Source organism: Gemmatimonadaceae bacterium (assembly GCA_019752115.1).
In the GTDB taxonomy this organism is placed as follows: domain Bacteria; phylum Gemmatimonadota; class Gemmatimonadetes; order Gemmatimonadales; family Gemmatimonadaceae; genus Gemmatimonas.
In genome coordinates this window covers 1-53,134 of record JAIEMN010000017.1, presented here as the reverse complement: position 1 = coordinate 53,134, position 53,134 = coordinate 1, and the positions used below count along the sequence as shown (strand labels likewise).

The window sequence follows — 53,134 nt, the reverse complement described above, 5'->3', positions numbered from 1 at the left end:
GCTGCGCAACGCACTGGCCTCGGTCGAGGGTGGCGAGCTGCTGATCATGGGCGCCCCGCCGCCCGCCGGCGGAGGCCGCGCGACCGGCCACCGGCGCGCGACAGTTCGACCGCGCCCTCGCGCTTGAAGACTCCGGCTACACCTCCGCCAGCGCGAGCGTCGGTGATGTGAACCGCGACGGCCACCTCGACATCGTGCTGGTGAAGGGGCGTCACTGGCCGCTCCCGAATCTCGTGCTCCTCGGTGACGGCAAGGGCGGCTTCCAGCGCCCGTATGCGGTCGATCCGGTGGGGGATCGTTCGTACTCCGGGATTCTCGTCGATCTCGACGGCGACAGCGCGCTCGACCTCGTGGTCAGCAACGATGACCCCGACGCCAAGAAGGTCTATCGCAACGATGGCCGCGGGCACTACACGCTGCTGACCACGTTTGGCAGCCCGCTGTGGAGTACGCGACATGTGGCCGTCGGCGATGTGACCGGCGACGGCATTCCCGATGTCCTGCTCGCGAACCGCAACAGCCGGCAGCCCACCGCGAGCTATCTCTGCCGCGGCACCGGTGGCGGAAAACTGGCCGATCCCTGCACCGAGATCTCGCGCGGCTCCGCGACCACCATCACACTCGCCGACGTGAACGGCGACAAGGCACTCGACCTCATCGTGCCCTATCGCGACGGCGGTCAGGGGTACGTGCTGCTGAATGACGGCCATGGCGCGTTTCCCACCCGCGTGCCGTTCGGCCCCGAGAAGGCCACGTGGCGCGCCGCCTACGCCGCCGATTTCGATGGCGACGGCGTGATGGACCTCGCCGCGATCGATGAACTCGGCAGCGCGATGCTCGTGCGCGGGCTGCGCAGCGGGGGCTTTGCCACCGCCGAGCCGCTCGGCCCGAACGGCCAGCATCCCTACGCGATCACCGTGGCCGATGTCGATCGCAACGGGCGCCCCGATATCATCGTGGGCTATACCAATGCCCGCCCGATCGTGTTTTTCAACGACGGGCCCCAGCCGTTCACCCCGGTGCCCTTCGGCAACGCACAGGGCACGGCCTACGGATTCGCGGTGGCCGACCTCAATGAAGACGGGCTGCTCGATATCGTGATGGCGCGGACCGACGCGCCGAACATGCTGTACTTCGGGAGGCGGTAAACCGGCGCGCTAGGAGCGCCGGGCCCGTTGTTGCAGGTTGCACGCATGATGCCGCGTATGCGCCGAGAGCAACCGGAGCGCGAGCGCCGGCCGTAGCGGCCCGAAGTACGCATGCATCACGCGGCGGTCGGGCCGTTGTTCCTCGGCGAAGCGGAGTGCCGATGCCGCCTCCGCAGCCGCTTCGCGCACGCGCGCCGTGAGCGCGTCGGCCGTCATGGTGTCGTCAACAACAGGCGGGCGCAGCTCCCCCGGCGCGGGCGCCCCGCGCGGAAACGTGCGCGTGGCCAGGAAGTACGGCAGCAGCACCATACGAGAGAGCCAGGCCACCACGCGTGGCGCCCGGCGCCGCATCGCCGCACCATCGCGCACGGCGGCGGCACCATAGTCGTACGACATCGCCACGTGCACACACTCCTGCGCCACGCTCCAGCCGCCGGTGGCCGGTACCGCGTGCAGCGTCGCCCGGTCCGTGTCGCGCACCGCAGCGATGAAGGCCGCCAGCACCTCGGCCTGTTCGTCGAGCACCCGACGCCAACGCGTGTCACCGCCGGCCATCACAGGGGCCCGCGCGTGCTGAGGACACGCCGCATCTCCACCTGGAACCGCCCCTTCTGCGTTTCATCGAACCACACGATGCGGTTGCTCATATCGAGCGCCGCCTGAATGGCACGGGTGCCGTTCAGCGTGTCGCCGGCGAGATCGTACGCATCCGCCAGCAGCGTGTGACTCAGGATCTCCTCGGGGTACTGCGCGACGAGCTCCTTGGCCGCCGCCACCGCCCGTTCGCCGTTGAGGCGCGCCAGCCACGTCTGCACGACGGTGCTCAGCAACCGCGCCGACGCGGGCACCGTGAACCCCACGCGCCTGGACTGCTCGGCCAACCCCGCCGCCAACACGCGCTCGGGCTCGCCCTGCTTGAGCGCCAGACTGTCGCGCCACGGCTGCGGCAGGTCCCACGCCTTCGCATCGAACACGGCCCGCAATCCCAGCGGGATGCCGGCGAGCGGCGCGCCCGTGTGCTCGAGCCCCGCCGCATCGGTCTGCACCACGCGCCAGTGCACCGGTAACGCGGGCCGCAGCGCCGCCTGCAGGCGCGCGATATTCGCCAGCGCGCGCGTTTCGAGCGAACCCGCCGACAGCACCAGCGTGCGCGCGGTGCGCGACACCGTATCGCCCGACACGCAGCGCGTCACCTCGGTCTCCAGCGTATCGGAGATCGATGGACTGATCGCGATCACCGCAGGAAACGCCGTGGGCTCGCGGCACATCGCGCGCAGGGCAAACCAGCCGCCGCGCGAGTGGCCGATCAGGGTGCGATAGGGAAGCGTGCGATAATCCTTGTCGATTTTCGGCAGCAGCTCCGTGGTCAGAAAGCGGAGAAACGCATCGGCGTTGCTTCCCAGATCCGCCGATCGGCTGCCGTGCTCCACCGCCACCACGATCTGGCGCGGCATCGCCACCGCGAAGCCATCACCAGTGAGGTCGTAGTCCGCCGCGGCTACCGTCAGGTCGTAGAACGCGCGAACCTGCCCATCGAGGAGCACGATTACGGGATAGCGCTGTTTGGCGATCGCATAGTCGCGCGGCAGACTCACGTGTACGACTTTGGTCTCACCCAGCACCTGCGACGGCACCCGGATCGCGCGCACCTGCGCGCTGGCCGTCCGGTTCACCAGGCCGACGGCCAGTGCGATCGATAAACGCGCGCGCCGCATCACTCAGCGGCGCGCGGCGTGCGCGCGCTCCATGAGCGCCACGATCTCGGCGAGCGTCTTCACGCCTTTGTCCTCGTCGTACCACGCCATCTTGCGCGTGTGCGCGTCGGCGTCGGACATCACCCCTTTCTGGGCCAGCATCCACTGCTGCAGCTCCGGCGGCCGTTCGATGAACGCCCCGCGCTCCACAAAGGTGGCATCGAGCAGCAGCACCGTGGGCGTGGCGGCCCGCTGATCCGGCGTCCGGTGCGCTTCCATGATCGCCCGCCCGACATCGCTGCCGATGATCCGCAGCTCCACCCCGGGGAGCAGCGCCACCAGCTGAGCGATGTACGGAATGGTGTTCACGCTGTCGGAACAGCCGTCAACGGCCACCGCGAGCAGCTTCCAGCCACCGCCCGTGGCCCGCGCGCGCTGCACCAGCGCCTCGGGCGGCGTGCTCCACGTGCTGTTGCGGTCCCACAGCTCCCGGCGCGCCTTCGCGTTGGCCAGGAACGTGGCGTACGGGACGCCGCGCTCGAACAGCGACGCAAGCGCCGAGTCGGCCGCCGCCCGTGGCGTCGAGACGACCGGCTCACCACGCGGGGCCGAAACCGGAACCGGACAGAGCACGAGCGAAGCCACGAACGACAGGGCGCTGAGCATGGGGCGAGCGGGTGAGAGGAGCCTAATCTTCCACGGACATTGGGCACCCGCGCAAGCGGTGGCGGGACCGCGATCCGGGCACCGTCGCGCGGTAAGGGCAAGCCTGACGCATCCTGGGCGGATGCCGCACACACATTGGCGCGCGAGTCCGCAGCTTTGAATGGGAGCGCACGACATTCTGCCGCGCTCCGCCGGTCATGAGGTCTCCTCCATGAGGTGAGCACATGACGATGTCCCGCCCCTCGAGCGCGCTCTGTGCGCGGCTCGCGCTACTTGGCGCCGCCTGGTTACTGGTTGGATCGTGTGTGCGCGTCCGCAATCCGGTGCTCCGCAGTCCGTCGGCACCACTGGACACGGTGCGCACCGATGCCACACTCAAGATTCACTATCGCTCCGGCGCGCTCGATGTGCTGCGCTCCTGGGATCGCGAGGGGGATAGCGTCATCCTCGGCCTGGCGCGCCGCTGGGATGCCGAGCGACGCCCGCTCGAGTCGGTCTTCGTGCGCGTGCGACTCGATACCGTCGCCTTGCTCGAGACGAATGCCCCACTGACCGTCGGATCGTTCGGCGAGGGCGTGATCGATGCCTTCCTCGTGCTGGGCACCGTCGCCACGGTCGGATGCGTCTCCGATCCGAAGTCGTGCTTTGGATCGTGCCCCACCTTCTATCTCGACGCGAACCCGGCGGCCCGACCGTTGGCGGAAGGCTTCTCGTCCAGCATCGCGCGGCGACTGGAAGCCCACGATGTCGATGACCTGCAGACGAGTCGCGCGGGCGGATCGCTGGTGCCCCTGCTGATGCGCAATGAGGCGCTCGAATCGCATGCCGTGCGGTACGTGCGACTGCTGGCCGTGCCAACGCCGCCGCAGGGCGAGGTCTTCGCCACACCCGATGGCACGATCATCGGCGTGCAGGAGGTGCAGACCGTGAGCCGGTGCCGCAACGGCCTCGTCGATTGTGTCCGCGAGGTGGCGGCACGCGACGCGCGCGAATGGCACACGCCCACCGACTCCGCCGATCTCGCGGCGCCCGACACCGTGCACGTCACCTTCACGGCAGCGCCCGGCACGCCGGTGCTGCTCATGGCCGCCCGCCAGGCGTTCGTCTCCACGTTCGTGCTGTATCAGACGATGGCGACGCTCGGCACGACGGCCGGATCCTGGCTCGCGAAGCTCGAGCGCGGCGATCCCGACGCGCGGCGCCCGCTCGACGAGACCAATCGACTCATCGGCGAGATCGCCATCGACGTGCAGGATGCCGATGGCATGTGGCATCCCGCGGGCCGCTACGCGGAGGCCGGACCCATTGCGACCGACGTGCAGGCGATCCCGTTGCCGCCGATTGCCCGCCCCCGTGGTGCCGCGCTCCAGCTCCGCCTGCGCTTTGCGCGCGGCAACTGGCGCATTGGCTATCTCGCGCTGGGCACGCTCGGTGACACCCTGACCCCCGTGGTCCTGGATCCACGCACCGCCACGTTGGAGACCGGCGCCACCTATCGGGGCGCCCGCCCGCCGCGCAGCGATGTGCGGGACATTCTGGTCGACACCACGCGCGTGCTCTTCACGCAGCCGGGCGATGCGGTACAGCTCAGCTATCGCCTGCCCACCGACGCGAGCACCTATCGCCTCTTCATAGACTCACGCGGTTGGTACCGTGAGTGGATGCGCCGCGAGTGGCTCGCCGAGGAGAATGCCGCGTTGAGTGCGTGGGTGATGACCGATCCGCGCGCCGCCCTGCGGCTCCTCGCGCCAACCTTCAAGGCGCGCGAGGCCGGCTTTGAGCAACGCTTCTGGAACAGCCGATTCGGCCGAGGGACCCCATGAACACGCACGCCATGCGCACGAGCCTTGGGCTCGTCGTCAGCCTCGGCCTGTTCGGGTGTTCGATGGCCATGCAGCGCCACCCCGAGCGCGGCGCCCCCGTCCGCCTGACCATGGTGGCGGATTCAGCCCTGAAATTCACGGGCGAACTGCTCGCCGTGAGCAACGACAGCCTCTGGTTGCGGGATACGCACGCCACCGTGCGCGTCTGGCCACTCGCGAGCATCTCCAGCGTGCGCGTCTCACGCCAGACCCAGGTCTTTGCGCGCACGGTGCTCCGCGGCGTGGCCTTCGGTGCGGTCTCCGGCGCGGCACTCGCCGGTGCCTGCAGCACCATCTCCGATGGCTGCGAGGCCGTGATGGGCATATGGACTGGCGTGTTTACCGGGGTGAGCCTGCTGGCGGGTGGTCTGTCGCACGCACAAGTCGAGTACCTGCGCGTGCATCCGCCCACGCGACCAGCACTCGCCCCATGGGCACGCTATCCCCAGGGGTTGCCACCCGCCGTCGGGCGCGGCGAGGCGTCGGCCCCGCCCGCGCGTGACGGGCCGCCGGCGGGGAAACGATAGCGGGACGTCGGACCAGCAAGGGTATGGCAATGACAAGGGCTCGTGTGCGTCGATCCACCGGAGCGGTGCTGGGGCAGATCCTGTTGACCCTCGCCCTGTCAGCGTGTGCGGCCCGTGCGCCAATGCCGATGGATCGTGCACCGCGCCGCGACACCGTGTGGTACGTCGCCATCCGTAATCGCAGCTCGCAACGCAGCCTGCCGCGGGCCGACGATTCGCTGGAGTACGGGCTGGCACTCTTCCGCGCGCCGCACGAACAGCGCGCCGGATCCACCGGCGACCTGACCTTCGAGTCGCGCGAGGTGCTCTCAGCGGCCGCCTTTCACGACGCACTGCAGCAACGGGTGCGCCGGCCGCGTGAGACCACCGCGGGAGCGGTGCTGTACGTGCATGGCTTTGCGACCTCGATCAGCGAAGCCTGGGAGTACACCGCGACCGCCCAGCAATTCGGCGGCGCACACGACCCGTGGATTGCCTTCGCGTGGCCATCCCATGGCCATGGCATCACATGGCCGCGCCGTGGCGCGTGGTTCAGTCAGGCGTATCGCGAAGATTCGGCGTCGACGGTGATCAGTCAGCCCGCCTTTGCGCGTGCGCTCATGAACGTGGTGGATGCGGTCGGCGGCGAGGCCCTGACGGTCACCGCGCACTCGCTGGGGGGTCAGCTGGTCGGCAACGTGCTCGCGAGCGATACCGCCGTGCGTCGTGCGCTGCAGGCGCAGCCGCTGCGAGCGCTGGCCTTTCTCGTCCCCGACGTCGAGGCCGAGCGCTTCCGCGACAGTCTGCTGCCGACGTTCGCCGCCATTGCCCACCGCCGTGTGCTGTACGTGTCCGGGCGCGATCGCGCCCTCGCGCTGGCGCGTCGCGTGAGCGGCAGCACGCGCGCCGGCCAGCGGGTCAGCCCGCCGCTGGCGCCCGATCTGACGGAAACCGTCGATATCACCGACGCGCTGACCACCGAAGGCTGGTTCCAGCGCCTCGTGGGCACGCACCACGCCGTGCGTCGGCTGGCCGGCGTGCTCTTCGACGTCGCTAACGTGGTCGCCGGCGGGCGCGATCCCATCTGCCGCGAACAGGTGGGCACCGGCGTGCGGCAGGTCGATGGCACGTGGATGCTCCGCCGGGTCCCCAATCCGCGGTCGGCGGAGCTCGACGGCTGCCCGCCGTTCCGTACGGAGGCTACGCGATGATTGGGAGACCCCTGCGCCTGGCGCTCACCGGTGGGCTCTTCGCGTTGGCGACGGCGATTGCAACGGCGCTGGCACACGCGCAGCCGCGCCTTCCGTCCGACGGCGGCACGATCTACTCGCTCGGGCAGCCTGGTGCATGGCTGTCCACGATCGGTGGCGCAACCGGCATCGGGCGCCGGAGCGGGAGCGCCTCGGGGGTGGCCGAAGTCCGGGTGGGCGTCTACTACGAGCTGCTCAATCGCGCACTGGGCCTCGGCGGCGTGCAGTTCGAGCTGTACGGCGGCACCTTGAACGCCAACGCCGACGGCGGCGCCCGCGCGCGTCTCGTCTCACCCTTCGCGCGCATGGGCATCGGGCTCGACTTCAGCGGTGCCGATCACCACGTGCGGCCCATGCTCTCCGTGAACTGGCCCGGACGACGCGGCGGCCTCTTTCACGATGGCACCATGCTGCGCATGGACGTGCGGCCCGGACCGGAGCGTGTACTGACGCTCGGCATCGAGTCGCCGTGGCGGCGGCGCATTCCCTGGGGCACCACGCGCCCCCTGAACGACCGGGCGCGGCTGTCGAACCAGCGCGCCCCATATGCCGCGGTGCCGACCACGCCGCCGGCCTTGCCGGTGGCGCTGGCCGACGCGCGACAGGCGGCGATGCGCATGCAACTGCTGACGGTACCGTGGCTGGACCACAAGGGCGGCGGTGGCGCGCGCAGCGATGCCGTCGTGCTCGCGCGCTTGCAGGATATTGCCCGGGAAGCGGATAACACCACGCTCGAACTCGAGACGCGGCGCTTGCACCGCGCACTGGTTCGCGCCTTCTCCCAGGTCCTCGGGCCGGTCAACGACAGCGGCACGAACGCCGCCGGCGAGCGCGCCGCACGACAGGCGCGGGCCGTCCTCCTGGATGAAGTCCTGCTGCCGTACGACCGGTTGCTCGGCCAGGGCAAGCACGATGACACCCTGCGCGAGTTTGCGGTGCACGCACGCGGCGTCTTCCTGCGCTGGCTGCACGTCGAATCCGGACTGCCGCGTGAACGGACCACCGACGCCCTCGGCGTGTTCGTCCAGCTGCTCGACATCGTCGACGGCGTGCGAGGTGCTGCCCATCGCGACTGGGACGACTCGCGGTTCGTGTGGCTACCCCTCCAGCTGGCGCTGCTGCCCGAGGAGCACGACACCCAACAGGAACTGGATGCGCTGGTAGACCGCGCAAGCGGTGAACCGATCACCGAAGGCAATGACGTGTCCTACGTCATCAACGAACAGTTCCAGTACCAGCTCAGTCGCACCATTCGCGCGGCGCGGTTCTATCATGTGCTCTGGACCCACGACTTCCGCGGCGTGGACGCCAAGGGCGATCCCGACGAGATGAGCTTCCGGCATGTCCTGCGCTCCTACCTCGCAGCGATGATCAGCCGCGTGCGCGCATACGACGCGACCGGGGTCTTTCCGTCGTACTTCATCATTCTGGATGAGTGGTTCTACCGGAGCAACAAAGGCAGTCTCTGGCTGTCGCTGCTCGAGCGCCCGCTCGATCATGAGGTCGACCTGCCCGAGCGCTTCGCCGCGTGGGAGGACTCCCTCCGCGCCGCGCAGGACTCGCTCCGCGAAGCGATCGCCCACTCCTCGCTGCTCTCGGCGCAGCGCGCGCAGTATGGCGAAGCGTGGCTCAAGAACCTGATCAAGGTGCACGTCAACATTACCAACACCAACGACCCGACCTTCTGGAGCTGGCACGTCGCGACGGCCTTCCCGGTCCCGGACACGTGGATGCGCGATCATCGCAAGATCGTGTTCTATGACATCACCGAGCGTGATCTGTATCGCGGCGAATCGATCGTCACCGGCGCTGGCATTGGCGAACACTACGCCAGTCTCGCGTGGGAAGATCGTTCCTTGCTGGTCCGTGGCCCCGCCAACCTGGCGCTCAAGGCCGCCGCCCGCGAGCTGTTCCTCGGGCAGGGCTTCACGCCGGCACAGATTCCGGCGGTGCTGCGCGAGGAACCCCGGGCGCTCGACTACGACGCGCAAATCGCCCGCGCCAAACCGGTCGGCGGCCGCCCGCTGCGCGCGGTGCTGCTGCAGAATCGCACGGGCTACGACAACAAGAGCATCAACGTCACCAAGGCGCTGCTCTACACGCTCATGCCGCCCGGCTCCGTCATCAAGATTCCCGACTCGTTGTGGAACGGCACCTTCTGGGGATCGGTGCTGACCGGCTGCGCCATGCGTGGCGTTCGGGTGCTGGTCATCGCACCAACCTTGGCGAACGCGCCGGCGCGCGCCTTTGGCTCGCTGATCCGCAGCCGCGAACTGCTCTGGCGCCTGCTGATGGCCGATCGCGTGCTGGGCACAGTCATTCGGGCGAACGGTGGATTGCTCAAGGTGGGGCTGTACGCCTCGGAGATCCCCGTCTCCGATGTACCGCGCAAGATCCTCGCGGTACGCGCCACCCTCGACCGCTATCAATGGCTACGCGATCTCTTCAACTTCCCGCCCGAGGTCTACACCGGGCTCGATTCGATTGCCCGCACGCTCGGCCAGTTGCCGACGCCGGCGCGTGGTGGCTCCGAGTTCGAGGCTGGTCAGCATCCGCTGCTCCACCTCAAGGCCAACTTCATCGCCTCCCGAGAGGCCTGGAGCGTCATGGCCCGCAGTGACTGGGTCGACATGACGCGTGCCTTTGTGCCGCGGCGCATCTCCCAGCTGCAGGCACCCGGCGCGGCCGTTGCCGCGTTCGAGGACGTCCCCGATGCGCGTATCGATCTCGGCGGCGACGTGGTGCAGGCCTGGTACGATGCCCTGCCCGCTGCGACCCGCGAGCACGTGGTCTTCTACACAATGCTCGGCTCCGCCAACCAGAACGACCGCAGCATGGTCAGCGATGGTGAGGCCGTGGTCATGCTGGCCGGCTGGCCGTCGGTGACGGCCACCATCGATCTCATCTCGCTGATCGGCCAGTCCCGCTGGCTGACCGATCCCGCGGAACTGGACGCCCTGCTGCCGCGCCGCGGCTCCGTACCGACCCGGGTGGCGCACTGGTTCAAGTTCATGTTCTGAATGGCGCGCAGACATTCTGAAATCGCGTGAGGCGTGGCATACTGGAGCGAGCCCCCACCTTCACTCTCGCGTCCATGTCGCTCCCCCTCCCGAGTCCGCCCCGCCGCATCATCCTCGCCAGTGAGGCGCACGCCCACTGGGTGCCGCGCCTCACGGAGCGTCGTCCCGATCTCGACGTGCGCGGCACGCGCATGGCGGAGGTCACGCCGGAGATGCTCGACTGGGCGGAGGCCTACATCGGGTTCCGCCGCCCGGCCGTGGCGACCATGGGCCAGGTGCGCTGGGTGCACTGTACCGGCGCCGGCGTGGACGGTTGGATGGCTCCGGGCGCACTGCCGACCGACATCCTGCTCACCCGCACCACCGAGTCGTTCGGGCCGCCCATCGCCGAGTGGGCGCTGGCCCGGGCGCTCGGCTTCACGCAGCGCTGGCGTGAGCTCGAGGAGGCCCAGCGCACGAAGCGCTGGGCGCGCGACTGCGAGCCGCATATGCTCGCCGGCCAGCCGGTGCTGGTCGTGGGGACGGGTGACGTCGGCACGCACGTCGCGCGCCTGTTCGCGGCGATCGGATGCCCGGTGGTGGGCGTCTCGCGCACGGGCGCCGCGCGCCCCGAGCACGGCACCCCCAGTGTGTTCACCGCGCTCGCCCCGTTCACCGCGCTCCCGGCGCTGGTCGCGTCGGCCAAGGTGATCGTGCTCACCGCGCCGCTCACCCCCGATACGCGCGGTCTCCTGAGCCGCGACGTGCTCGCGCGCTGCACCGGGGCCGTGCTGCTCAACGCCGGGCGCGGCGCGCTCGTGGATGAGCAAGCCATCCTCCCCGCGCTCGATGCCGGCCAGCTCGCCGGCTGCGCCCTCGATGTCTTCGAGACGGAGCCGCTCCCCGCGGAGTCGCCGCTCTGGAGCGACCCGCGCGTCGTGGTGTCGCCGCACGTCTCCGGACCGAGTACCGCCACCGGCACGATCGACGGCATCGTGGAGACGCTCGAGGCGCTCGAGCGGGGGCGGGTGCCGCGGACGGTGGTGGATCGGGTGCGAGGGTACTGACGGGAGTAGCGTATACGTGGGGCGCATACGTACTGCGTATACGTACTGCGCATACGAGGGGCGGGAACCTCGGGGCACTGCGCCCCACGTATGCGCCTCTCAGCGCTCAGTCCGCCAGCGCGTCCCCAATCGCATTACACGCCAACACCGTCACGAAGATCGCCACGCCCGGAAACACCGCAAGCCACGGCTCGCTCGTCATTGTGGACTGCGCCTGCCAGAGCATGTTTCCCCAGCTTGGCAGCGGCGGCTGCACCCCCACGCCAAAGAACGAGATCGCGCTCTCGAGCAGAATGCCACGCCCCACGGCCAGCGTCGTGGCCACCGCCACCACCGGCACAACGCCGGGCAGCACATGCCGCGCCAGCACGCGCGGGGGCGACGCGCCGAGCGCCCGGGCCGCTGACACGAAGTCTTCGGCGGTGAGCGCACGCACCACCGGCCGCACCGCACGCGCGCACTCCATCCAACTCACGGCGCTCACCAACACGACCAGCAGCGGCACCGACGGCCGGACGAACGCGGCCACGAGCATGAGCAGCGGCAGCCGCGGAATCGCGAGCATCGCGTCGGTGAGGCGCATCAGCAGGTCATCCACGCGCCGCGAGGCGGCGCCTGCCATCGCGCCCACCAGCGTCCCCAGACAGGCGGCCAGCGCCGCCGATCCCACGCCAATGGCCAACGACACGCGTGCCCCGTGCAGCACGCGCGTCAGGAGATCGCGCCCCAACTCGTCGGTGCCGAACCAATGCGTGGCGGTTGGCCCGGCGCGGCGATGCGCGAGATCGAGCGCGTCATAGCCATACGGCGCCACCACGGGCGCCAGCGCGGCCGCCCCCAGCAGGACCAGCAGCACGAGCGCGGCGACCCGCGCATCGCCACGCCCCATCGCCCGCGGCGCGCGGGCGCTCAAGCGCCGTCTCCGGCGTGGCGCGTGCGCGGGTCGAGCCGCAGTACGATCAGGTCGGCGATCAGGTTGAAGAGCACGACCGACACCGACCCCATCATCATCACCGCCATCAGCACCGCGTAGTCGCGCTTGGCGAGCGACTCGATGAACAGCTGCCCCAGCCCCGGCCAGGCGAAGACCCCTTCGGTGACCACCGCGCCCGACACGAGCAGCGAGACATCCACCAGCACAACCGTCACGAAGGGCGGCAGCGCGACCGGCACGGCGTGGCGCCACACCACGCGCGAGGCCGACACGCCACGGGCGCGCGCCACCGTGGTGAACGGCATCGCCATTGCTTCACGCACCGAGCGCCGCAGATACCGCGACCACGCGGCGCCCAGGGCCACCGCCAGCACCGTCGCCGGCAGGATCAGGTGCGCGAGCCGGTCCGCGAGCCCACCGCCGCTCACCGCCACCCGCCCGCCGCTCGGCAACCACCCCAGCCAGACGGCGAACACGAGTTGCAGCACCAGCCCGGCCCAGAACACCGGCAGCGAAATACCGGCCACCGCGAGCAGCGTCGTCGCGCGGTCCACCCCACGCCGCACCGCGCCGTACACCCCGGCCGGTACCGCCGCGAGCAACGCGAGCACCACGGCGGCACTCACCAGCTCCGCCGTTGCCGGGACGCGCTCCAGAATGCGCGCGAGCACCGGCCGGCCATCCGCGTAGGAATAGCCCCAATCGCCGCGCACGAATGCCGCGAGCCAGCGCACATACTGCTCCGGCGCCGGTCGGTCGAGCCCCAGGGCGCGCTCCAACCGCGCAATGTCTTCGGGGCGCACGTTGGGGTTCTCGAGATAGGTCGCGAGCGGCCCACCCGGCGCCAACTGCAGCACGCCAAAGAGCACGGCCGACAACAGCAGCAGCAGCGGCACCGCCTGCAACAGGCGTCGCCCGATCACCCGATGCACGGCAGCCCCAGGCGCGCGGTCACTTGATGCGCCACGCCCACACGTTCCAGAACGGCCCGGCGTTCGTCGGGTTGCCCGTGTGCCCCTCGAGCGACGCCGGCACCGCATCCAGCTTCGTCGTGTTGTACAGCGGAATCTCGGGCGCCAACTCCGCCACGCGCCGTTGTACCGCCTTCAGGAGATCGACACGCTTCCCTTCGTCGATCTCCCGATCGCTGGCATAGAGCAGCGCGGTGAGGGCGGAATCCGCCACCTGATTGATATTGCGCCCACGCGGCGGAATGCGATCGCTCGCAAAGAACAGGGTCAGCTCCGGATCGGCGCCCATCTGCCACCAGTGCAGCATCGCGTCAAACTTGCCGTTGAACCAGAGCGCGCTGATCGCCGTCCCATCCACCAACTGCACCTGCACATCGGCGCCGACCGCCTTCCACTGCTGCTGCAGCACCTGCGCCACGTTCTCGCGAATCGCAAAGCCGGACTGGGCAATCAGCGTGAACGCCAACCGCTGCGACCCATTCGTCCGGATGCCGTCGGCCCCGGGCTTCCACCCGGCCTGATCCAGCAACGCCTTCGCTCGGGTCGTGTCGTACGCATACGCCGTCACGTTCGGCTCGTACGCGGGCGACAGCGGCTGTACCGGCCCATTCACCTCAGTCACCAACCCATCCAGCAGCGACTTCACGATCAGCGGCCGGTCCACTGCGTGCGCCAACGCCTGCCGCACCCGGACATCCTTGAACGCCGCCACCTTCCCCTGGTTGAGCGACACATGCTCGTAGCCGTTGCCGATCGTGCGCGCGAGGCGAACGCCCGCCACGTCCTTCAGTTCGCGGGCCTTGTCCCACGGCACCAGCGCCACCAGGTGCACTTCGCCGGTCTTGAGCTGATTGATCCGCGTGTTCGTATTGGCAATGAAGCGGAAAACCAGCCGCTTGATCGCCGGCAACGAATCGCCACGCCAGTAGCCCGGCACGCGCTCGAGCGCGATGTACTCACCCGTCTTCCACTCGGCCACCTTGTACGGGCCCGTGCCCAGCGGCGCGCGGTTGTACTCGGTGGCGGCGTCGATCGACGTGCCCGCCAGCACATGCTTGGGGAGCGTGCCGCGCACGAACTGCCACACATACGGCGCGTAGGGCTCGCGATAGTGCACGACCGCCGTCAGCGAATCCGGCGTATCCACACTCGCGATACGGTCGAAGCCATCCACGCTTTCGGGCTTCCAGTCGCCCTTGTTGATGGCATTCACAGTGAATTGCACATCGGCCGACGTGTGCGGCGTTCCGTCGTGCCACTTCACCCCCGGGCGCAGCTTCCACGTCACATCCATACCGCCATCCTTGCGGCGTACCACGCCACCGTTGGCCAGCGTGGGGATCTCGGCGGCCAGCACCGGCACCGCATGCATGCGTTCATCGGGCACGACCAGCCCTTCCACCACACACGACTCGATATCCTCGAGAATGTGTGTGGCGTAGCGATTCATCGTATCGGGCTCGCGATCGTAGCCGATCACGAGCAACTCGTTCGACGGCCCGCGTCCAGGGCTCGCAGCCGCGCCGCCGCTCGCGGGAACGGCGTCACCGCCCCCGCCGCAGGCGGCAACGGTCGCGCCGATCAGCGCGCACGCCATCCATCGGACCCGCATCCCCCCGCTTCTCATGCAACGTCCTCCGCAGCCAGCAGCAGCCGGCTCACCAGTGGTACGGGTAGCGCACCGCGCTCGAGCAGCGCCTCATGGAACCGGCGGAGCGAGAACGCGGGGCCCTGTGCCTGCTGCAGCGCGGCGCGCGTCCGCACGATCCCCTCGGTCCCCATCCAGTACATCAGCGCCGTCCCCGGGAACATACTTGCCTTCGTCACTTCCCCCGCGGCTTGCGCCTCGTCCATGTGCACGGTGTCCACCAGAAAGCGCGCGCACGCACTGGCCGTCCAGTCGCCAAGGTGCAGGCGCAAGTCGATGATCGCGCGGCCCAGAAAGCGCACCGCCGAGTGGGCCTCCGAGATCTGCTCGAGCGGGGTGAGCAGCCCGAGCTCGCCCGCCAACTGCGTGGCGTAGCAGGCCCACCCCTCGGCCATCGATCCGCCCTGGAACATCGCAATGCGCGACGCGGCATCGACGGCGGTCACCATCCCCAGGCGGGAGTGGCCGCGCGCCGCCATGCGGTTCTGCACATGATGCCCGAGCCCGCCGTGATGCAGCACATGATTCGTGCCGATCACACTGCGGTTCCAGGCGCGCATCGTGGCCTGCGCCGGCTCGGCGGGCGTGGACGCATCCACCGGCGCCACGAGATACTCGTGCACCGTGTACGGGTCGAACGGCGCCGGGGAGCGATAGAACAGGAAGTAGAGCTGCGGCTGCACCGCGCGCGCCCACACGGGGATCGGCACATAGCGCAGCGGCCAATCATGGGGCCACGGGACGACGTCCGCCGCCACCACCGCGTCGCGCACGGCATCCCATCGCGCGCCGAACGCCGCCACGAAGTCGGCCGGAGCCTCATGGTCGTTCGCCATCGCCTCGCGCGCCGCCGCCAGCGACCCACCGTACGGCGCGAGCGCGTCCTCGAGCGCCCGCAGCGCCTCCGGAAGCGCGGCGTCCACGCGGGCCAGCAGCGCGCGCGGCGATTCGTCGGTCAGGTGCCCGTCGCGCAGCAGCAGCGACAGCAGCGTCTCCCCGCAGGCGGCGCCGGTGTCGTCCACCGGGAGCGTGCGCAGCCACGACGCAGCGCCAGCGAACGCCTCCGCGGCCGACTGCGCGGCGTGCCGAAGCCCATCGGTCGCCGGCGCCGCACCGTGGGCGCCGAGCCAAAGCGCGAGCCCCTCGCCGAGCAGCTGCTGCGCCGCCCCGCACTCGCGCAGCGCGCGCGCGGTCCACGCGGCCGGCACACCGCCCGTGATCTCGCGGCGCATGGTGTCCAGAAAGCCTGGTACCGCGGCGAGCCGCGCCGTGAGCGACGCAACGCGGTCGGCAACGGGCGCAAAATCGCGCAGCATCAGCGACACCGCCCCGAAGATCGCTTCACCGGTCCACAGCGCCGGGTTTCGCGCGGTAAAGAAGCCACTCTCCACTTCCGCCACGCGTACGCGGGCGACGGCCTGCGCCACCAACGCGTCCAGCGCCACCGGATCGGCGGCCAGCGCCCGCCAGTCGCCGGGCACGGCGTGCGCCGCCAGCCGAGCACTGAGGGCCCGCAGCTCAGCAACCTCCGCGGCGCGCCCCGCGCTCGACCAGTCGGGCAAGCGCGCGTCGTGCGCATGCACACCGGCGAACGTCGCCGTGACCGGGTTGCGGGCCCAGAACGCCGCGAGGAACTCGTCAATCACCTCACTGGTGGCACGACTCACCGAACGACCGCGTCCGCCGGCAGGGGAATATCCACCCAGCGGCGCTCGCGCACCGAGAGCGTCACCGCGTTGATCAGCTCCTGCACATGCGCGCCGTCGTCAAAGTCACCTTCGCCGGGCATCGACGGATCAACGATCTCGTTGATGAACGAGTGAATGAGATTCGCGTAGAAGAGCGTGCGCCAGCTCTCACGCCGCGTGCCGCCCGGCGGATAGAAGTGCGCCGGCACCTCGAGCTCACGGAACTCCACCTGATCGGCGGTCGCTCCCTGGAGCACCTCACAGATCCCTTCCTCTTCGACCAGCCGACAGATCAGCGCGCCCTTGCTGCCGTACACGCGCGCTTCGATCCCCGGGTAGTTCCCCACGGTTACGAAGCTGGTCTGAATGGACCCGAATGCCCCCGACGCAAAATCGCCAATGAACACATCGCCGTCGTCGATGTTCATGCGCATCATCGTGCCGGTGGCGCGCACCATCCGCTCGGGGATGAAGTTGCGCATCGTCCCCACCACACTCGAGAATCGGCTCCCCATCATCAGGTGGCCGATGTCCATCACCGGAGCGCCGTAGCCTTCAAGGCTCGACACGTGCAGGATGGACTGATCGGCCGTGTGATCGACCTGCCGCAGCGGGTTCATCGGATCGAGGAACTGCGAGTTCTGCTCGTACCCGTTGAAGATGAACGGCGTGCCCACGTACCCCTGATCGATGAGCGCCTTCATGTAGCGCATCGCCGGCGCATACCGGAAGGTGAAGCCGAGCTTGGTGCGCACGCCCTTCTCACGCGCCAGCGCCGCGGCCCGGCGCGTCTCGCGGTAGTCGTACGCCACCGGCTTTTCGCACAGCACGTGCTTACCGGCCGCCAGCGCGCGCATGGTGAGATCGAAGTGCGTGTGATTGGGCGTGCAGATGTCCACCACGTCGATATCCGCGCGTGACAGCACGGCCTCGGGGTCGCTGGACCAGTCGGCGATGCCGAACTTCGCGGCCAGCGCCTGAGCACGCTCGCCGATGGTATCGGCAATCGCCACCACCTCGCAGCGCGCGTCACGCTGCCACCCGGGCACATGGGCAAATTCGGCCCACGCGCCGGCGCCCAGCACCCCCACCCGGACCCGCTTCGCTGTACTCATCGGTTCTCGTCTGCCTCAAGCCTGCGTGAAGGGGTCGCGTTCACCGGATGGTGGCGCGCGTGTCGCCGGGAAGCAGCAGCTGCCGATGCACCGCCACCGGCGCGATGCCGTTCTGCAACACCCGCTCGTGGAAGCGCTTGAGCGAGAACGCCGCCCCCTCGCGCGCCTGCATGTCGGCACGCAACGTCAGCAACCCGAGCTTCCCCAGAAAGTAGCCACCGTAGGTTGGATCGTACGCCGCCCGCTCGGCCTCGCGCCGCGCGGCCGGCGGCGCCAGAAAGGCGCGGTCGGCGAAGCACGCCCGCGCCTGCTCCAGCGTCCACTCCCGGCGATGCACCTTGATGCCGCTCAGCAGGCGGCAGACACGCACCAGCGCATCGCTGAGCTGCGCCATCGCATAGCGCGGGTCGCCATTTGCGTAGCCTTGCTCCACCACCAGCTGCTCGGCGTAGTGCGCCCATCCATCCTGCCCTGAGCTGGGCTGCGGGAACGGATTGAGCCCGATCCAGATCCGGCGGATCTTGCCCGGCGTCTTCCGCATCTGCGTGGCGTGCACCCAGTGCCCCGGCATCGCCTCGTGCGCCGTGGTGTTCGTCAGCGACGCGTGATTGAACCGCTCGAGCCAGGCATCCTGCTCGGCGAGCGGCTGATCTGCGCGGGCATCGGTGATGTAGTAGATGCTGGCCAGCGGCGTCCGCTCGAGCGGCGGCGACGCGTGCATGCTGGCAAAGCCCAGGTCAAACGGCTGCGCCGGCTCCACGATCACCTTTTCGTTGGTCGGCACCGTGACGAGATCCTTGCGGCGCACGAACGCCGTGAGCGAGTCCACGATCACGCGGGCGTCGGCCACCACCGCGCCCTGCCTGGGATGATCGCGACGCACCCGCGCCCAGGCGTCCTCACTCGACAGCGTCGGAGCAAAGCGCTTGGCCGCCGAATCGAACTGAGCCCGATAGCGCACCAGATGCCGCTCGCCGAGCGCCACCAGCGTATCGAGCGGCACCTCGATCAGCTCCTCGGCGCGATACCGGCGGGCCACCGCGTCGCCGCCGATGGCCAGGTCACCGGTCGCGCGCGGCAGCAGGTCCCGCGTGGCCCAGTCGGCAAAGCCATCGATCTGCTGCTGTGCGGCGGCCGCGGCCGTGCGCAGCGAGTCGTACAAGGGCGTGCCTTTCCGATCGGCAAAGGCGAGCAGTACGTCATTAGCCAACAGTCCCGACGCGCCGCGCAACATTGTCACGCCGCGATCGGCCAGCAGGCGCGGCGGGTTCACCAGATTTGTCCGTGCGGCCGCGAGCAGCCCGGGGACGCCGGCGAGCTTGGAGATGATGCGCCGCATCCGCACATCGGCCGGTGCGTACGCCTGCACCATGAGGTTGTGCACGCCGTCGGCGATCGGCACGGCGTAGAGCATGGGGTTCCGCCGCCAGTTGGCGAGCGTCTCCTGTTCGAGCAGCCACCCATCGATCACGCCGAGCAGAATCATGCGATCGGCGCGCGCATCGGGGCTGAGGGCGCCGTCGGCGATCGCCGCGAGCTCAGCGCGCTCGCGTTTGAGCGCGGCGATCTCGCGCGCGATGCCGGCGGCGGACATGTCCTCCATCGTTCCGTCGTACTGATGGAGGCCGTTCCCGGCGGCGATGGACGGGTGCCGCCGTGCAAACGCGTCGAGCCACCGGTCCACCGCGGCCTGGAAGCGGGCGTCCGCCGACTGGCTCGGCGTCGGCGAGGGGCGGGACCGATCGCGCGGCGCGGCGCCGATCGACGTGGCGACGGTGATGGCGAGCAGGAACGAGAGAGGTCGCAGCATGGGGCAGAAGCTGCGGGGCAACCGACCGCTCGGCAACCGGCCGCGATGCCCATTCAGCCGCGCCGTGGTGCCCCAGCCGTCCGTGGGACTGCGCAACAATCGGAGCGCCCGGCACCGCCGCCTCACGCGATCGTGTGCCCGTCCCCACGGCATGCCCGTGGATCCACACCGCGCCCCGGCCTTTGGAGGTTGCTCATGTCCGCCCACACCCACGTCGCCATCGATCCGGCCATCCTCTATTTCGGGACGCCGGTGGTGCTGGTCTCCAGCCGCAATCCCGACGGCAGTGCCAACCTCGCGCCGATGTCCTCGGCGTGGTGGCTGGGGACCAGTTGCGTGCTCGGCTTTGGTGCCCGATCCGCCACGCCGGCCAACATCCAGCGCACGGGTCAGTGCGTGCTCAACCTGCCCTCGGTGCAGCAGTCCGACCTGGTCAATCGACTCGTCCGTACGACCGCCAGCGACCCGGTGCCACCGCACAAGATCGCCATGGGCTATGCGTACGAAGGCGAGAAGTTCGGGCGGGCCGGCGCGACGGCGCTTCCCGGTACGGCGGTGGACGTCCCGCGCGTCGCGGAGTGCCCGGTGCATCTCGAGGCCGAGCTCGAGGCCGTCCATCCGCTCGCGGTGCGCGACCCACTCCGCCGCGGCGGCCTCATCGCACTCGAGATGCGGATCGTGGCGGTCCATGTGGCTGAGTCGATTCGCCTGCCGGGGTACGCGCATCGGGTGGACCCCGATGCGTGGCGACCGCTGATCATGTCGTTTCAGCGGCTGTACGGACTGGGCGCGCCGGTGGAGAGTCGGTTGGCCGAGATCCCCGAGGAGGCGTATCGGAAGCGCGCCGCGACCGTCACGCGTCACGCGGCGCCGGCGGCGTGAGCCTCCGGCGTTAGCGCAGCGGCGCGATCACCACCGGCCGCCTGGTGACTGAATCGATCGGCAGCTGCGCCCCGGCCCGCTGCAGCGAGCGCTGCAGGAGCGTCGCAAGGCGCACGGCGTCCGCACGTCGTGTGGCCACCAGATCGGTCGTCTCGCCGAGATCCGACTGCACGTCGTACAACTCGTACCGCTTGGACCCGTAGAAGTAGATCAGCTTGTACCGTCCCACCCGCACTGCACTGAACGGTTGGATCCCCGGGCCGTTCACGCCCCAGAAATGCGGGTAATGCCAGAGGAGCGGCCGCTCCGTGGTGCGCGGCGAGCGGCCGTCGCCCGCGCCCGTGAGCAAGCCGCGCAAGTCGCGGCCCAGCATCCCGCGGGTGAGCGAGGCGACGTCGCGCACACCGGCGACGCGCAACAGCGTGGGAAAGAGATCATCGGTAATCGTGGGCGCGTGGCTCACCGAGGCGGGGCGCACGTGCCCCGGCCACGTCACGATGAGCGGCACCCGAATACCGCCCTCATAGGCCGACCCTTTGCCGCTGCGCAGCGGCGCATTGTGCACATGCTGCGGCGGTGCGCGCGTGTGGGCCGACAGCCCGCCGTTATCCGACAGGAACAGCACGATGGTGTTGTTCGTGAGCCCGTGGCGCTCCACGTTCGCCAGCACGTCGCCCAGGCTCTTGTCTACGCCCTCGATGAGCGAGGCGTAGCGCGCCTCCACAGGCGGCAGCCCCGCGTCAAGATAGTGCTGCAGGAAGCGCGCATCGGCCTCGATGGGCGTGTGCACCGCAAACTGCGCGAAGTGCAGGAAGAACGGTTTGCGCTGCGCCACCGCCTCATCGATGGCACGGTTGGCTTCGAGGGTGAGCGCTTCGGTCAGGAACGTGTCGGTGTCCCAATACCTCTCGAGCCCCGGCACGTCGCGGAACTGCCCGTCGCCGGGCCCCGAGCTGAAGTGCTTGCTGGCGAGATACGACCCCGGCTGCCCAGCCCCGCTGCCACCGATGTTCACATCGAAGCCCAGCCGCATCGGATCGGCGCCGGGCGTGCCCACCGCGCCCCAGTGCGCCTTCCCCACGTGAATGGTGCGATAGCCCGCGCGGCGCAGCAGCTGCGGCAGCAGCGGCCCCGTGAAGGCATGCGCCATCGGCACCGGACTCACCCCGTTCCGGTTCCACTCCGGCGGGAGCAGCAGGGGATACGGCTCCGACGTCTCCTGGTTCTCATGCTGCGTCCAGTTCGTCACGCGGGTCCGCACCGGGCTCTGGCCGGTGATGAGCGTCACGCGCGTCGGCGAACACACCGGTGCCGCCGCGTAGAAGTCGGTAAACGTCATCCCCGCCGCGGCCATCGCCAGCTGATGCGGCGTGCGGTAGCGCTGGTTGAACGCGGTGGGCGTGCCGGTCAGCGGGACCTGCGTGTCCTGCCAGCCAAGATCATCGACCAGAAACACGATGATGTTGGGTGGCGGCGCTGCCGACGCACGCTGTGCCGGCGCGGTGCGCGCCATGAGCATCATCAGCAGTATCCCGATCCATCGCAACACCGGCACACCTCCGGTTTGAGTCATCGCGCCATCCGCTCCCCGCTCTCCAGCGCCGTCTTGAGATCCGAGAGGATCCACGTCCACCCGGGGTTCGCTCCCAGTCTCTGCAGGTGCTCGGCGATCGACGCCGTGTACATCGGCCGTCACCCTGCGCGCTCGTGCCGATATTCGGCCTCGAGCAGGCGGAAATGCCATATGCCCGAAGTCACCGATCCGGCCGCGAGCCGAACGCCTCAGTAATCGGCAGCGCGCGTTCAAAGCACACCGCATCATCCAGCTGCTCCGGCAGATATCGCGGAATAGACCTGAAGCCCAGCTTACGATAGAGCGCAATCGCCGACGCCAGCTCGGGCGCGGTATCCAGGCGCGCCCGCTCGGCCCCCAGCGCATGCGCCTGCGCGAGCAGCGTGCGCAAGAGCGCCTCACCAAGTCCGCGCCCCCGCGCCGCCGGCCGCACGTACATGCGTCTCACTTCCGCGGTGTGCGCATCGAGCAGGCGAACTGCCCCGCACGCCATCGCGGCCTCGTCCAGAAAGACCACGACGAGCGCACCGTGCGGGGGGACGAACGGGCTCGGGAGCGCGGCGAGGTCGGCCTCGATCGTCGTCCAGCGCCCGGCGGTATGCGGCAGCGCCGCGTACTCGCTCATCAGCAACCGTGCGGCCTCGAGCACCACCGGAGGCCCCTCCGGACCCACCAGCGCGAAGCGCACGGACACGCTACAACCGCGTCGCCGCCAGCAGCGTCAGATCGTCGTGCGGATCCCCCTGCTGCCCGAAGAGCTGCACCGCGTTCACGAAGCGCGCGACGAGCGCCGTGGCCGATTCGCCGGGCTTCCCCTGCAGCATCGCCCGCAACCGCGCATTGCCGAACTCTTCACCGCTCGGATTGCGCGCCTCCACCAGCCCGTCCGTAAACGCGAACAGCGTGTGGCCGTGATCGAGCGTGCTGTCCACCGCGCCGAAGGGCACATCCGGCATCATGCCCAACGCCGGACCGGTCGGGCGGAACTCCTGCACGATCCCCTGCGCGCCCACGACCAGCGGCGGTTCGTGCCCCGCGTTGAGATACGTGCACGCTCCCGACTGCGGGTCGATGATCGCCATGAACACCGTGGCGAACATGTTCGTGCGCCCGTGCAGACGCGCGATGTAGTTGTTCGTGAACTCCGCCACGCGCACCAGAAGCTCGGCGGGCGTCTCGGCGTCGGGCGCCGTGCTCACGGCGTACGTCGCCGTATTGCGGACCTGCGTGGCGCCACCGCCCTCCGGATCGGCGCTCGCACGGATCAGGCTGCGGAAGAGCGCCATGAACAGCGCCGCCCCGACCCCCTTGTCGCACACATCACCCACCACGAAAAACAGCTGCCCCGTCGCCAAGGGGAAGGCGTCGTAGAAGTCACCGGAGACCTGCTTGGCCGGATGCAGCGCCGCCTGCAGTTCGAGGCCCGCCATCGACGGCAACGTTTCCGGCAGGAAGTCGCGCTGGATATGGCGCGCGACGCGCATCTCATCGCGCATCGCCGCACTGTCCTTGATGCGATGCCGATCGATGGCCGCGTTCATCCGCCGCCCGAGCACGGCGGCGCCATACTCCCGCGGGAGATAGTCGTCGGCACCGCTCGCGAGGCACTGGTCCAGCGCCGCCGCATCATCGCGCGGCGAACGCGCCAGCACCGGCAGATCCCGCAGCGCCGCATCGGCACGGAGTGCCTTGAGAAACGCCGGCCCGCCGCCCCCCGGGGCCTCGGCATCCACAATCACCAGATCGAACTTTTCCTTCCGCAACCGCTCGAGCGCGGCCTGCGTGTCTTCGATCGGGTACGGCAGAAAGTGCTGCGCGAGCAGGAGGTTGGTCTGCTCTGCGAACGTGTCCTCTTTCCGCCCGACCACCATGGCCTTGTTGAGCTGGCGCAGCGTCGTCACCGTTGCCGGTGGCGCGGACATGGGTCGGTTCATGCGTTCCCCTCATTGAGCATGTTCAACTGCCAGAGGTCCTGCGTGCTGGTATGCAGGAACGGCTGCAGGGCACGCATTCCCGTCGTGCCGATGCTCCGTTCAAGGTAGCGCAGCTCCGTGAACTTTTCCGGCAGTGACGGGTCGGCCTCCATCTCGAAGCCCACCTCGCGCGCCATCAGTACGGCCTTGGCGCGAATGCCCAGCTCGGCGCGCAGCCGAAGCAGGCAGAGCATGTCCACGATGACTTCCGGATCGAAATGCTGGCGAACCGTCGTCAGATAGGTCCCCACCGGGGTGCCCGACAAGGCCCCCGCACGCATCGCCTGCAGCAACGCCTGGTCGGTATCGAAGCCGGAGCCCAGCCACTGCCGCGTCTCCCGGTCGCTGCGCTCGAAGAGCCAGACCGCCACCCACGGGAACACGAGCAGGACGAGGCCGGCCGCAGTGAGCGGTTGCAGCAGGAAGTGATTGTAGAGTGAATGCAGCAGGATTCCCAGCAACAGCCCCGGGAGGAGACGCGTGAGCTGCAGCTGCGCCTGCTGCCCATGCAGCGCGCGCGCGGCCATCGCAAACGCGGCGGTCGCGCAGCCGTGCATGACGGCGGTGCCGATCCCGCGCACCAGCCAGGTCCAGACCGGGGCGGTCGGTGCCGCCAGGACGTAGTACACGTTCTCGGTCAGCGCGAAGCCCGTGCCGATTGCGAAACCGAAAATCGCGGCGTCCACCACGAAGCCAATGCGATTGCGCGACAACAGCCACACCACGAACGACGCCTTGGCCACTTCTTCCACCACCGGCGAGACGTAGCGGGCGTACGTCAGCAGGGGCCAGCCAAGCGCGGGGGCCAGCGTGAGGTTCACCACGTAGCAGAGCGCCGCCATCGCCGCCCCCACGCCAACGGCGAGGAGGACCGCGCGCAGGGCGACCAGCTTGTAGCTGTCGATCACCACCAGTGCCCCCAGCAGCACCAGCACCGGGAGCACACTCAACGCGACACCGAGCGCGAACATCACAGGATCTTGAAGGAGATCATGGTGGCACGGCGATACGGGATCCCACTCCCCGCCGCCATCGCGAACCCGAACGAAATCGTCGAATCGAGATTCGACAACGTCACCACGCGCAGATCCACCTGCGCGCCCGCACTGCGATAGCTGCGCCGTGCCGCCGTCTCGGAGAAATCGGTCGTGAGCGAGGTCCCGAACAGCGAAAGATTGGCCCACCGCAGGTAGGCACTCGGCACGCCGACATGCCGGAACCGGAGCGGCGGCGAGACCCACTCCACCTGGGCTTTCGCATACGTCGCTCCGCTCACCGTATTGATGTCGAGCCCCGGGAAGCTCTCGGCGTTGCGGAACTGCTTGATGGCGCGATAGTCCACCCAGTTGTTCGCGAAGCCGCCAAAGTAGAAGCGCGCGAACGGCTGGGTCCGATCACCCGCCAGACGCGTGCCCGCCGAGCCGCGGAACCACAGCGACGAGTGATTCAGGGGCAGCAGCATCCCCTTCGCGATATCGAGCGTCGCGCGCGGGTACAGGTCACCGTTCACCAGCGATGAACGCACCGCCGTGCTCCACGTCAGACCGACTTCGTCCTCGATCGCCCCGAGCGACTTGCGCAGCGACTTGTACGAGAAATCGCCGGCGAGCGTGGAGAGCTGCTTGTAGCTCGTGGACACGCCCTGGAATTCCGGCAGGATCGCCAGATTGCCGTACGTCGCGGCCTGCACGGTGTAGCCGTACGAGGTGGGCCCGTCGATGCGCAGCGAGCGGCCGTACTGCGCCCCGAACGCATACCCCTTGCGACTGACCTTGGTTGGCCCCAGCAGATCGTAGAAGTCGGCGCGATTGAGCGCCCCGGTCAGTTTCCAGTTCCAATGGCGGAAGACCGCGCGCAGATGCAGCCGCTCATCCGCCGCGAGCCGCCCGTCGGGCGAGTACGAACTCGTGAACTCGAGGTTCGTCGCCCCCACGCGATCGGCGAAGTTGAAGCGCACGCCAGGCGCCACGGCCAGCACGCGCTGGGCGTTCTGATACCCCTCGACGACCGGATACGCATTGTTCAGCCCGAAATTCTCTCGGGCGCGATACGGGCGCGCCGAGTCGGCCGTGGGCTGGGGCCCCAGCTCCGAAACCGGCGGCGGCATCCAGTCGCGCACCTCTCGGCGCTTGTCAGCAATCTCGTTCCCCAGAAAGCGAATCGCGCTGATGCTGTCCGGCACCGCATTCGCGATCATCGACGGCACGAAGCCCGTCTGCGAGTACGCGAACACCATCAGCGAGTCAGCGGTGAGCGGCAATGGCTTGAAGAAGCCGGTCTCCGCATTGCTGAGCGGCTGCATGCGCCGCCGCGTCAGGTCATAGCGATAGATGTTCGACACGCCGGAGTAGTACGACGAGCCGTACAGGAACTTCCCATCCGCCGAGAAGACGAAGTTCGACGGTGCCCACTCCGCAAACTCGAAGAGGACCCGCGACTCGGTCTTGCCGGCGAGCAGATCCGCCGTCTGCATCTGCACGAGCCGCGTGTCGCCGCTCACTTCGGACATCGAGCCGATGAGCGTGCGGCCGTCGGGCGACAGGTCGAGGTCGAACAGATCGCGCCCATAGGGCAGCGTCCACACCTGCTTCCATTCCGTGTACGGCGCCGGCACGCGCACGAGCGTGGACAGGCCGTTGTCATGCCGCACGCCCCACAGGCTCTGGTCCGCGGGATTGAACACCAGATCCCCGAGCCGCGAGTCGCGAAGGAGCATGCGCGACTGCCCGGTGGCCAGATCGAGCGCCTTGAGGTGCCGCCAGTCGCTGTTGTTGGTCGTGTAGAACACCGTGCGCTTCGTGGCATCGAAGGCCAGCGACGTGACCGACAGCCCACCGGCGGCCACGATTGGCGCCACGCGGGTGAACTGCCCCGTCCTGAGATCGATGCGCGCGAGCTGCGCCTCCTGCCCGGGGTACCGCACCGCGAGCAGCACGCTGTGCGTGGCCGTGTCGTGGAACGCCCGCGAGACGCCGCCCAATACCCGCTTGGTGAGCGGGCGCGTAGCCGTCGTCGGATGGCGGCGAATCGCTGCCAGATTGTCACGCTGCCACGTGCGCTCCCACGCCAGCCACCGTCCCCACTCCTCCTCGAGCGAGCGGCCGTACACGCGCTGGAACTGCGTCGAGAAGTAGCCGGCGCTCCCCTCGCGGCGGTTCACCCACTGGAACAGCGAATCGTTCCCGTAGCGCAGCGCCAGGTAGCTCATGAAGCGCGTGCCGTACAGATACGAGTTCGTGCCGACCTGGAAGTCCACGGTCGTCCCTTCCGATTCGAGCCCCACCACGTCGTAGATCGGCAGGCTGTCGCGCACCAGGGTCCGGAAGACCATCTCGTCGTACGGCCCTAGCGCACGGCCGAGCCCGCCATTCATCCACGTCTCGAGATAGGTCGCAATCCCCTCGAGATACCAGCGCGGCGAGTACCAGCGCGGCGTGGTCAGATAGGCGTACAGCATCGACACCGGCATCTCGGCCGATGGCGTCACCTTCCCCATGAAGGCGCGCCGGAAGAAGCGATCGCCGGCCGTGGCCTTGTCGGTCGTGACGATATGCGCGAGTTCATGGTTCATCGAACTCGCCATACGCTCCGGGGCCGGCGCCGACTCGTACTCGTGGCCGTAGGGGGCAATGCCGACCGTCACGTGGTTCTCCGGCACCGGCCGCGCGCCGGCGTTGCCATAGTGCCAGAGATCGTGCATCAGCACATCAATGCGCCCGTCGGGCGAATAGTCGAACAGGCGCTTGTGGACCTTGAGCGCATTGTCGAAGGCCCCGGTCACCTGCGGCACCAGATAGGTCTGGAGCGGCGACGTGAAGACCAGCCGAATGGTGGCGGTCTCGATGCCCTGAAACTGTGCCCGGAGCGGACGCGGCCCCAGCACAAGGGCGGCCGTTGCCAGAAGCAGCAACCGGCCGGTGGAACGGCGCAAGCGGGCAATCACGGAAACGACTCCAGTCGGGCGCACGATGTCCCGAAAGTACACGCCGGCCCCGGCCCCCGTGAGGGGGCCGGGGCCGGCGATCAAGAGTCGAGCGAGGCTGCCGCCGTTACCGCTGGAAGCGCGCCGCCTCGTTCAGGAACAGCTCGGACAGCCCGGCGTTGCGCGCCACGTTCCGGTACGCCTCGGAGTTCTGCAGCTGACGGAACGCATCGTTCGCCATCACCGCACGGAACGCGTCGTTCGCCAGCACGTCACGGAACGCCTGCTTCGCCATCAGCTCGCGGAACGCATCGTTCGCCATCACTTCACGGAACGCGTCCAGCTTGGCCGCTTCGCGGAACGCCTCCTGCTTGGAAAGCTCGCGGAACGCGTCGAGCTTGCCCGCCTCGCGCTCAAGCTGCTGCGCCTTCGCAATGCGATCCGCCGCACGCTCCGCCGCACGCTCAGCCTGGCGATCCGCCTGGCGTTCCGCCGCCCGCGGGGCCGCACGCTCGGCCATCCGCTGCAGCTCCGCACGGGCCGCGTCGCTGGCCATCACCTTCATGAACGCGTCGCTCTGCGCGAGCGACCGATAGGCCTCGGAGCTCATCAGCTCGTGGAACGCCTCGGAGCTGCCCAGCTTGCGGAACGCATCGCTCGCCTGCAGCTCGCGGAAGGCGTCGCTCTTCATCGCCTCACGGAACGCATTGCTCTTGACCAGCGTCAGGATATCCTGATTCTGGAAGAGCACCGCGATCTCCGGGTTCGACACGGAGACGTCCTTGTCCGACATCGAGCGCCCGCGATAGCGATCGGCCTTCTGCACACCGCCGATCTCCGACCCGCTGATCTCGGTCCCGCCAATCGTACCGATTTCATTGCCGCTCGAAGGGATCGGGAAGATGCGGCCAGCCACCACGGCGATGATCGCGACCGACGTCGCACCGATGAGGAACAGCTTACGGGACATGAACACTTCCTCCATTCGCCGCAGGGCGAGGGTGAGCAGGGATTCCGAACGAGGGCGAGGGGACCACGGGGTTTCAACAACGGCGGCCGCCGGAATGGGGCGCGGCCGGGGAGGGATCGCGGCCAGGATGGCCGCGTGAAGCGCCGGCGAGGGCTCCCGCGAGGGGACGCGGGCCAACAGGCCGTGCAAACGGTGGAGATCAGCGGAGAGGGCCGCCGCCTCCGGATTCGACGCCAGCAGGCTCACGAGCGCCTCGCGCTCGGCCGCATCCAGCGCGCCATCCACGTCACCGTGGATCAGGGCCAGCTCACGATCGCTCAGCATGCCTCACCCCTCGTGCGCGAGCAGCAGCACGCGCAACCGCTCGCGCGCCGTGAACAGGCGCGACTTGACGGTTTTGGCGGGAATGCCGAGGACATCAGCGATCTCATCGTACGACAGGGATTGGAAGTAGCGCAGCACCACAATGGTGCGATCATCCGGCTTCAGTTCCGACAACGCTTTGCTCACCTGTTCTTCCACCGCGAGGGCATCGTCCGCGCCGCCACCAACCGCGGGGAGCGCCGATTCGTCTTCGAGGGGAACCAGGGCCTTGCGATCCCGCTGCGCGTTGAGCGCCGCGTTCACCGTCATCCGATAGACCCAGCTGAAAAACCGATGGGTCGTGTCGTAGCTGTGCAGATCGCGAAACACCCGGCCGAACACCGCCTGCGTCACGTCTTCGGCGTCCTGCGCATTGCCGAGCATCCGGAGCGCTACGGTGAACAACGGTCGCTCATACCGCTCGACCAACTCCCGGGCCGCGGCCGGTTCGCCCTCGAGGTAGCGGCGGATCGCAGCGCGGTCTAGTTCGTCGGTTGTGACCGTCGTTCGATCCAAATACACACCAATCGCGCCAAGGTTGGAGACCATGTTGGGGGTCGCTCGCCCGCCACCCCGGAACCGGGGCACATGGCCGAGGTAACGTGCAGACCCGCCGGGCGTACGGCAATTCCCAATCGACGGGGCGCGGGTCGTGACGCAGCGCGTTCCGCTTGACAGCACGGGTCGCGGGGCGTGCATTAGAGCCATTCACAGGAGCCGTACACGACGACCGCCGTCGTCCACGGCGCATCCGGTTCGCTTCGGTCAGGGAGAGCAGGCATGTCGGCAGCGTTCCAGATGATGATCGGCTCGGCCCCCGGCGAGGTGGCCGCCGTCCTGGACGCGTTCGCCTGCTTTGCCACCCCCAACCGCATGCCCGATGCGATGCGGCGGGATCTGCTCGTGGTGCTGGATGAACTGCTCGCCAACGTCGTGATGCACGGGGTGGGTACGCAGCCCAATGGTCAGGCCAGCGTGACCGTGCAGCTGCTCCCCGACGCGGTGACGGTGGCGGTGGCCGACAACGGGCCGCCCTTCGATCCGCTCGCCCGGGCACAGCCGGACACCACGCTCTCCGTCGACGAGCGCCCCATCGGGGGGCTCGGCATCTATCTCGTGCAGCGGCTCGTCGATGACGTGCAGTACGCGCGCGACGCGCACCACAATGTTCTGACCCTTACCAAGCGACTCCCCGACGGGTGGTCGCCCGACTCGGAAGGAGCCTCCTGATGGAAGTCACCACGCGGACCGTTGGCGATGTCACCATCGTCGCCATCCATGGCAGCCTCGACAGTAACACGGCACCCGAGGCCAAGCCGTCGCTCGACGCCGTCGGCACGTCGCCCGCCCGGAAGGTCGCCGTGGACTTCTCGGGGCTCGACTACGTCAGCAGCGCCGGGCTCCGCATCCTGCTCGGGCTCGCCAAGCAATTGAGTGCCAAGGGCGGCGCCCTCCGCACCTTTGGTCTCAATCAGTCGGTGCGTGAAGTGTTCGAGATCTCCGGCTTTGCCACCATCCTCAAGGCGTTTCCCACCGAGGCCGACGCGCTGAACGGCTTCTGACGCCAGGCGCGGTCCCCGCTCGCGGTCCCCCGCGCGCGGTCCACACACGCGCTAGCCCCGGAGCTTGGGCAGCCACAGCACCAGCACGGCGGCCAGCGCCCCCAGCCCGGCGACCAGCGTCAGCACTCCGGTGACCACTGTCATCACCGCGCGAGCCACGCGTCCCGGCTGCGCCGCCGCCCGTCGAAATCCTTCGAAGAGCAGTAGCGGCCCGACCACGTACACGCCAAAGGCCAGCGTCGTGAGAAACGGACCGCTGAACGTCGTCGGATCAAAGCCGACGGGGCGCCGGAACACGAGCAACCAGAGCGCCAACACGATCCGAAAGTAGAACACCCCGCCGGCGACGAGGTACGTGCGCAACGCCCACACCCGGTGCACCGCGAACTGCCGAGCTCGTGCGGTCCGCCAGGCCATCACCGCGCAGAGGCCCAGCAGCAGCGCATTGCCGGAGATGGCCACATGCTGCGCGCGATCCCCCACCGTGCCGCGTACCCAGACGAGCCAGAGCCCGCTCGTTGCCGCGACGAGACACCCGGTCAGATAGACGCGCCCGCTCCACCGGTGCAGCGCGGGCACATGGCGTCGCACCGCGGGCAGCAGCTGGAGCGTCCCCGCCAACAGGACGCCGGCCGCCAGAAGCACATGGGCCGCCATCGCGCTGTTCCCCGCGACATCGCCGGGCGCCCAGCCGCGTGCACTGAAGTGCGCCCACGCCGCCGGGTCGCCACGGAGCGCGCTCCGTCCGTAGCTGCCAAGCACATAGGCCAGAAAGAGGAGCTGCCCGGCGGCCAGCGTCGTCAGGAGCGCCGTCCCTGCGAAACCCCGGAGCGGCGTCGGCCGTCGTGTTGCCTCTGGAACTACGTGCATGCGCATCATCCGAACGGTGAGGGTGATGCATCCTGACCCTCCCGCGTCTGCCCAGCCATGACGTCTCGTCGCGATCGCTTGACCGCCGGTAGCACCCCAACGCATCGCCCGCTCGTCGGCACCGTCTCGGCGACGTATCTCAGCGGGATCTGGCAGTTCGCGGTCTCCTGTGGCGCCGACGCGCAGCGGCTGTTGTCGGCGATCGCGTTGTCGGAGGGCGACCTCGCCGACCCCGACCGTCGCCTTCCACTCGACGCCGCACGCGCGCTCTTCGCGGCGGCCGCGCACGAGCTCCAGGCGCCCGCTTTCGCGCTCACCTTTGGCGTGGGGGTTCCCTGCACCACGCTCACGCTCGCGGCGGCCCTCGCGGCGGCGCAGCCAGACGAGGCGGCGACCGCGCCGACGCCTGGTGCCGGGCGTACCCTGCGCGACGCACTCGAGGGGCTCAATCGCTACGCGTCGCTCGGCATCGATTTCGGCGCCCATGCGCCGGCGCAGCGGTTCCGGTTCGTCGAGGGGGCGCCGGGCGTGTGGCTCGAGGATTGTCGCCCCGATCACGCGCACGGCTACGACTGGCCCGCGCTCACCGAATCGGTGTTCGCACGCTTCGCCACCGGCATCCGCCGCCGTGGCGGCGAGGCGATCGTGCGCGCTCTCGACGTCTCGCATGCGCCGCCCACGGACGCCGCCCATCGCGCCGCGTATGACGCCGTGTTCCGCGCGCCGGTCACCTTTGGCGCCGCACGCAACGCGATCTGCCTGGATCCGGCCTTTCTCGAGCAGCCGCTCGAGCCGTTGCCACGGCCCGTACAGACCGTGCTGACCCGTCACGCCGACGCGCAGCTGCAGCGCGTGCACGAGGCCTCGTCGCGCCGGTCGTGGCAGCACCAGGTCGACGTGCTGCTCCGCGCCCATCCCGGGGCGGATATCCAAACGGTCTGTCGCGCGCTCGCGATGAGCCGTCACACGTTGCACCGCCGTCTGCGCGACGAAGGGACCACATTTGCCGCCGTGCAGGCGGCCGCGCGGCAGCGACTCGCGCGGGCGATGCTGGTGGAGGGGGGATTGCCGGTCACCGTCGTCGCGGCGCGCCTCGGGTTCTCCGAACCGGGCGCCTTCTCGCGCGCCTACAAACGCTGGACGGGCATGCCGCCCAGCGCCGCGCGCGAACACGAGCCCAATCCGACGCGCCTTACGATGCCCGCCCGGCCGACGCCACCGCGCGCATCTCCGGATAGTGGTACACGCGCGACGTCGTCGGCACGGTGATGGAGGTGGCCACCATCGCCGCCGCGATCTGATCCGCGGTGATGGACGTGTACCGTGCCGGGGTCAGGAACGACACGAGCGGCAGCAGCTTTTCGAGCAGCCACGGCGTATGCTGCGAGCCGATGATCATCGACGGCCGGAAGACACTCACGACCGGAATGCCACTGGCCTGCACCGCCACCTCCGACTCGCCTTTGACACGGTTGTAGCGGGGCGCGCCGGCCGCGCCCGAGCCGGAGGCCGACGCGTTGGCGTTGGCGCCGACGGCGCTCATGAGAGCGAAGTGCACCGCCCGCCCGCTCGCGGCGAGCCCGCGTGCGAACGCGGCGTTGAGCGCGACATCCACGGCCCGATGCTGCTCAATCGTGAGCGAGGCCGTGCCCGCACCGATCCCGAGCACGCTGAGCCCCACGACCTCACCGTCGCAGGCGGCAACCGTCTCGCGCGTCGCGGCTTCGAGGGCGGCCGCCTCCATGACCGGCACCATCACTTCCCGCAACTCGACGCCGGCAGCGCGGGCGGCCGCCACCTGGTCGGGCTGCGACCGGCGCGTCAGCGACACGAGGCGCGCGAAGGCGCCGCTCGCGAGCAGCGCACGAAACAGCGCCTGCCCAACCGAGCCGGACGCACCGAGGAGAAAGGCGGAACGAGGGGAGGCCATCGGAATGCACGAAAGGGGAACGCGCCGCGTCGGCGTACAGTCTAACGTCCCGCTACGCGGTCCGCGGGATACTTTCGAGCATGGCGTCTCCCGGCACGACCATCCTGCGCTCCGTCCTGCGCGATCACCGCGGTGTCCTCGCGCTCACCTGGACCCTCTATGGGATCGAGCTGATCGCCGGGCTCGCCCGCCCGTACCTGCTCGGGTCCGCAGTGGATGGCATGCTCGCCGGTCACTATCGCGGGTTCACCGCCCTCGTCGCCGCGCATCTCGTGTATCTGGTGGTTGGCGCGGCCCGCCACATGGTGGACACCCGGGCCTTCAGCGGCGTCTATCGCAGCTTTGTCACCCGGCTGGTGACGCAGCCGGATCCCGCCATCTCCCTGTCGCGGCGGTCGGGGCTCTCGGTGCTGACGCGGGAGATGACCGACTTCCTGCAGTACGACGTGAACTATGTCGTCGAAGCGCTCTACAACATCATCGGCTCGCTGCTGGTCATGCTGCTGTACGACCGCATCGTGGCGGCGATCTGCCTGGGGGTCCTCGTGCCGGTGACCCTCACCGGCCGCTGGTACAGCACGCGGGCGGCGCGCCTCAATCGGGAGCAGTACGACGAACTCGAGCAGCAGGTGGATGTGCTGGGGTCCAACGATCCACCGCGCATCGCCGCCCACTACGACGCCCTGCGCCGCACGCAGGTGCGGCTCTCCGACCTCGAAGCCGCCAACTGGGGCGCCACCGAGCTGAGTGTCCTCGTCATCCTCTCGGCGGCGCTGCTGCTGAGCACCGAACCCGGTGCCCTGCGGCTCCCCGTCGGCGCGATCGTCGCGCTCTACTCGTACGTGCAGCGCTTCGCGAGCGGGCTCGAAACCATTCCGTACACGCTGCAGCGGGTCAGCGCGCTGCGCGACATTCTGCGGCGCGTCGATGACGCGCTGGCGACCGCGCAGTAAGTTCGTGGCCACCTTCTCCCTCGTCTGGCACCCATGACGCTCCCGATCTCCTTCCGCGCGCGCGCGCGGCGCGCCGTGATTCTCGGTGGTGTGCTCCTCGTCGCGGCGGCACGCACCGGCGCGCAGGCGGCGCCCTACGACATCGTCATCCGCAACGGCCGCGTCATCGATCCCGAATCCAAGCTCGATGCCGTCCGCACCATCGGCATCCGCAACGGCAAGATCGCCACGATCACGACCGGCCCCCTCACCGGGCGCAAGACCATCGATGCCACGGGCCTCGTCGTTGCGCCCGGCTTCATCGACCTGCACGCGCACGGACAGGACGACGAGAACTATCGCCTCTTCGCGCAGGACGGCGTCACCACGGCGCTCGAACTTGAAGTGGGCACCGAGGATGTGCCGCGCTTCTACGCCGACCGCGCGGGCAAGGCGCTCATCAACTTTGGCGCCGCCGCCAGTCATCTGCGGAGCCGCATGGTGGTGCTTGGCGACAACGGTATCGCCAAGGGCACGCTGCTCCCCCTCGACTCCGCGGGATATCGGGTGGCCACCGACGCGCAGATCGCCGAGATGCGCCGTCTGATCGACCGCGGCCTCGATGCCGGTGGGCTCGGCGTCGGCATGGGGCTCCAGTACACCCCCGCCGCCACCAAGTACGAGGTGCTCGAAGCCTTCCGCAGCGCCGCCCGCCGCCACGCGCCCGTGTTCGTGCACACGCGCTCCTGGGGCGACACCGACCCGGGCAGCTCGGTGGAGTCGTACATGGAGGTGATCGCCGCCAGTGCCATCTCCGGCGCCCCGCTGCACATCGTGCACTTGAACTCCACGAGTCTTGCCGCCACGCCGCGCACCCTCGCCATGGTGGCCGACGCCCAACGGCGCGGCCTCGATGTCACGGCCGAAGCGTATCCCTACATCGCCGGCATGACCGAGATGGCGTCGCCGTTGCTCGATCGCTACGTCAACGGCCCCGACAGTCTGTTCAAGACGCTCCTGCTCCCACGCACCGGCGAACGGCTGACGCGCGCCACGTTCCTCGCCAATCGCAAACCCGGCGAAGTCGTGATCCTCTTCGCGAACACGCCGGAGATGGAGGCGATGGCCATTACGAGCCCACTGACCGCCATCGCGACCGACGGACGCATCAACCAGGGCATCGGCCATCCACGGGCCGCGGGGACCTTCGCCCGCGTCCTCGGCTACTACGTGCGCGAGACGCATCAGCTCACCCTCATGCAGGCGATCACCAAGATGACGCTCATGCCGGCGCGGCGGCTCGAGACCGTCGCCCCGGCCTTCACGCAGAAGGGGCGGCTGCGTGTTGGCGCCGATGCCGATGTCACCATCTTCGACGCTGCCACGGTGACGGACAAATCCACCTTCGCCCAGCCCGCCCTGCCGTCGGAGGGTGTTCGCCATGTCCTCGTGAACGGCGTCGCCGTGATCACTGATGGACGTGTGGTGGACGGGGTCTTTCCCGGGCGCGGCGCCCGCGGGCCCAGCCGCCCGTAGCCCGGCGGCTCCGACCGGCCTCATCGGCGCGGCGCGGGCCGAAACGCGGCGGCGCCGCCATATTCGTCCATCTCTCTCGTCAGGACGCCCCCGTGGACGCCGCCCTCACCGCTGCTCTCGCCCCCCGCTATCGCCTTATGCACCCGCTGGGTGCCGGGGGCATGGCGACCGTCTATCGCGCGGAGGACACGCGGCACCATCGGCAGGTAGCGGTGAAGGTGCTGAAGCCGGAGCTCGCGCGCGCCCTTGGCGCCGACCGTTTCCTGCGCGAGATCACCACCACCGCGAACCTGCGCCACCCCAACATCCTGCCCCTGTTCGACTCGGGCGAGGTGGACGGCGTGATGTTCTACGTCATGCCGCTGATCGAGGGCGAAACGCTGCGCGACCGGCTCCGGCGCGGCGCGCTCCCCGAAGACGAAGCGCTCCGCATCACCGATGAAGTCGCCGATGCGCTGCATTACGCGCACACGCGCGGCATCGTGCACCGGGATATCAAACCCGAGAACATCCTGCTCGAACACGGGCACGCGATTGTCGCCGACTTCGGTATCGCGCAGGCGGTGAGTGAAGTGGGCGGCGAAAAGCTCACCATGGTCGGCCTCGCCCTTGGCACGCCGCACTACATGAGCCCTGAGCAGGGAAGCGGCGATGCGGTGGACAGCCGCAGTGATCTCTACTCGCTCGCCTGTGTCACCTACGAGATGCTCACCGGCGCGCCGCCCTTCGATGCACCATCACCGGTGGCACTGCTCGTCAAGCACGTCGTGGAGCCGGTACCCTCGCTGGCCGTGCACCGCCCGGAGCTCAGCGCCTCGGTCGTCGCCGCCGTCGCCCGCGCCATGGCCAAGGAGCCCACCGCCCGCTTCGCCTCACTCCTCGAGTGGCGCGCCGCGCTCAAGCCCGCACTCGCCTTCTCCACGAGCGGACAGACGCCGGTCATCGCCCCCATCGACAAGGCGCCCCCCGCCTTCTCCTCCACCCTGCTGGGGCGCGACGACGCGCTCACCGAAGCGGCGGCGCATCTGCACGCCGGCGTGCGCGTTCTCTCGATCACTGGCTACGGCGGTACGGGCAAGACCCGCTTCGCGGCAGCACTGCAGCGCACCGTCGCGCCCGCCTTTCCCGATGGGACCGCGTTCGTCTCGCTGGCGTCCGTCACCGCCGTCGCCGACGTGATGCCCGCGATCAGCACCGCGCTTGATCTCGCCGAGGCCCACGGGCGCACCGCGGTGGATGCGCTGGTGAGTCTCATCGGCGCGCGGCGCGTGCTCCTGGTGCTCGACAACCTCGAACAGGTGATCGACGCCGCCGAAGACATTGCGCAGCTGATCGCGCGGTGCCCGGCGCTGCAGATCGTCGCGACCAGTCGCCGCCCGCTACGCATCGCGGCGGAAATGGAGCTGCCGCTCCCGCCGCTTGCCCTGCCCTCGGGCAGCGATCTCGAAGCGCTGCGGGTGTGCCCGTCGGTGGCGCTCTTCGTGCAGCGCGCCGAACGCGTCAAACCTGGCTTTGCGCTCACCAGTGCGAATGCCGCGGCCATCGCCGGCATCTGCCGTTCACTCGATGGGCTGCCACTCGCCCTCGAACTCGCCGCCGCCCGTGTGCGCATCCTCGAGCCGGCGGCGCTGCTGCAGCGACTCGACCACGCGCTCGATCTGCTCACCTCGGGCGATCGGGACCTGCCGCTGCGCCAGCGGACCCTGCGAGCCACGATCAGCTGGAGCTATTCACTCCTCACCGCCGACGAGCAGCGGCTGCTGCGCGCCTGCGCCGTCTTTCACGAGGGCTGGGCGCTCGATGCGCTGGAAGCCGTTTGTTATCCACCCGAAGAGCGCTGGCGCGCCCTCGATGAACTGGGCTCGCTCGTGGAGAAAGGGCTCGTCCGCGTCACCGGCAGCGGCGATCGGTTCAGCCTCCTCGAGACCATTCGCGCCTTTGCCTCCGAACAGCTGCACGCGAGTGGTGAAACCGAACGTGTGAAGCAGGCGCACGTGGCGTTCTTCCTCACACTCGCCGCCGAACTGGATCGCGCGATTCAGGGGAGCGGACAACGCGAGGCGATGCCCCGCGCGCGCGCCGAGAACGCCAACTGGTTCGCCGCCGTCCACTGGCTGCTCGCCCGCGCCCGAATGGGTGACGCACAGGCGCTCGCAGAGGGGCTCACGCTCTGCGGACGACTCGGCTGGTACTGGCACATCGTGGGGCTGCACGTGGCCTCGCAGGAGTATGTGGCACCGCTGCTGGCACTCGCCGGATCCACCGCCCACCGCCACGCGGTGGGGTTAGCCCAGTTCACCAACGGCATGAACCTGGCTTCGATGGGTGATCTCGAGGGGGCCGCGCGCGCGTGGCTGGAGATGCGCGCGATTGGCGAGGCACAGGGTGACCTCACGATGGCCGCCTTCGGTGCGGGGGGAACGGGGTATGCGTACTTCGGGCTCGGCATGATGCCCGAGGCGGCCGCGCAGCTCGACGCCGCCATCGCGTTCGGTCAACAGGCCCATCAGCCGTTCCTGCACGCGCTCTTCATGAGCATCCGCGGCATGCACCGCTTCGTGGACGGGGACCTCGAGGGCGGGCTGGCCATGCTCGACGAGGCTCGACGCATCCAGGTGCGTCTGGATGACTGCGAAGGCGGTGGCATGGCCCTCAGCTTCCTCGCCTCGATCTGGTTCGCCAAGGGAGATGTCGAGCGCGCCAGGGCGCTGTACAACGAATCCGAACTCCACTTCGCCATCGTGGGCGACAAGCCGGAACTCGCCCGCGTCCAGCTCGAGATGGGGTACCTCGCGCTCGCCGTGAATGATCTCGATGGCGCACGCGGGCAGTTCCTGCGCGCCCTGCGCACCAACGACGAGATCGGCAGTCAGCGCGGCGTGGGGCAGGTGCTGCTCGGGTTGGCGGCGATGGAGTCCGCCGCCGGTCGGCAGGACCGAGCGCTGCGCATCGCGGCCGCCGGACAGCAGCTCAGTGAGCGCATGGGCGCCGTGATCTCGCATCCCATGGCCCCGGGGCTCACCGAACGCATCGAAGCGCTCAAGGCCAGCGTGCCGCGCGACGCCCTCTCCGCGTTGCTCGAGCAAGCCAAGGCCATCACGCCGGCCGACATCTTCGACTTGGTGTCCGCGGCCTAGGTTCTCTACATCCACCGGAAACAGCCATGTCTCTCGTGCCGTCCGCTCGCCGCCTCGCCCCCATCGCCGGCCTCACCGCCCTCGTCGCGGCCAGCGCCCATGCGCAGGCCCCCGTCGCCGACGTGTCGCTCGCGCGCCTCGAGTGCGGCACCAATCAGCCGCCCACGGACGTCGGCCAGCGCTTCTCCGATACCTACGCCTACAACGGGCTCAAGGTCCAGCTGGTGTACAGCTGCTACGTCATCAGGCATGGCGACGACGTGCTCGTCTGGGACACGGGCTTCCCCAAGGGCAACACTCCCACGGCGCCCAAGGCAAGCCTCACCGAGATGCTGCCCCAGCTGGGCGTAACGCCCGCACAGGTCAAGTTCGTGGGATTGAGCCACTCGCACGGCGATCACATCGGGCAGGCGAGTCTCTTCCCGCAGGCTACGCTCCTCGTGGGGAAAGCCGACTGGGAGGTGCTGTCGGATGCCAAGGTCACGCCCAACCAGACGCCCATCGCCCCCTGGCTGAGCGGCGGCAGCAAGGTGGAACCGCTCACCGCCGACAAGGACGTCTTCGGCGACGGCTCGGTGATCATCCTCAACATGCCGGGCCACACGCCGGGGCATCGGAGCCTGCTCGTGAAGCTCAAGGGGATGGGCAACGTGCTCCTCACCGGCGATCTCGCGCACTTCCACGAGAACTACGACAGCAACGGTGTTCCGAGCTTCAACACCGACCGCGCCGCGACGCTGGCGTCGCTCGATCGCTTCAAGCAGATCGCCAAGAACCTCAAGGCCACGGTGATCATTCAGCACGATCAGCGCGATATCAGCAAGCTGCCCCTCTTTCCGGCGATGGCGAAGTAGGCCCACCGCATCCCCCGCATGAGCCGCGCATGATCAGCATCTTCAACGACGTTATCGGCCCGGTCATGCGGGGGGCGTCCAGCTCGCATTGCGCCGCGGCCCTCCGCATCGGACGCCTCGCGCGGGATCTCATGGGCGGTGAGCTGACGCACGTGCTGATCGAGTTCGATACCAACGGCTCGCTCCCGGCCACGCACACCAGTCAGGGCTCCGATATGGGGCTCTTCGGCGGCCTGCTCGGCTGGGACGCCGCCGACGCGCGCCTGCCGATGTCTCCCACGTACCTGGCGCAGGCCGGTGTGCAGGCGGAGATCCGCTACATCGACTGTGGCGACCCGCATCCGAATACGTATCGGCTCGCGCTGTCGAACGGCACCGAGCGACACACCATGATCGCCATCTCGACCGGCGGCGGCATGATCGAGGTGCTCGAGATCGATGGCCAGCGCGTGTCGCTCGATGGCGGAGCCCGCGTGGAGATCAACGGGCGCGTGCTCCAGCCAGTGTTGCCGGTGCCGTCGAACCCGGGCGCGGTGCTGCCGTTTCGCAGCGCCGCGGAGCTGCACGCGCACGATGCCGGCCGCGACGCGCCGCTCTGGCGCTACGCCGTCGAATACGAAATGGCGCGCGGCAACCTCACCGAGGCGCAGGTGCTCGACCTGATGGTGGATATCGTGCGCATCCTCCGGCGCTCCATCGCCGAGGGCATCGCCGGGACGTCGTATACGGATCGGCTGCTCGGGCACCAGTCCGGGATGTTCGCCGAGCACATGCAACGCGGCACACTGCTCAACGCGGGCGTGCTCAATCGCACCGTGCTCTACACCACCGCGCTCATGGAGGTGAAGAGCAGCATGGGCGTGATCGTCGCCGCGCCCACCGCCGGTGCGTGTGCCGCGCTCCCCGCGAGTTGCATTGCCGTCGCCGAGGAGATGCAACTGGACGAAACCGCCATGGCGCGCGCCATGCTGGCGGCCGGGTTGATTGGCGTCTTCATCGCCGGTCCCTGGACCTTCGCCGCCGAAGTGGGCGGCTGTCAGGCCGAGGGCGGCAGCGCCGCCGCGATGGCGGCCGCCGCCCTCGTCACCCTCGCTGGCGGCACGCTGACGCAAGCGACGGGGGCCGCAAGCATGGCGCTCCAGAGCATGCTCGGCCTCATCTGCGATCCCGTCGCGGCGCGCGTGGAGATCCCCTGCCTCGGCAAGAACGTCATCGCCGCCAGCAATGCGGTCTCGTGCGCCAACATGGCGCTCGCCGGATTCAACGCCATGATCCCGTTCGACGAAGTGGTGGGCGCCGCGGCGAGCGTCGCCGAACGCATGCCGCGGGAGCATCGGTGTACCGCACTCGGGGGGCTGGCCACGACACCCACGGCGCTGCGGTTGAGCGCCGAGCTGGCGGCCCGTGCGCGCGCGGAGTCGCGCGGGCGTTGAAGGGCCGCTAACGCGCATCCTCCGGGACGAGCACCTCCTGCGCAATGCGCCAGCGACCGCTCGCGTCTCGGCGCCACACCATGACCATGCGTACCCGCGTCGACGTCCCCGCAGCCGGTGGTCGCCCGTTTATCCACGAGGCCGTGCCGTACGCATACGCCAGCGGGCCGTGGCCTTCGGTGTGCGAGGCGGTGATCACGACATGCGACAGCGGCGTCATGCCGCGCGCCATCTCCAGCAGTTGGTCCCGTCCGGCAACCGGTGGCGAACCAGCCTCCAGCAACACGGCATCGTCGGTGTAGTGATCGACCCAGGCCAGGGGATCCGGCGCTTCAAGCGCCTTGATGACGGCGCCTTCAGCCGCGCGGATCTCCTGCGGATCGAATGGGCGCTCGGCGACCTTCGCGTAGCGACAGGCGCTCGCGATCACGAGCAGCAGGATGGCGGAAGCGGCGTTCGCGAGGCGGCGGATTGAAGCGCGCGTAGGCATGGCCGAAGCTAGGGCCTGGTCGAGCGGGTGACCAGCGGCGCGGCACCGATCGCCGTCGGTGGCGACGTGATGCCAAATGCCGACCTCATCTGGGGCCACCGACAACTAGCATTCGATACGCGTACGAAGTCGCCTTTCGAAGTGCATACTCACCCCATGAACCCACCCCTCACCCACGTCGAACTTCGCGTCCTCGGCTCGCTCATCGAGAAAGCCGCGACGGTGCCCGACAGCTATCCGCTCACGCTCAGCGGATTGGTCGCCGCCTGCAACCAGCTCACCAACCGCGAGCCGGTCATGCAACTCGATGAGGACACCGTCATCAGCGCCATCGTGACCCTCCGGCGTCGCAGCCTCGTCCGTGCCATTCAGCCGGCCGGATCGCGGGTGACGAAGTATCTGCACCTGCTCGATGAGGCGCTCGATCTCGACGCGCGGGAGCTGGCGCTGCTGGCCGTGCTCATGCTGCGCGGTCCCCAGACCTCGGCCGAACTGCATACCCGCACGGCGCGACTCGCCGACTTTGAGTCCGGCGTTTCGCTCGACCAGGTCCTCGAGGCGCTGCTCGCGCGCGACTCAGGCTCGCTGGTCGTCCGCCTCGCGCGCCAGCCTGGGCAGAAGGAGGTCCGCTACGCGCAGTTGCTCGGTGGCCCCGTGACGGAGGTCGCCGCGCCCGCCGCCCAAGAGCGCGCGGCCCCGGCCGCCACCGCCGAACGACAGGCGTTGGAGGCCCGGGTACAGACCCTCGAGCAGGAGATTGCCGCGCTGCGCGCCGACTTCGCGGCGTTCAAGGCCCAGTTCAGCTGAACGACGGAGGCGCCACCATGCGCATGCTTCTCGCCACGTGCAGGGCCGTGCTCGCGACCGTTGCGGCGGCATCGTCGGTCGGCGCTCAGCGCCCCGCGGTCGACGTCCTGCTCACCCACGCCCGCATCATCGACGTGCAGACCGGCCGCGTCACCGCGGGGCGGTCCATCGCCACCCGCGGCGACACCATCATCGCCATTGTGCCCGACGCCCGGGCGGCGCAGTATCGCGCCGCGCGTGTCATCGATGTGGCGGGCCGATATGTGATCCCCGCCCTGTGGGACATGCACATGCACTTCGGCGGCGGCCCGGCGCTCATCGAGGAGAACCGCGCCCTGATGCCGTTGTTCGTCGCGCACGGCATTGTCGCCGTGCGGGACGCGGCCGGCGATCTGTCCCCGAGCGTGTTCGCCTGGCGCGACTCCGTGAGCCGCGGGCTCATGGAGGGCCCGCGCATCTTCACCTCCGGACCCAAGATCGAAGGCATCAATTCAGTATGGCCGGGCGACATGGAGGTCGACACGAAGGCCGGCGTGGACAGTGCGCTCGATTATCTGCAAGCGCAACACGCCGATTTTGTGAAGCTCACCGACAACACGCTCAAGCCCGAGCTCTTCCGCTACGCGCTGGGCGAGATCCGCAAGCGGGGGCTCAAAAGCTCAGCGCACATCCCCGTCGCGGTGCCCGTCCGAGAGGCCGTCGAACTCGGGCTGGGTTCCATCGAGCACCTCTCGTACGCCGTCCGCGCGGGCGCCGAGAAGGCGGGGGCGCTAGCGCCGACCGACGTGATCGCGCAATTCGACAGTGTGAACGCCGCGTCCGTCTATCGCCTCATGGCGCAGCGCGGTACCGCCATCACGCCCACCCTCAACATCAGCAAGACGCTGGCCTGGCTCGATCGCGACACGCACGCGAACGATGCGTACCTCCAGTACATCGGCCCCGGCCTGCGCGCGACCTATCAGGGGCGTGTCGATCGAGCCGCGCAGGCCACCCCGGAGGCCATCGCCCGTCGCCATGCGAACTATGACTTTACCGCGGCGCGACTGCCCATGCTGCAGGCCGCCGGCGTGCTGATTCTCGCCGGCACCGACGCGGGGTTCCTCAATTCGTTCGACTACCCCGGCATCGGGCTGCATGATGAACTGGAGCTGATGGTCCAGGCCGGCCTCACGCCACTGCAGGCACTCCGCGGCGCGACGATCAACGGCGCCATCTTTCTCAATCAGACCAGCCGCCACGGCACCGTGGCGGTTGGCAAGGCGGCTGACCTGTTGGTGTTGGACCGCAATCCACTGGCCGATATCCGGGCCACGCGCGCCATGGCCGGCCTGCTCATGCGCGGTCGCTATCGCGACCGTGCCGCGCTCGATGACCTGCTGCGCAACGCCGCCGAGCGGGTCGCGCGAATGCCCGTACCGCGACCGTAGCAAGGCGCGACCCGTCCCCTTTCACCACGCCGGGCACGGGGCCCCGGATCACTGCGGTGTAACGCGCGCGACGCGGCCGGCATTGACTCCATACCCTTCGTTGGACGCCCCGTGCTGATCGCCTCGTGACTCACCCAGTTCCTCAACGCGTGCCCCTGCCACCCACCGACCTCACCGCCGAGCAGCTGCGCTTGCTGCGCGCCGGGGATGCCTCGGTGCTGGCCGAGCTCTATCACCACCACGCCGCACGGCTCGTGCGCGTGGCGCGCCGCATCACACAGGACGCCGGCGATGCGGAAGACGTCGTTCACGACGTCTTTGTGGGGCTCACCGATGCCGCCCGACACTACGAGCCCCGCGGCCGATTCGTGAGCTGGTTGGTCACCTGCACCGTGCGCACCGCACTCATGCGGAGACGCGCCGCCGGCCGGCGCCGCGAGGTGACCTTCGAGCAGGCGTGGCCAGCCGGCACGGCGCCGACGGCCGCCTCGCGCCCGGATCTCGCCGCCGAGCTCGCCGATGTCGAGGCGCGCCTGATCGCCTTGCCCGCCACGCAGCGCTCCGTGATCAGTTTGCGACTCGAAGGCTTTTCGCACGCCGAGATCGCGCAGGCCCTTGGAATCAGCGAAGGGAATTCCCGCGTCCGCCTCGCGCGCGCCCTCGAACAACTGATCGCGGCCGACGTTGCGCCCCCGCGTTCATCCACCGCCCAGCCGGAGCCCGGTTCATGACTACCTCGCCTTCTGCTGTACGCGATCAGCATCCATCGCTCGCCGACTGGGATGCCTATCGCCGTGGTCCGCAGTACACGCACGAACTCCTCACGCCGGCCACGACGCTCGCGGCCCATCTCGAGCGCTGCGCGTCGTGTCGTGAGCTGGTCGCTCGCCTCGAGGCACTCACCGCGGCACTCGAATGCGACGCCGATGCCGCGCCGCCCGGGCTCTGGTCTCGCATCGCCGCGTCACGGGCGAGCGGCGACCGCGTGCTGCTCCCCGGCCAGCCGATCGACGACGAGGATGGTCTCGACGCCGCCTCGATGCCCCGCGATGTGGCGCGTTCGCTGCCGTCGCCGCGCGCGCCACACCGCGCGGCGCGGCGCACGCTCCTCGCCGCCGGTCTCGCCGCCGTCGCCGCTTTGGCGCTCTTCCGCCGCACCCCCGTCGCCGAAGCCGGCATCATCGCCGGCACCATGACGCTGAGCCCTGCCATGCCGAAACCCGGCGAAGCAGTGGATGTACGCTACGCCGCGGGCGCGCTCTTTGGCCGCCCATCCACCTTGCGCCTGCGGGCCCGTGTCCGCACTGCGAGTGCCAGCGACGAAACCGGCGGCATCACCGTCACCACCCTCGGAACACTCACCCGCACGGAGGGCAACGAGTATCGGGGACACTTCAGACTGCCCGACTCCATTGTCTTCGCCGCACTCGTGGTGGAGGACACAGCGGCGCGCGCCGTGGACGACTTTGGCGGGCGCACTTGGGAGGTGCTGCGCAGCACCAGCGCCGGACAGCCGTCACTCGCCGCGCTCCACCAGCGGGCCGAAGACTTGATGGGACGCGGCTGGGAAGCCGGGCTCGCCAATGTGCGGCGCATGGTGGCACTCTACCCCGATTCGCTTGAGGCGTGGTCGTGGCTCGCGTCCTTCGAGAACTGGATGAGTCTGGCCAATGACAGCACAAAGGCCGTGCATCGCACGCAGGCCGCGCGATTGGAGCAGCTCTATACCACCCACGGGCTGGTGCATCCGGAAAAGATCGGGCGCTTCTTCTGGTATACCCGGCAACTCGACACGGCGGCCAACACTCGCTGGGCTGCGCGACTGCTACGCGCCGCACCCACCAACGAGTTCGCCATCCAGGAGCGGATGCTGCGCGCCATGCGGCGCGCCTGGGAGACGGGCGATTCCGTCGGAGCGCTGGCCGCGCTGGAGGCGATGTGGCCTGAGGTACCGCGCAGTCGCCAGGGACAGGTCGCCGGGGAAGCCCTCTCCCTCATCCCCAAGACCGACGCGAACGCCGTCGCCGTACAACGCTGGTTGACACGCGCGCAGGGCGAATCGCCCACGATCGGCCAGGATCGCAGCGCCGGGCGCGTCTACCTCCGCATTCCCTCGCTGCAACGCGTCGCGCTTGCCAAGCTCCGGCGCGCAGCCGAGCGCAGCACGAACCCGGCCGAGTTCACGCGGGCACTTACGGAAACGGCAGACGCCTTTGGCCGGCGACAGTTCCGGTCGCGGGCCTTGAGCGATGCCGCGCTGGGTCAGGCGCTCGCGACCGTCGGCGAGCGCGCGCAGGCTATTGACATTCTGCGCCGTGCCGCCGACGCGGCGTGGGATCCCGAGGTCTTCACCGCTCTCGCCAACGCCAGCATGGCCGCCGGTGACACCGCGTTCGCCCTCCCGCATCTCGCACGCGTCGCCGTCGATCCGCGGACTGCCGCCGAACGCAAGCGCTCCGTCGACGCTCTCGGCCGCGCCCGGCTCGGGGCCGCCGGTTGGGACACGATGCTGGCCACGCAGCGTGCGGAGTTGTCGCGCCGTGTGCTCGCCGAAGCGCGTCCGCGCCATGTCGACGATGTCACGCTTCCCGACCTCCAGAACCGCACGACCACGCTGTATCAGCTCGGTGGGGGCAAACCGCTGCTCGTCGTGTTCTGGTCGCCCAACTGCGGCCCCGCCGTGGACGCGCTCCCGGCGATCGAGGCGCTTGGCAAGGATCTCGCCGCGCGCGGCCTGCCCATGATTACCATCGTGGAGCAGCCGCGGCGCGATCGAGCGCTCGACGAGACCATCGCCCGCACCAGGTTCACGCGCCCTGTCTATCTGGACGCCGGCGGCAAGGCCTCCGCCGCGTTCAACAATTGGGGCACGCCGCAACTCTATCTCGTGGACGGCCGTGGGCGCGTGCAGTTCGCGCCGACGAGCGATGTGGACGAGGTGCGCGTACAAGCCGAGGCGATGCTGGCAGCGAAAGACTGACCACGCGGCGGAGCCGCCGGAGGCGTGAACGGCCGCCCCGCCCAACGCGGACCGGAACTTGTGAGCGCGCTCGTGTCTAAGAAGAGAGACCTTCACACCTCATCATGCCCCGACTTCCGCGCCGCCTCACCGCCCTGCTCCTCCTCGCCCCGGCCTCCATCGCCGCCGCCCAGCCCGCGAAGCCCACGGTGGCACCAGCTGCCACCCTCGACACCGCCGTCTTCGCCGGCGGCTGCTTCTGGGGCGTCGAAGCCGTCTTCGAACACCTCAAGGGGGTGAAGCAGGTCGTCTCCGGCTACGCCGGGGGCTCGCTGGTCAACCCCGACTACGAGTACGTGAGCTCGGGGCGCACCGGCCACGCCGAATCGGTGCGCGTGATCTTCGACCCACGCGTCATCGGCTACGACACGTTGCTCGACGTCTTCTTCCGCGTGGCGCACGACCCCACCGAACTCAATCGCCAGGGGCCCGACATCGGCACGCAGTATCGCTCGGCGATCTTCACCACCTCACCGGCGCAGCAGGCCGCGGCCAAGGCGGCCATCGCCCAGCTCACCGCCGCCAAGGTCTATCGCAAGCCCATCGTGACCGAGGTCAAGCCGCTCGACAAGTTCTACGACGCCGAGCGGTATCACCAGAACTACCTGTACACGCACACCGACCAGCCGTACATCGTGTACAACGATCTGCCCAAGCTCGACGCGCTCAAGAAGCAGTTCGGCGCGCTCTGGGAGGACACGAAGGGCAAGTAGGGCGACGGCGCCCTTGTGCGCCGCGGCCCCGGGCCCGAGAATAGGCATCGGTTCGTCCCCCTCCCGACGCCCATGACGCCTGGCCCCTCCTCCGAACAGCCGGAGACGCCTCCGCCGCCGCACGTCCACCGCCGCACCGTGATCGGCGGTGCCGCCGTCGCGGCCGGTCTTGCACTCGTGGGCTCCTTCGAGCAGCTCGCCGCCGCGACCCAACCGGCCGCGCAACCGGCGGCCCCGCCGCCGCCGGCACCGCCGCCAAGCGCCCCGGCCGACCCCACCAAGGTCCTCGGCGCGCCCACCTCGGCCATCAGTGAGCGCTCACCGTTCGTGACAACGGGGCGCAATCCCATCGGGGCCGTGTCGGGCAGCTCGCTGACGCCGCTGCATCAGTTCAGCGGCACGATCACCCCCACTGATCTGCAGTTCGAGCGCCACCACGCCGGCGTTCCCACGATCGATCCGGCCACCTACAAGCTGCTGCTGCACGGCCTCGTCGATCGCCCGCTCGCGTTCACGCTCGACGACCTCATGACCTTTCCGGCCGTGAGCCGCGTGTACTTCCTCGAGTGCTCCGGCAACGGGCGGCTCGCCTACAAGGGCACCAAGCCGGATCTCTCGCCCCAGAACATCGACGGTCTCTTTGCCAACGGCGAGTGGACCGGCGTGCCGGTCAAGACGCTGCTCGCCGAGGCCGGCGTGAAAGCCGGCGCCGAGTGGGCACTCGCCGAAGGCGGTGACGCCGCGCTGCTGTCGCGCAGCATTCCGGTGAGCAAGCTGCTCGACGATGCGCTGCTCGTGTACGCGCTGAACGGCGAGCCGCTGCGCCCCGCCGCGGGCTTCCCCGCGCGCCTGTTCCTCCCCGGCTGGGAGGGAAACACCAACATCAAGTGGATCCGGCGGCTCGAGCTCATTCGCGAGCCGAACATGTCGAAGGACGAAACGTCGAAGTACACCGACCCGCTCCCCGGCGGCAAGGCGCGCATGTTCTCCTTCGAGATCGACGCCAAGTCCATCATCACCACGCCCACGTATCCCGCCAAGGTCGCGAAGCCGGGCTGGGTGCCGGTGCGCGGTCTCGCGTGGAGCGGCCGCGGGCGCATCACCGCCGTGGATATCTCCACCGACGGCGGCGCGACGTGGACCGCCGCAGAACTGATGGGCACCCCCACCGCAAAGGCCGCCGTGCGCTTTCAGCACCTGTGGCAATGGGATGGCAAGCCAGCCACGCTCATGAGCCGCGCGGTAGATGAAACCGGCTACGTGCAGCCCACGCTCGCCGAGTACCGCGCCGCGCGCGGTGTGGGGACCGACTACCACTACAACCACATTCGCGCGTGGGCAGTCGCCGCCGACGGCACCGTGACCTATGGCGGTGCCGCATGACGCGCGCCCTCGTCATGCTCGGTGCGCTCGCGCTGCTCACCGCCTGCGGTGGCGGCAGCGACACCACGACGCGCGGCACCGTGCACCCCGCCCCCGCCTATCCCGCGCGCTTCGCCCTCGGGCGCGAGGCCTCGGCGCAGGAGATCGCGGCGTGGGATCTCGATGTGAACCCCAAAGGCGAAGGGCTCCCCGCCGGCAGTGGCACCGCGACAACCGGCGCGATCGTCTACGCCGCCAAGTGCGCTTCCTGCCACGGACCCAACGGCGAGGGCATCGCGCCCAATCCCAAACTCGTGGGGCGAGAGCCGCGCAACTTCTCTTTTGCCGACTCCGTCGGCCACGTGAAGACGATCGGCAACTACTGGCCCTACGCCACCACGCTCTACGACTACATCCGGCGCGCGATGCCACAGTCGGCGCCCGGGTCGCTCTCGGCGGATGAGACGTACGGCGTGATCGCCTGGCTCCTCGCGCAGAACGAGGTCATCCCCAAGGACCAGGTCATCGACGCCACCTCGCTCCCCAAGGTCGTCATGCCATCGCGCGATCGGTTCGTGCGCGACGATCGGAAGGGAGGCCCCGGGTTCCGGTGACACGCCACAAGCACCAGCGCAGTGACATCACCTACGCCAGTGCCTGTGATCTGCTCGAACACGCGCTGCGCGACGGCCTGCGTCCGCGCATTCTCGACGCGCTCACCGAGATGGACGACCCGCGCCAAAGCGCCATCGCGCTGCGCAATGCGATGCGGTCGCACCTCTTTCCGACCGACGCCGAGCCGCTGCGCCTGCAGCGCATCGTGCACAGCTTCGACACCCGCGCCCGGCGCGCCGGCCTGCACGTGCTCGAGAGCTGGGATTACGTCGCGCACCGCTTCGCCCCCGACATCACGCCGGTATTGATGCTCGACCGCTGCGCGCTGGATCAGGTCCCCGCGGGACGCCAGCGCGCCGCCCTCGCCGTGCTCCTCGACCACTACTTCCTCTCCATTCTCGGGCTGCTCGTGGTTCGCGCCTTTGAGGAAGGCGACCCAAACGAGAACATCGACCGCGCCACGGCACTGCTGCGCGCCCTGCACGGTCGCGACCGCAGCAACTGCCCGCTGGTCGATGACGTCGAAACCCTGCTGCTGTCGTCTATCTCGCAGTACTCTCCCGACGAGCACCCCTACGAGGTCATCGCCCGGCGATTCGACGTGCTCACCGACGACCGGCGCCGCCGCATGGCGCACGCATGTGCCGCCGTCCTCGGCGGGCACCTGCGCTGGGGCATGCGCTTCATGTACCGGCGCGACGTCGCGTTGATGCGCGCGGACAACGTCGTCGACTACCCACTGGTGATTTACGGCGTGCTGAATTGCCTGCGCGATTTTGAAGTCGAGCGATCGGCCGACGCCGATGGCGTTGAACACGCACGCACGATCGAGGCATTGCTCAACGGCCTCTCAGCAGATCCGTCGTTTGCCACGAATAAGACGCCCCAGTGGCTGCGCACCCATCAGGCCGATCACGCCGAACTGCGCGAACGCGTACTCGACAACCGGGACGCACTCCTCGAGGCGTTCGACGCGCATCAACCGTCGTCGGGATCGTATAGCCCACTGGGCTTCGATACCAATTTTCTCTGCAACACCGTCGTCGCCATGGTCGCCACCGCAGTGGCCAACGACGGGCCGCAGCCGTCGCTCAACGCGCTCTTCACCGCACGACCGCGCGACGACACGGCAAGCGCCGAGACCGAGCGATACGCCCGCGCGCTGATGGGCTACGCCGTCGGCAATCGGGTCGCCAGCGAGGCGCCGCTCATCGTGTACGACCCGTACGAAGCGGCGCATGCGTTCAACTCGACACGCACCATCCTGCGGCAGGCCCAGCGCGCCACCGCCGTCGGCGCGGAGCAGTGGATCAACCCACCAGCGCTCACCGCATCCGCACGTACGTCGCAAACGTGACGCCCGTCGTCGCCCCGGTCGCATCCTCGCGCATGTAGATCACGGCAATCGTGTTGTGATCGGGCGACAGTACATTGGTCAGCCGCTGCGTCACCCGGCCGTTGTTCGAGTTCACGATTTCGTTGATGAACGGGCTCACCGTTCGCACCGCCGCGTGTGTCTGCCCCGCATTGCCGGTGACCGGCATGTCGCGGCCGTCGAAGTCCGTGGTGTACCACCAGCGCGTCGTATCCCCGCGCGCACTCACCGCCTGAATGGTGACCTTCATGCCCTGCGCGCCGAACGGCTCGTACGTCATGATGTTGCTGGCCGGCGCCGGCGCGTCTGACTTGAGGAGCCAGCGCCCGAAGCGCGGATTGGCGGGCTGCGCGCCGGCAATCGTCCCGAGCACGAACGTCAGCGCACCAGCAGCGAACCACGGCGAGAGACGGGACATGAGCACTCCTCGAAGGTCGGATAGGTCGGGGCGTCGTGCCCCTATCGTAACACGGTGAAGCCTCGCCGGCCGGTCACCACCCCGCACCCGCGGCGTTCCATCGCCACTTCGACCTCGTAGGCACCGGCGCGCAGTTGACTGATATCCAACGCCAGCTCACGCAGCAGCGTCGGCGTGGCGGCATCCACCTTCAGCACCACATGCTCCGGGCTCGGCTCGCGCCAGCTGATCGCCAGCCCCACCTTCGGATCATCGCCGAGACCGAAGAAGCGCCCGGCGCGCTGCAGCGCGGTCTGTGTCGCCAGGCCACTGATGCGCAGCGACACCGACACGGTATCCGATTCGCGAAACCCGTAACTCTCCCAGGCCACGCCAATCTTCGACGGTGCGGTGAGCCGTAGACTGCCCAGCAACCCCTCGCGGACATCCATCAGCCCCCGACGCTGCACGGCTGCAGCGTCGAGTAGCATCGGGGTCGAGACCGCGCACCGTGTCGCGGCCATCGGGCCCAGCATCTCCGGTGTGATCCCCATGCGGCTCCGCAACCCGGCCACCCCACCGCCCTTAAGAAGCAGCTCCGCCGACAGCACACCGCTCGCACGCACCCGCCCCTCGACGAACACACGATCCCCTCGGCCACCGCGCGTCGATGCCACCTCGCGCACCTCACCGGGCGCCGGGCTGTGCATCAGAAAGAGCTGCCCGTCGATCGCGGGCAGGACATCCAACAGGCCGCCGGTGAGCTGCGCGGCGAGCAGCACGAGCGCCGTCGTATCGCGACGCAACACCACCGCCTGCGTGTTCGGAAGACGCCCCACACTCCCGCGCGGATGCAGGAAGAACTCGCGAGGCCACCACGTCTCCGCCGTCACCTCCATCGGCGGATCGGTGGCGTAGTCGCTGTCGGCCACCGTGAGTGGCGCCGAGGCCACGCGCCACGCGGGCAGCGTGGGTGAGTTGGCGCGCCAGTACTCCACCGAGGGAAAGGGGGGCGCGTTGTGCGCGCCCTGATAGTGCGTGTGCGTCTTGTCCTGCTCGGCACCCGCCCAGAACAGATGCTGCGGCCACCCGTAGCGCAGGCGCATCGCTTCGATCGCGGTGCCACCCACCTCGCGGCGCAGATCGTGATGCGCGTCCAGCGGCAGCTCCATCACGAGTTCGTTGCGGATCTGCCGGGCCAGATGCTCCACCAACCGCAGGTTCACTTCCTCGGCGAAGAACGGCGTGGCCAGCCACCAGAACGCGGTATCGAGCGAATCGCGCGCGGCGCACGGCACCGCGGCGTACGTCGCAGCCTCCCGTGGTGGAAGCAGCGTCTCGACCGAGCGCCACGCACACCGCTCATCGGCGGGCAGGAGCCGAAACACCGCCCGAAAGAGGCGCTCGGCACCCTTCCAGTCGCCGACCGTGTACGCCACGTACCCCTTGAGGCGCTCACAGAGCGTCGCCGCATGTGCGGGACAACGCTCGAGCGCCCGCGTCGCCACCGCCTGTCAATGATCGCCTGATTCTCCCCACCCAGTGATCGTGTCAAAGTCCCCACCCGGTGAAGATCACAGCTCCGCGTGAGCCGTGACGGTGGATCGCATCAGCCCCGCTTTGCGCTTCTC

44 protein-coding genes are annotated in these 53,134 nt (G+C 69.1%); 23 read left to right on the top strand and 21 right to left on the bottom strand.

Annotated elements, in window-relative coordinates; translation table 11 throughout:
- The first annotated feature begins 167 nt into the window (after positions 1 to 167).
- Positions 168 to 1,148, top strand: coding sequence for a VCBS repeat-containing protein (locus K2R93_07620; GenBank protein ID MBY0489697.1), 981 nt, complete (start codon positions 168 to 170; stop codon positions 1,146 to 1,148).
- Positions 1,149 to 1,157: 9 nt separating this feature from the next.
- On the opposite strand, the gene K2R93_07615 is transcribed toward K2R93_07620, so the two are convergent.
- From K2R93_07615 to K2R93_07605, 3 genes are read right to left on the bottom strand one after another with little or no spacing between them, the layout of a single operon-like run.
- The gene (locus K2R93_07615) at positions 1,158 to 1,703 is read right to left on the bottom strand and encodes a DinB family protein (protein MBY0489696.1); all 546 of its coding nucleotides are present in this window, start codon (positions 1,701 to 1,703) and stop codon (positions 1,158 to 1,160) included.
- Positions 1,703 to 2,863 (bottom strand): hypothetical protein, encoded by a 1,161-nt coding sequence (locus K2R93_07610; protein ID MBY0489695.1) that lies wholly within the window; start codon positions 2,861 to 2,863, stop codon positions 1,703 to 1,705. Before K2R93_07610 ends, K2R93_07615 begins: the two co-directional genes overlap by 1 nt.
- 3 nt (positions 2,864 to 2,866) lie before the next feature.
- A complete protein-coding gene (locus tag K2R93_07605) occupies positions 2,867 to 3,508 on the bottom strand; it encodes a thioredoxin family protein (protein MBY0489694.1) in 642 nt (213 codons plus the stop codon).
- 224 nt (positions 3,509 to 3,732) lie between these two features.
- Here K2R93_07605 and K2R93_07600 point away from each other — a divergent pair, with 224 nt between their 5' ends.
- From K2R93_07600 to K2R93_07580, 5 genes are all read left to right on the top strand, one after another.
- On the top strand, positions 3,733 to 5,331 hold the full coding sequence (locus K2R93_07600; protein MBY0489693.1) for a hypothetical protein: 1,599 nt from the start codon (positions 3,733 to 3,735) through the stop codon (positions 5,329 to 5,331).
- The gene (locus K2R93_07595; protein ID MBY0489692.1) at positions 5,328 to 5,897 is read left to right on the top strand and encodes a hypothetical protein; all 570 of its coding nucleotides are present in this window, start codon (positions 5,328 to 5,330) and stop codon (positions 5,895 to 5,897) included. The genes K2R93_07600 and K2R93_07595 overlap by 4 nt, the downstream gene beginning before the upstream one ends.
- A gap of 44 nt (positions 5,898 to 5,941) precedes the next feature.
- Positions 5,942 to 7,087 (top strand): alpha/beta hydrolase, encoded by a 1,146-nt coding sequence (locus K2R93_07590; protein ID MBY0489691.1) that lies wholly within the window; start codon positions 5,942 to 5,944, stop codon positions 7,085 to 7,087.
- On the top strand, positions 7,084 to 10,146 hold the full coding sequence (locus tag K2R93_07585; GenBank protein MBY0489690.1) for a hypothetical protein: 3,063 nt from the start codon (positions 7,084 to 7,086) through the stop codon (positions 10,144 to 10,146). The genes K2R93_07590 and K2R93_07585 overlap by 4 nt, the downstream gene beginning before the upstream one ends.
- Positions 10,147 to 10,220: 74 nt before the next feature.
- Positions 10,221 to 11,192 (top strand): D-2-hydroxyacid dehydrogenase, encoded by a 972-nt coding sequence (locus K2R93_07580; GenBank protein MBY0489689.1) that lies wholly within the window; start codon positions 10,221 to 10,223, stop codon positions 11,190 to 11,192.
- A gap of 106 nt (positions 11,193 to 11,298) precedes the next feature.
- On the opposite strand, the gene K2R93_07575 is transcribed toward K2R93_07580, so the two are convergent.
- Genes K2R93_07575 through K2R93_07550 form a run of 6 tightly spaced genes read right to left on the bottom strand, consistent with a single transcriptional unit; the run spans position 11,299 to position 19,358 of the window.
- On the bottom strand, positions 11,299 to 12,105 hold the full coding sequence (locus tag K2R93_07575; GenBank protein ID MBY0489688.1) for an ABC transporter permease: 807 nt from the start codon (positions 12,103 to 12,105) through the stop codon (positions 11,299 to 11,301).
- On the bottom strand, positions 12,102 to 13,058 hold the full coding sequence (locus tag K2R93_07570) for an ABC transporter permease (GenBank protein MBY0489687.1): 957 nt from the start codon (positions 13,056 to 13,058) through the stop codon (positions 12,102 to 12,104). Before K2R93_07570 ends, K2R93_07575 begins: the two co-directional genes overlap by 4 nt.
- A 19-nt stretch (positions 13,059 to 13,077) precedes the next feature.
- Positions 13,078 to 14,724 (bottom strand): peptide ABC transporter substrate-binding protein, encoded by a 1,647-nt coding sequence (locus K2R93_07565; GenBank protein MBY0489686.1) that lies wholly within the window; start codon positions 14,722 to 14,724, stop codon positions 13,078 to 13,080.
- Positions 14,721 to 16,412, bottom strand: coding sequence for a DUF885 domain-containing protein (locus tag K2R93_07560; protein MBY0489685.1), 1,692 nt, complete (start codon positions 16,410 to 16,412; stop codon positions 14,721 to 14,723). The genes K2R93_07565 and K2R93_07560 overlap by 4 nt, the downstream gene beginning before the upstream one ends.
- Positions 16,409 to 17,548, bottom strand: coding sequence for a Gfo/Idh/MocA family oxidoreductase (locus K2R93_07555; GenBank protein MBY0489684.1), 1,140 nt, complete (start codon positions 17,546 to 17,548; stop codon positions 16,409 to 16,411). The genes K2R93_07560 and K2R93_07555 overlap by 4 nt, the downstream gene beginning before the upstream one ends.
- A 40-nt stretch (positions 17,549 to 17,588) precedes the next feature.
- Entirely contained in the window at positions 17,589 to 19,358 is a 1,770-nt protein-coding gene (locus K2R93_07550; protein MBY0489683.1) for a DUF885 domain-containing protein, read from the bottom strand.
- Positions 19,359 to 19,553: 195 nt separating this feature from the next.
- On the opposite strand from K2R93_07550, the gene K2R93_07545 reads away from it, so the two are divergent.
- A complete protein-coding gene (locus K2R93_07545) occupies positions 19,554 to 20,240 on the top strand; it encodes a flavin reductase family protein (GenBank protein ID MBY0489682.1) in 687 nt (228 codons plus the stop codon).
- Positions 20,241 to 20,250: 10 nt separating this feature from the next.
- Here K2R93_07545 and K2R93_07540 read toward each other — a convergent pair whose 3' ends face one another.
- The 7 genes from K2R93_07540 to K2R93_07510 all read right to left on the bottom strand — a co-directional run bounded on the left by K2R93_07540 (position 20,251) and on the right by K2R93_07510 (position 29,590).
- A complete protein-coding gene (locus K2R93_07540) occupies positions 20,251 to 21,813 on the bottom strand; it encodes a sulfatase (GenBank protein MBY0489681.1) in 1,563 nt (520 codons plus the stop codon).
- 181 nt (positions 21,814 to 21,994) lie between these two features.
- Positions 21,995 to 22,507, bottom strand: a complete 513-nt coding sequence (locus K2R93_07535) for a GNAT family N-acetyltransferase (protein MBY0489680.1) — start codon at positions 22,505 to 22,507, stop codon at positions 21,995 to 21,997.
- A 1-nt stretch (position 22,508) separates the two neighbouring features.
- Complete coding sequence (locus K2R93_07530) at positions 22,509 to 23,747, bottom strand: SpoIIE family protein phosphatase (GenBank protein MBY0489679.1); 1,239 nt, start codon at positions 23,745 to 23,747, stop codon at positions 22,509 to 22,511.
- Positions 23,744 to 24,757: a PrsW family intramembrane metalloprotease gene (locus K2R93_07525; protein ID MBY0489678.1), complete on the bottom strand. Its 1,014-nt coding sequence runs from the start codon at positions 24,755 to 24,757 to the stop codon at positions 23,744 to 23,746. Before K2R93_07525 ends, K2R93_07530 begins: the two co-directional genes overlap by 4 nt.
- Positions 24,757 to 27,729, bottom strand: coding sequence for a hypothetical protein (locus K2R93_07520; protein MBY0489677.1), 2,973 nt, complete (start codon positions 27,727 to 27,729; stop codon positions 24,757 to 24,759). Before K2R93_07520 ends, K2R93_07525 begins: the two co-directional genes overlap by 1 nt.
- A 106-nt stretch (positions 27,730 to 27,835) precedes the next feature.
- On the bottom strand, positions 27,836 to 29,002 hold the full coding sequence (locus tag K2R93_07515; protein MBY0489676.1) for a hypothetical protein: 1,167 nt from the start codon (positions 29,000 to 29,002) through the stop codon (positions 27,836 to 27,838).
- A gap of 3 nt (positions 29,003 to 29,005) precedes the next feature.
- Positions 29,006 to 29,590 (bottom strand): sigma-70 family RNA polymerase sigma factor, encoded by a 585-nt coding sequence (locus K2R93_07510; protein ID MBY0489675.1) that lies wholly within the window; start codon positions 29,588 to 29,590, stop codon positions 29,006 to 29,008.
- A 231-nt stretch (positions 29,591 to 29,821) separates the two neighbouring features.
- Here K2R93_07510 and K2R93_07505 point away from each other — a divergent pair, with 231 nt between their 5' ends.
- Together K2R93_07505 and K2R93_07500 are read left to right on the top strand one after the other, a co-directional pair.
- A complete protein-coding gene (locus K2R93_07505; protein ID MBY0489674.1) occupies positions 29,822 to 30,271 on the top strand; it encodes an ATP-binding protein in 450 nt (149 codons plus the stop codon).
- Positions 30,271 to 30,603 (top strand): STAS domain-containing protein, encoded by a 333-nt coding sequence (locus tag K2R93_07500; protein ID MBY0489673.1) that lies wholly within the window; start codon positions 30,271 to 30,273, stop codon positions 30,601 to 30,603. The genes K2R93_07505 and K2R93_07500 overlap by 1 nt, the downstream gene beginning before the upstream one ends.
- Before the next feature lie 51 nt (positions 30,604 to 30,654).
- Here the strand turns inward: K2R93_07500 and K2R93_07495 are convergent, their stop codons facing one another.
- Positions 30,655 to 31,473: a DUF2306 domain-containing protein gene (locus K2R93_07495; protein MBY0489672.1), complete on the bottom strand. Its 819-nt coding sequence runs from the start codon at positions 31,471 to 31,473 to the stop codon at positions 30,655 to 30,657.
- Positions 31,474 to 31,530: 57 nt separating this feature from the next.
- On the opposite strand from K2R93_07495, the gene K2R93_07490 reads away from it, so the two are divergent.
- Positions 31,531 to 32,742, top strand: a complete 1,212-nt coding sequence (locus K2R93_07490) for an AraC family transcriptional regulator (GenBank protein ID MBY0489671.1) — start codon at positions 31,531 to 31,533, stop codon at positions 32,740 to 32,742.
- Here the strand turns inward: K2R93_07490 and K2R93_07485 are convergent.
- A complete protein-coding gene (locus K2R93_07485) occupies positions 32,666 to 33,403 on the bottom strand; it encodes an NAD(P)H-binding protein (GenBank protein MBY0489670.1) in 738 nt (245 codons plus the stop codon). The two genes, K2R93_07490 and K2R93_07485, sit on opposite strands and share 77 nt — an antisense overlap.
- Before the next feature lie 80 nt (positions 33,404 to 33,483).
- Here K2R93_07485 and K2R93_07480 point away from each other — a divergent pair, with 80 nt between their 5' ends.
- From K2R93_07480 to K2R93_07460, 5 genes are all read left to right on the top strand, one after another.
- Positions 33,484 to 34,356, top strand: a complete 873-nt coding sequence (locus tag K2R93_07480) for an ABC transporter six-transmembrane domain-containing protein (protein MBY0489669.1) — start codon at positions 33,484 to 33,486, stop codon at positions 34,354 to 34,356.
- A 33-nt stretch (positions 34,357 to 34,389) separates the two neighbouring features.
- Positions 34,390 to 35,871, top strand: coding sequence for an amidohydrolase family protein (locus K2R93_07475; protein ID MBY0489668.1), 1,482 nt, complete (start codon positions 34,390 to 34,392; stop codon positions 35,869 to 35,871).
- A gap of 92 nt (positions 35,872 to 35,963) precedes the next feature.
- Positions 35,964 to 39,008 carry a protein kinase gene (locus K2R93_07470; GenBank protein MBY0489667.1) on the top strand — a complete coding sequence of 1,015 codons (3,045 nt, stop codon included), beginning with the start codon at positions 35,964 to 35,966 and terminating at the stop codon, positions 39,006 to 39,008.
- 26 nt (positions 39,009 to 39,034) lie between these two features.
- Positions 39,035 to 39,862 (top strand): N-acyl homoserine lactonase family protein, encoded by an 828-nt coding sequence (locus K2R93_07465; protein ID MBY0489666.1) that lies wholly within the window; start codon positions 39,035 to 39,037, stop codon positions 39,860 to 39,862.
- A 29-nt stretch (positions 39,863 to 39,891) separates the two neighbouring features.
- Positions 39,892 to 41,295, top strand: a complete 1,404-nt coding sequence (locus K2R93_07460) for an L-serine ammonia-lyase, iron-sulfur-dependent, subunit alpha (protein MBY0489665.1) — start codon at positions 39,892 to 39,894, stop codon at positions 41,293 to 41,295.
- Between the two features lie 7 nt (positions 41,296 to 41,302).
- On the opposite strand, the gene K2R93_07455 is transcribed toward K2R93_07460, so the two are convergent.
- Positions 41,303 to 41,785, bottom strand: coding sequence for a DUF4440 domain-containing protein (locus K2R93_07455; protein ID MBY0489664.1), 483 nt, complete (start codon positions 41,783 to 41,785; stop codon positions 41,303 to 41,305).
- A gap of 156 nt (positions 41,786 to 41,941) precedes the next feature.
- Between K2R93_07455 and K2R93_07450 the strand changes: the two genes are divergently transcribed.
- The 8 genes from K2R93_07450 to K2R93_07415 all read left to right on the top strand — a co-directional run bounded on the left by K2R93_07450 (position 41,942) and on the right by K2R93_07415 (position 51,088).
- Entirely contained in the window at positions 41,942 to 42,592 is a 651-nt protein-coding gene (locus K2R93_07450; protein MBY0489663.1) for a YceH family protein, read from the top strand.
- Positions 42,593 to 42,609: 17 nt separating this feature from the next.
- Positions 42,610 to 44,022 (top strand): amidohydrolase family protein, encoded by a 1,413-nt coding sequence (locus tag K2R93_07445; protein ID MBY0489662.1) that lies wholly within the window; start codon positions 42,610 to 42,612, stop codon positions 44,020 to 44,022.
- A gap of 149 nt (positions 44,023 to 44,171) precedes the next feature.
- Positions 44,172 to 44,753, top strand: coding sequence for a sigma-70 family RNA polymerase sigma factor (locus K2R93_07440; GenBank protein ID MBY0489661.1), 582 nt, complete (start codon positions 44,172 to 44,174; stop codon positions 44,751 to 44,753).
- Positions 44,750 to 47,002, top strand: coding sequence for a redoxin domain-containing protein (locus K2R93_07435; protein MBY0489660.1), 2,253 nt, complete (start codon positions 44,750 to 44,752; stop codon positions 47,000 to 47,002). The genes K2R93_07440 and K2R93_07435 overlap by 4 nt, the downstream gene beginning before the upstream one ends.
- Before the next feature lie 104 nt (positions 47,003 to 47,106).
- Entirely contained in the window at positions 47,107 to 47,754 is a 648-nt protein-coding gene (msrA, locus tag K2R93_07430) for a peptide-methionine (S)-S-oxide reductase MsrA (GenBank protein MBY0489659.1), read from the top strand.
- Between the two features lie 72 nt (positions 47,755 to 47,826).
- On the top strand, positions 47,827 to 49,137 hold the full coding sequence (gene soxC / locus K2R93_07425; protein MBY0489658.1) for a sulfite dehydrogenase: 1,311 nt from the start codon (positions 47,827 to 47,829) through the stop codon (positions 49,135 to 49,137).
- Entirely contained in the window at positions 49,134 to 49,730 is a 597-nt protein-coding gene (locus K2R93_07420) for a cytochrome c (protein ID MBY0489657.1), read from the top strand. Before soxC ends, K2R93_07420 begins: the two co-directional genes overlap by 4 nt.
- Entirely contained in the window at positions 49,727 to 51,088 is a 1,362-nt protein-coding gene (locus K2R93_07415; protein MBY0489656.1) for a hypothetical protein, read from the top strand. The genes K2R93_07420 and K2R93_07415 overlap by 4 nt, the downstream gene beginning before the upstream one ends.
- Here the strand turns inward: K2R93_07415 and K2R93_07410 are convergent.
- Together K2R93_07410 and K2R93_07405 are read right to left on the bottom strand one after the other, a co-directional pair.
- Complete coding sequence (locus K2R93_07410) at positions 51,057 to 51,524, bottom strand: hypothetical protein (GenBank protein MBY0489655.1); 468 nt, start codon at positions 51,522 to 51,524, stop codon at positions 51,057 to 51,059. The genes K2R93_07415 and K2R93_07410 overlap by 32 nt on opposite strands.
- Positions 51,525 to 51,565: 41 nt before the next feature.
- Entirely contained in the window at positions 51,566 to 53,011 is a 1,446-nt protein-coding gene (locus K2R93_07405) for a hypothetical protein (protein MBY0489654.1), read from the bottom strand.
- Between the last annotated feature and the right edge of the window lie 123 nt (positions 53,012 to 53,134).

Excerpts from the sequence above, each read along its gene's own strand:
- K2R93_07480 (MBY0489669.1), top strand. The coding sequence starts at position 33,484 with ATGGCGTCTCCCGGCACGACCATCCTGCGCTCCGTCCTGCGCGATCAC.
- K2R93_07555 (MBY0489684.1), bottom strand. The coding sequence starts at position 17,548 with ATGAGTACAGCGAAGCGGGTCCGGGTGGGGGTGCTGGGCGCCGGCGCG.
- K2R93_07580 (MBY0489689.1), top strand. The coding sequence starts at position 10,221 with ATGTCGCTCCCCCTCCCGAGTCCGCCCCGCCGCATCATCCTCGCCAGT.
- K2R93_07610 (MBY0489695.1), bottom strand. The coding sequence starts at position 2,863 with ATGCGGCGCGCGCGTTTATCGATCGCACTGGCCGTCGGCCTGGTGAAC.
- K2R93_07550 (MBY0489683.1), bottom strand. The coding sequence starts at position 19,358 with ATGCTGCGACCTCTCTCGTTCCTGCTCGCCATCACCGTCGCCACGTCG.
- K2R93_07420 (MBY0489657.1), top strand. The coding sequence starts at position 49,134 with ATGACGCGCGCCCTCGTCATGCTCGGTGCGCTCGCGCTGCTCACCGCC.
- K2R93_07565 (MBY0489686.1), bottom strand. The coding sequence starts at position 14,724 with ATGAGAAGCGGGGGGATGCGGGTCCGATGGATGGCGTGCGCGCTGATC.
- K2R93_07410 (MBY0489655.1), bottom strand. The coding sequence starts at position 51,524 with ATGTCCCGTCTCTCGCCGTGGTTCGCTGCTGGTGCGCTGACGTTCGTG.
- K2R93_07530 (MBY0489679.1), bottom strand. The coding sequence starts at position 23,747 with ATGAACCGACCCATGTCCGCGCCACCGGCAACGGTGACGACGCTGCGC.
- K2R93_07490 (MBY0489671.1), top strand. The coding sequence starts at position 31,531 with ATGACGTCTCGTCGCGATCGCTTGACCGCCGGTAGCACCCCAACGCAT.
- K2R93_07460 (MBY0489665.1), top strand. The coding sequence starts at position 39,892 with ATGATCAGCATCTTCAACGACGTTATCGGCCCGGTCATGCGGGGGGCG.
- msrA (MBY0489659.1), top strand. The coding sequence starts at position 47,107 with ATGCCCCGACTTCCGCGCCGCCTCACCGCCCTGCTCCTCCTCGCCCCG.
- K2R93_07540 (MBY0489681.1), bottom strand. The coding sequence starts at position 21,813 with ATGACTCAAACCGGAGGTGTGCCGGTGTTGCGATGGATCGGGATACTG.
- K2R93_07465 (MBY0489666.1), top strand. The coding sequence starts at position 39,035 with ATGTCTCTCGTGCCGTCCGCTCGCCGCCTCGCCCCCATCGCCGGCCTC.
- K2R93_07605 (MBY0489694.1), bottom strand. The coding sequence starts at position 3,508 with ATGCTCAGCGCCCTGTCGTTCGTGGCTTCGCTCGTGCTCTGTCCGGTT.
- K2R93_07495 (MBY0489672.1), bottom strand. The coding sequence starts at position 31,473 with ATGCACGTAGTTCCAGAGGCAACACGACGGCCGACGCCGCTCCGGGGT.
- K2R93_07475 (MBY0489668.1), top strand. The coding sequence starts at position 34,390 with ATGACGCTCCCGATCTCCTTCCGCGCGCGCGCGCGGCGCGCCGTGATT.
- soxC (MBY0489658.1), top strand. The coding sequence starts at position 47,827 with ATGACGCCTGGCCCCTCCTCCGAACAGCCGGAGACGCCTCCGCCGCCG.
- K2R93_07510 (MBY0489675.1), bottom strand. The coding sequence starts at position 29,590 with ATGGTCTCCAACCTTGGCGCGATTGGTGTGTATTTGGATCGAACGACG.
- K2R93_07615 (MBY0489696.1), bottom strand. The coding sequence starts at position 1,703 with ATGGCCGGCGGTGACACGCGTTGGCGTCGGGTGCTCGACGAACAGGCC.
- K2R93_07435 (MBY0489660.1), top strand. The coding sequence starts at position 44,750 with ATGACTACCTCGCCTTCTGCTGTACGCGATCAGCATCCATCGCTCGCC.
- K2R93_07525 (MBY0489678.1), bottom strand. The coding sequence starts at position 24,757 with ATGTTCGCGCTCGGTGTCGCGTTGAGTGTGCTCCCGGTGCTGGTGCTG.
- K2R93_07585 (MBY0489690.1), top strand. The coding sequence starts at position 7,084 with ATGATTGGGAGACCCCTGCGCCTGGCGCTCACCGGTGGGCTCTTCGCG.
- K2R93_07500 (MBY0489673.1), top strand. The coding sequence starts at position 30,271 with ATGGAAGTCACCACGCGGACCGTTGGCGATGTCACCATCGTCGCCATC.
- K2R93_07445 (MBY0489662.1), top strand. The coding sequence starts at position 42,610 with ATGCGCATGCTTCTCGCCACGTGCAGGGCCGTGCTCGCGACCGTTGCG.
- K2R93_07450 (MBY0489663.1), top strand. The coding sequence starts at position 41,942 with ATGAACCCACCCCTCACCCACGTCGAACTTCGCGTCCTCGGCTCGCTC.
- K2R93_07455 (MBY0489664.1), bottom strand. The coding sequence starts at position 41,785 with ATGCCTACGCGCGCTTCAATCCGCCGCCTCGCGAACGCCGCTTCCGCC.
- K2R93_07595 (MBY0489692.1), top strand. The coding sequence starts at position 5,328 with ATGAACACGCACGCCATGCGCACGAGCCTTGGGCTCGTCGTCAGCCTC.
- K2R93_07545 (MBY0489682.1), top strand. The coding sequence starts at position 19,554 with ATGTCCGCCCACACCCACGTCGCCATCGATCCGGCCATCCTCTATTTC.
- K2R93_07600 (MBY0489693.1), top strand. The coding sequence starts at position 3,733 with ATGACGATGTCCCGCCCCTCGAGCGCGCTCTGTGCGCGGCTCGCGCTA.
- K2R93_07515 (MBY0489676.1), bottom strand. The coding sequence starts at position 29,002 with ATGCTGAGCGATCGTGAGCTGGCCCTGATCCACGGTGACGTGGATGGC.
- K2R93_07505 (MBY0489674.1), top strand. The coding sequence starts at position 29,822 with ATGTCGGCAGCGTTCCAGATGATGATCGGCTCGGCCCCCGGCGAGGTG.
- K2R93_07485 (MBY0489670.1), bottom strand. The coding sequence starts at position 33,403 with ATGGCCTCCCCTCGTTCCGCCTTTCTCCTCGGTGCGTCCGGCTCGGTT.